59 protein-coding genes (2 of these 59 running past the window's edge) are annotated in these 54,619 nt (G+C 64.7%); 32 read left to right on the top strand and 27 right to left on the bottom strand.

What is annotated here, in order from left to right:
* The 6 genes from fliF to IVB26_RS09500 all read left to right on the top strand — a co-directional run.
* Positions 1–1,064, top strand: partial view of a flagellar basal-body MS-ring/collar protein FliF gene (fliF, locus tag IVB26_RS09525; protein WP_247971428.1) — the 3' portion only. The gene continues 547 nt to the left of window position 1, outside the view; the window shows 1,064 of its 1,611 coding nt (coding positions 548–1,611); its start codon lies beyond the left edge, outside the window; its stop codon occupies positions 1,062–1,064.
* An 18-nt stretch (positions 1,065–1,082) separates the two neighbouring features.
* Positions 1,083–2,180, top strand: a complete 1,098-nt coding sequence (gene fliG, locus IVB26_RS09520) for a flagellar motor switch protein FliG (protein ID WP_247971427.1) — start codon at positions 1,083–1,085, stop codon at positions 2,178–2,180.
* Positions 2,180–2,803, top strand: a complete 624-nt coding sequence (locus IVB26_RS09515) for a FliH/SctL family protein (protein WP_247971426.1) — start codon at positions 2,180–2,182, stop codon at positions 2,801–2,803. Before fliG ends, IVB26_RS09515 begins: the two co-directional genes overlap by 1 nt.
* A gap of 3 nt (positions 2,804–2,806) precedes the next feature.
* Entirely contained in the window at positions 2,807–3,157 is a 351-nt protein-coding gene (gene fliN, locus IVB26_RS09510) for a flagellar motor switch protein FliN (RefSeq protein ID WP_018641467.1), read from the top strand.
* A gap of 39 nt (positions 3,158–3,196) precedes the next feature.
* Positions 3,197–4,582 (top strand): sigma-54-dependent transcriptional regulator FlbD, encoded by a 1,386-nt coding sequence (gene flbD, locus IVB26_RS09505; protein ID WP_247971425.1) that lies wholly within the window; start codon positions 3,197–3,199, stop codon positions 4,580–4,582.
* Positions 4,583–4,839: 257 nt separating this feature from the next.
* Complete coding sequence (locus tag IVB26_RS09500) at positions 4,840–5,988, top strand: M20 family metallopeptidase (protein WP_247971424.1); 1,149 nt, start codon at positions 4,840–4,842, stop codon at positions 5,986–5,988.
* A gap of 170 nt (positions 5,989–6,158) precedes the next feature.
* Here IVB26_RS09500 and IVB26_RS09495 read toward each other — a convergent pair whose 3' ends face one another.
* The 13 genes from IVB26_RS09495 to IVB26_RS09435 all read right to left on the bottom strand — a co-directional run bounded on the left by IVB26_RS09495 (position 6,159) and on the right by IVB26_RS09435 (position 17,837).
* A complete protein-coding gene (locus tag IVB26_RS09495) occupies positions 6,159–6,317 on the bottom strand; it encodes a hypothetical protein (RefSeq protein ID WP_164718287.1) in 159 nt (52 codons plus the stop codon).
* Between the two features lie 97 nt (positions 6,318–6,414).
* Positions 6,415–6,996: a flavin reductase family protein gene (locus IVB26_RS09490; protein ID WP_247971423.1), complete on the bottom strand. Its 582-nt coding sequence runs from the start codon at positions 6,994–6,996 to the stop codon at positions 6,415–6,417.
* Positions 6,997–7,029: 33 nt separating this feature from the next.
* Complete coding sequence (locus tag IVB26_RS09485) at positions 7,030–7,866, bottom strand: ATP-binding cassette domain-containing protein (protein ID WP_247971422.1); 837 nt, start codon at positions 7,864–7,866, stop codon at positions 7,030–7,032.
* A 20-nt stretch (positions 7,867–7,886) separates the two neighbouring features.
* Positions 7,887–8,693 (bottom strand): aliphatic sulfonate ABC transporter permease SsuC, encoded by an 807-nt coding sequence (gene ssuC / locus IVB26_RS09480; RefSeq protein ID WP_247971421.1) that lies wholly within the window; start codon positions 8,691–8,693, stop codon positions 7,887–7,889.
* Positions 8,690–9,856: an FMNH2-dependent alkanesulfonate monooxygenase gene (ssuD, locus tag IVB26_RS09475; protein ID WP_247971420.1), complete on the bottom strand. Its 1,167-nt coding sequence runs from the start codon at positions 9,854–9,856 to the stop codon at positions 8,690–8,692. Before ssuD ends, ssuC begins: the two co-directional genes overlap by 4 nt.
* 8 nt (positions 9,857–9,864) lie before the next feature.
* Entirely contained in the window at positions 9,865–10,818 is a 954-nt protein-coding gene (locus IVB26_RS09470; RefSeq protein WP_247971419.1) for a sulfonate ABC transporter substrate-binding protein, read from the bottom strand.
* A gap of 38 nt (positions 10,819–10,856) precedes the next feature.
* Complete coding sequence (locus IVB26_RS09465; protein WP_247971418.1) at positions 10,857–11,807, bottom strand: sulfonate ABC transporter substrate-binding protein; 951 nt, start codon at positions 11,805–11,807, stop codon at positions 10,857–10,859.
* A gap of 343 nt (positions 11,808–12,150) precedes the next feature.
* Positions 12,151–13,314: a cytochrome P450 gene (locus IVB26_RS09460; protein WP_247971417.1), complete on the bottom strand. Its 1,164-nt coding sequence runs from the start codon at positions 13,312–13,314 to the stop codon at positions 12,151–12,153.
* 89 nt (positions 13,315–13,403) lie between these two features.
* A complete protein-coding gene (locus tag IVB26_RS09455) occupies positions 13,404–14,297 on the bottom strand; it encodes a L,D-transpeptidase (protein ID WP_247971416.1) in 894 nt (297 codons plus the stop codon).
* A 140-nt stretch (positions 14,298–14,437) separates the two neighbouring features.
* A complete protein-coding gene (locus IVB26_RS09450; RefSeq protein ID WP_247971415.1) occupies positions 14,438–15,112 on the bottom strand; it encodes a type 1 glutamine amidotransferase domain-containing protein in 675 nt (224 codons plus the stop codon).
* A gap of 239 nt (positions 15,113–15,351) precedes the next feature.
* A complete protein-coding gene (locus IVB26_RS09445; RefSeq protein ID WP_247971414.1) occupies positions 15,352–16,140 on the bottom strand; it encodes a helix-turn-helix transcriptional regulator in 789 nt (262 codons plus the stop codon).
* 117 nt (positions 16,141–16,257) lie between these two features.
* Complete coding sequence (locus IVB26_RS09440) at positions 16,258–16,617, bottom strand: DUF2200 domain-containing protein (protein WP_247971413.1); 360 nt, start codon at positions 16,615–16,617, stop codon at positions 16,258–16,260.
* Between the two features lie 14 nt (positions 16,618–16,631).
* Entirely contained in the window at positions 16,632–17,837 is a 1,206-nt protein-coding gene (locus IVB26_RS09435) for an LLM class flavin-dependent oxidoreductase (protein ID WP_247971412.1), read from the bottom strand.
* Positions 17,838–18,102: 265 nt separating this feature from the next.
* On the opposite strand from IVB26_RS09435, the gene napE reads away from it, so the two are divergent.
* The 6 genes from napE (at position 18,103) to IVB26_RS09405 (ending at position 23,674) form a co-directional block, all read left to right on the top strand.
* Positions 18,103–18,288 carry a periplasmic nitrate reductase, NapE protein gene (gene napE / locus IVB26_RS09430; protein WP_129275299.1) on the top strand — a complete coding sequence of 62 codons (186 nt, stop codon included), beginning with the start codon at positions 18,103–18,105 and terminating at the stop codon, positions 18,286–18,288.
* A gap of 29 nt (positions 18,289–18,317) precedes the next feature.
* Positions 18,318–18,632 carry a chaperone NapD gene (locus IVB26_RS09425; RefSeq protein ID WP_246922627.1) on the top strand — a complete coding sequence of 105 codons (315 nt, stop codon included), beginning with the start codon at positions 18,318–18,320 and terminating at the stop codon, positions 18,630–18,632.
* A gap of 16 nt (positions 18,633–18,648) precedes the next feature.
* The gene (napA, locus tag IVB26_RS09420) at positions 18,649–21,162 is read left to right on the top strand and encodes a nitrate reductase catalytic subunit NapA (RefSeq protein WP_247971411.1); all 2,514 of its coding nucleotides are present in this window, start codon (positions 18,649–18,651) and stop codon (positions 21,160–21,162) included.
* The gene (locus IVB26_RS09415) at positions 21,159–21,629 is read left to right on the top strand and encodes a nitrate reductase cytochrome c-type subunit (protein WP_247971410.1); all 471 of its coding nucleotides are present in this window, start codon (positions 21,159–21,161) and stop codon (positions 21,627–21,629) included. The genes napA and IVB26_RS09415 overlap by 4 nt, the downstream gene beginning before the upstream one ends.
* Positions 21,626–22,279, top strand: coding sequence for a NapC/NirT family cytochrome c (locus tag IVB26_RS09410; protein ID WP_276578717.1), 654 nt, complete (start codon positions 21,626–21,628; stop codon positions 22,277–22,279). Before IVB26_RS09415 ends, IVB26_RS09410 begins: the two co-directional genes overlap by 4 nt.
* Positions 22,280–22,558: 279 nt before the next feature.
* Positions 22,559–23,674: an ATP-dependent DNA helicase gene (locus tag IVB26_RS09405; protein WP_247971409.1), complete on the top strand. Its 1,116-nt coding sequence runs from the start codon at positions 22,559–22,561 to the stop codon at positions 23,672–23,674.
* A gap of 138 nt (positions 23,675–23,812) precedes the next feature.
* Here the strand turns inward: IVB26_RS09405 and IVB26_RS09400 are convergent, their stop codons facing one another.
* On the bottom strand, positions 23,813–25,498 hold the full coding sequence (locus IVB26_RS09400; RefSeq protein WP_247971408.1) for a tetratricopeptide repeat protein: 1,686 nt from the start codon (positions 25,496–25,498) through the stop codon (positions 23,813–23,815).
* A gap of 261 nt (positions 25,499–25,759) precedes the next feature.
* Between IVB26_RS09400 and msrA the strand changes: the two genes are divergently transcribed.
* The 4 genes from msrA to IVB26_RS09380 all read left to right on the top strand — a co-directional run bounded on the left by msrA (position 25,760) and on the right by IVB26_RS09380 (position 27,692).
* Positions 25,760–26,464, top strand: a complete 705-nt coding sequence (msrA, locus tag IVB26_RS09395; protein ID WP_247971407.1) for a peptide-methionine (S)-S-oxide reductase MsrA — start codon at positions 25,760–25,762, stop codon at positions 26,462–26,464.
* 30 nt (positions 26,465–26,494) lie between these two features.
* Positions 26,495–26,914: a peptide-methionine (R)-S-oxide reductase MsrB gene (gene msrB / locus IVB26_RS09390; protein ID WP_247971406.1), complete on the top strand. Its 420-nt coding sequence runs from the start codon at positions 26,495–26,497 to the stop codon at positions 26,912–26,914.
* A gap of 108 nt (positions 26,915–27,022) precedes the next feature.
* Positions 27,023–27,187 (top strand): DUF3309 family protein, encoded by a 165-nt coding sequence (locus IVB26_RS09385; RefSeq protein WP_247971405.1) that lies wholly within the window; start codon positions 27,023–27,025, stop codon positions 27,185–27,187.
* Positions 27,188–27,401: 214 nt separating this feature from the next.
* Positions 27,402–27,692: a hypothetical protein gene (locus IVB26_RS09380; protein WP_247971404.1), complete on the top strand. Its 291-nt coding sequence runs from the start codon at positions 27,402–27,404 to the stop codon at positions 27,690–27,692.
* A gap of 237 nt (positions 27,693–27,929) precedes the next feature.
* Here IVB26_RS09380 and IVB26_RS09375 read toward each other — a convergent pair whose 3' ends face one another.
* Positions 27,930–28,469, bottom strand: a complete 540-nt coding sequence (locus IVB26_RS09375) for a DUF4112 domain-containing protein (RefSeq protein ID WP_247971403.1) — start codon at positions 28,467–28,469, stop codon at positions 27,930–27,932.
* A 60-nt stretch (positions 28,470–28,529) separates the two neighbouring features.
* Positions 28,530–28,955, bottom strand: a complete 426-nt coding sequence (locus tag IVB26_RS09370; protein ID WP_247971402.1) for a DUF5413 family protein — start codon at positions 28,953–28,955, stop codon at positions 28,530–28,532.
* A 148-nt stretch (positions 28,956–29,103) separates the two neighbouring features.
* On the opposite strand from IVB26_RS09370, the gene IVB26_RS09365 reads away from it, so the two are divergent.
* The 3 genes from IVB26_RS09365 to IVB26_RS09355 all read left to right on the top strand — a co-directional run bounded on the left by IVB26_RS09365 (position 29,104) and on the right by IVB26_RS09355 (position 30,159).
* A complete protein-coding gene (locus IVB26_RS09365; RefSeq protein WP_246930615.1) occupies positions 29,104–29,346 on the top strand; it encodes a cysteine rich repeat-containing protein in 243 nt (80 codons plus the stop codon).
* A 37-nt stretch (positions 29,347–29,383) separates the two neighbouring features.
* Positions 29,384–29,614, top strand: a complete 231-nt coding sequence (locus IVB26_RS09360; RefSeq protein WP_247971401.1) for a hypothetical protein — start codon at positions 29,384–29,386, stop codon at positions 29,612–29,614.
* 257 nt (positions 29,615–29,871) lie between these two features.
* Positions 29,872–30,159 carry a hypothetical protein gene (locus tag IVB26_RS09355; protein ID WP_246930620.1) on the top strand — a complete coding sequence of 96 codons (288 nt, stop codon included), beginning with the start codon at positions 29,872–29,874 and terminating at the stop codon, positions 30,157–30,159.
* Positions 30,160–30,292: 133 nt separating this feature from the next.
* On the opposite strand, the gene IVB26_RS09350 is transcribed toward IVB26_RS09355, so the two are convergent.
* Both IVB26_RS09350 and IVB26_RS09345 read right to left on the bottom strand, forming a co-directional pair.
* A complete protein-coding gene (locus IVB26_RS09350; protein ID WP_247971400.1) occupies positions 30,293–31,891 on the bottom strand; it encodes a hypothetical protein in 1,599 nt (532 codons plus the stop codon).
* Between the two features lie 37 nt (positions 31,892–31,928).
* Positions 31,929–33,221: an adenylosuccinate synthase gene (locus IVB26_RS09345; RefSeq protein WP_247971399.1), complete on the bottom strand. Its 1,293-nt coding sequence runs from the start codon at positions 33,219–33,221 to the stop codon at positions 31,929–31,931.
* Between the two features lie 421 nt (positions 33,222–33,642).
* On the opposite strand from IVB26_RS09345, the gene IVB26_RS09340 reads away from it, so the two are divergent.
* Entirely contained in the window at positions 33,643–34,575 is a 933-nt protein-coding gene (locus tag IVB26_RS09340) for a DMT family transporter (RefSeq protein WP_247971398.1), read from the top strand.
* Between the two features lie 4 nt (positions 34,576–34,579).
* On the opposite strand, the gene IVB26_RS09335 is transcribed toward IVB26_RS09340, so the two are convergent.
* Complete coding sequence (locus IVB26_RS09335; protein ID WP_247971397.1) at positions 34,580–34,804, bottom strand: DUF3551 domain-containing protein; 225 nt, start codon at positions 34,802–34,804, stop codon at positions 34,580–34,582.
* 97 nt (positions 34,805–34,901) lie between these two features.
* Positions 34,902–35,291, bottom strand: coding sequence for a DUF1330 domain-containing protein (locus IVB26_RS09330; RefSeq protein ID WP_247971396.1), 390 nt, complete (start codon positions 35,289–35,291; stop codon positions 34,902–34,904).
* 105 nt (positions 35,292–35,396) lie between these two features.
* Between IVB26_RS09330 and IVB26_RS09325 the strand changes: the two genes are divergently transcribed.
* A complete protein-coding gene (locus IVB26_RS09325; protein WP_247971395.1) occupies positions 35,397–36,326 on the top strand; it encodes a DMT family transporter in 930 nt (309 codons plus the stop codon).
* A gap of 228 nt (positions 36,327–36,554) precedes the next feature.
* On the top strand, positions 36,555–37,532 hold the full coding sequence (locus tag IVB26_RS09320; protein ID WP_247971394.1) for a Bug family tripartite tricarboxylate transporter substrate binding protein: 978 nt from the start codon (positions 36,555–36,557) through the stop codon (positions 37,530–37,532).
* 157 nt (positions 37,533–37,689) lie between these two features.
* Here the strand turns inward: IVB26_RS09320 and IVB26_RS09315 are convergent, their stop codons facing one another.
* Positions 37,690–39,375 carry a methyl-accepting chemotaxis protein gene (locus IVB26_RS09315; protein WP_247971393.1) on the bottom strand — a complete coding sequence of 562 codons (1,686 nt, stop codon included), beginning with the start codon at positions 39,373–39,375 and terminating at the stop codon, positions 37,690–37,692.
* A 253-nt stretch (positions 39,376–39,628) separates the two neighbouring features.
* On the opposite strand from IVB26_RS09315, the gene IVB26_RS09310 reads away from it, so the two are divergent.
* The 6 genes from IVB26_RS09310 to IVB26_RS09285 all read left to right on the top strand — a co-directional run bounded on the left by IVB26_RS09310 (position 39,629) and on the right by IVB26_RS09285 (position 45,869).
* Positions 39,629–40,672 (top strand): C-terminal binding protein, encoded by a 1,044-nt coding sequence (locus tag IVB26_RS09310; protein WP_247971392.1) that lies wholly within the window; start codon positions 39,629–39,631, stop codon positions 40,670–40,672.
* Between the two features lie 85 nt (positions 40,673–40,757).
* Positions 40,758–42,098: an ABC transporter substrate-binding protein gene (locus tag IVB26_RS09305; RefSeq protein ID WP_247971391.1), complete on the top strand. Its 1,341-nt coding sequence runs from the start codon at positions 40,758–40,760 to the stop codon at positions 42,096–42,098.
* Positions 42,099–42,224: 126 nt separating this feature from the next.
* Positions 42,225–43,181 (top strand): carbohydrate ABC transporter permease, encoded by a 957-nt coding sequence (locus IVB26_RS09300; RefSeq protein WP_247971390.1) that lies wholly within the window; start codon positions 42,225–42,227, stop codon positions 43,179–43,181.
* Positions 43,174–44,073, top strand: coding sequence for a carbohydrate ABC transporter permease (locus IVB26_RS09295; protein ID WP_458309344.1), 900 nt, complete (start codon positions 43,174–43,176; stop codon positions 44,071–44,073). The genes IVB26_RS09300 and IVB26_RS09295 overlap by 8 nt, the downstream gene beginning before the upstream one ends.
* A 132-nt stretch (positions 44,074–44,205) precedes the next feature.
* Positions 44,206–44,388, top strand: a complete 183-nt coding sequence (locus tag IVB26_RS09290; protein WP_247971389.1) for a hypothetical protein — start codon at positions 44,206–44,208, stop codon at positions 44,386–44,388.
* 125 nt (positions 44,389–44,513) lie between these two features.
* Positions 44,514–45,869 carry an esterase-like activity of phytase family protein gene (locus IVB26_RS09285; protein ID WP_247971388.1) on the top strand — a complete coding sequence of 452 codons (1,356 nt, stop codon included), beginning with the start codon at positions 44,514–44,516 and terminating at the stop codon, positions 45,867–45,869.
* 54 nt (positions 45,870–45,923) lie between these two features.
* On the opposite strand, the gene IVB26_RS09280 is transcribed toward IVB26_RS09285, so the two are convergent.
* From IVB26_RS09280 to IVB26_RS09255, 6 genes are all read right to left on the bottom strand, one after another.
* The gene (locus tag IVB26_RS09280; RefSeq protein WP_247971387.1) at positions 45,924–46,754 is read right to left on the bottom strand and encodes an energy transducer TonB; all 831 of its coding nucleotides are present in this window, start codon (positions 46,752–46,754) and stop codon (positions 45,924–45,926) included.
* Positions 46,754–47,194, bottom strand: coding sequence for a TonB system transport protein ExbD (exbD, locus tag IVB26_RS09275; protein WP_247971386.1), 441 nt, complete (start codon positions 47,192–47,194; stop codon positions 46,754–46,756). The genes IVB26_RS09280 and exbD overlap by 1 nt, the downstream gene beginning before the upstream one ends.
* A gap of 4 nt (positions 47,195–47,198) precedes the next feature.
* Positions 47,199–47,975: a tonB-system energizer ExbB gene (gene exbB / locus IVB26_RS09270; RefSeq protein WP_247971385.1), complete on the bottom strand. Its 777-nt coding sequence runs from the start codon at positions 47,973–47,975 to the stop codon at positions 47,199–47,201.
* A 27-nt stretch (positions 47,976–48,002) separates the two neighbouring features.
* A complete protein-coding gene (hutX, locus tag IVB26_RS09265; protein ID WP_247971384.1) occupies positions 48,003–48,518 on the bottom strand; it encodes a heme utilization cystosolic carrier protein HutX in 516 nt (171 codons plus the stop codon).
* Between the two features lie 27 nt (positions 48,519–48,545).
* Entirely contained in the window at positions 48,546–48,878 is a 333-nt protein-coding gene (locus IVB26_RS09260; RefSeq protein ID WP_247971383.1) for an antibiotic biosynthesis monooxygenase family protein, read from the bottom strand.
* A gap of 93 nt (positions 48,879–48,971) precedes the next feature.
* On the bottom strand, positions 48,972–51,320 hold the full coding sequence (locus tag IVB26_RS09255; RefSeq protein WP_247971382.1) for a TonB-dependent hemoglobin/transferrin/lactoferrin family receptor: 2,349 nt from the start codon (positions 51,318–51,320) through the stop codon (positions 48,972–48,974).
* Between the two features lie 263 nt (positions 51,321–51,583).
* Between IVB26_RS09255 and IVB26_RS09250 the strand changes: the two genes are divergently transcribed.
* The 4 genes in view from IVB26_RS09250 to IVB26_RS09235 are tightly spaced (at most 6 nt apart) and all read left to right on the top strand, a layout consistent with a single transcriptional unit that may run on beyond the window.
* A complete protein-coding gene (locus IVB26_RS09250) occupies positions 51,584–51,790 on the top strand; it encodes a hemin uptake protein HemP (RefSeq protein WP_458309361.1) in 207 nt (68 codons plus the stop codon).
* A 6-nt stretch (positions 51,791–51,796) separates the two neighbouring features.
* Positions 51,797–52,750: a heme/hemin ABC transporter substrate-binding protein gene (locus tag IVB26_RS09245; RefSeq protein WP_247971381.1), complete on the top strand. Its 954-nt coding sequence runs from the start codon at positions 51,797–51,799 to the stop codon at positions 52,748–52,750.
* Positions 52,747–53,832, top strand: a complete 1,086-nt coding sequence (locus IVB26_RS09240) for a FecCD family ABC transporter permease (RefSeq protein ID WP_247971380.1) — start codon at positions 52,747–52,749, stop codon at positions 53,830–53,832. Before IVB26_RS09245 ends, IVB26_RS09240 begins: the two co-directional genes overlap by 4 nt.
* A protein-coding gene (locus IVB26_RS09235) for a heme ABC transporter ATP-binding protein (RefSeq protein ID WP_247971379.1) crosses the window boundary here: on the top strand, positions 53,829–54,619 show its 5' portion. Its footprint extends 10 nt past the window's final position; 791 of the gene's 801 nt are visible here — the first part of the coding sequence; the start codon lies at positions 53,829–53,831; the stop codon falls past the right edge of the window. Before IVB26_RS09240 ends, IVB26_RS09235 begins: the two co-directional genes overlap by 4 nt.

Genomic DNA, 54,619 nt, shown 5'->3' with positions numbered 1-54,619 from the left:
CCATCCGCCACCTCGTCGCCTCCGCGGTCAACGGCCTGAAGCCGCAGCGGGTCTCGATCGTCGACGAGGCCGGCCAGCTGCTGGCCGACGGCGCGGCGGCCGATCCGGAGCAGGCGGTCGGCGACGAGCGCCGCATCTCCTTCGAGAAGCGGATGCGCAAGCAGGTCGAGGACATCGTCTCCTCCGTGGTCGGCACGGGCCGTGCCCGCGTGCAGCTCGCCGCCGATTTCGACTTCAACAAGGTCACCCAGACCTCGGACAAGTTCGATCCCGAAGGCCGGGTGCTGCGCTCGAGCCAGACCCGCGAAGAGCAGAGCATGACCGCCGACAACAACGGCCAGGTCACCGTCAACAACGAGCTCCCCGGCAACCAGCAGAACAATGGCGTCGCGGCCAAGGACCAGAGCAAGAAGAGCGAAGAGACCAATAATTACGAGATCTCCCGCACCACCAAGACGGAGGTGACCGAGGCCGGCCGGGTCAACCGCATCTCGGTCGCGGTGCTGGTCGACGGCATCTATTCCAAGAACGACAAGGGCGAGCTGGCCTATCAGGACCGCACCAAGGAGCAGCTGGACCGCATCGCCGCGCTGGTGCGCTCGGCCATCGGCTTCGACCAGAAGCGCGGCGACCAGGTCGAGGTCGTCAATCTGCGCTTTGCCGATGCGCCCTCCAGCGCCCCGATCGGCGAACCTGGCGGCTTGCTCGGCATGCTCCAGTTCACCAAGGACGACGTCATGTACTTCGTCGAGCTCGGCGTGATGATGCTGCTCGGCCTGATCGTGCTGTTCCTGGTGATCCGCCCGCTGGTCAAGCGCATCCTCGCCTCCGACGAGGTCGCCGCCGCCATCTCCGGCGTTCTCGCCGGCCCAGGAGCTTCCGAAGAGGCCGCGCCGGCCACCCAGCCGCTGCTGCCGAGCGGCGCCGCCAGCGCGATCGACGTCGCCACCATCCAGGGCCAGGTCCACGCCCAGTCCGTTCATCGCGTCGGCGAGCTCGCCGAGCGCAACCCCAACGAAACCGTCGCCATCGTCCGCCAATGGCTGAGCGAATCCGCAAAATAATACGAGAAGTGATCTGACATGGCCGCCGCATTGCAAAACGCCAACAGCAACGACATCACCAGCGTGATCTCCACGCTCGGTCAGCGTGCCAACACAAGGTCAAAGGACGGCAAGCCGGCCGAACAATTGTCCGGGCCGAAGCGCGCCGCGATCCTGATGCTCGCGCTCGGCGAGCAATATGGCGGCAAGATCTGGGGCCTGCTCGACGACGACGAGGTGCGCCAGCTCTCGCTGGAAATGTCGACGCTCGGCACCGTCGAGGTCGACACCGTCGAGGACATGCTGCTCGAATTCGTCTCGCGCATGTCGGCCTCCGGCGCGCTGATGGGCAATTTCGACGCCACCGAGCGCCTGCTGCAGCAATATCTGCCGCCGGAGCGCGTCAACGGCATCATGGACGAGATCCGCGGCCCTGCCGGGCGCAACATGTGGGAGAAACTCTCCAACGTGCAGGAAGAGGTCCTCGCCAACTACCTCAAGAACGAATATCCGCAAACCATCGCGGTCGTGCTGTCGAAGCTGAAGCCGGAGCACGCTGCGCGCGTGCTCGGCATCTTCCCCGAGGAGCTCGCGCTCGACGTCGTCAACCGCATGCTGAAGATGGAAGCGGTGCAGAAGGAGGTGATCGAGAGCGTGGAGAAGACGCTGCGCACCGAATTCATGTCCAATCTGTCCCAGACCCGCCGCCGCGACGCCCACGAGGTGATGGCTGAAATCTTCAACAATTTCGACCGCCAGACCGAAACCCGCTTCATCACCTCGCTCGAAGAGGACAACCGCGAATCGGCCGAGCGCATCAAGGCGCTGATGTTCACTTTCGACGACCTCGTGAAGCTCGATTCCGGATCGGCCCAGACCCTGATGCGCAACGTCGACAAGGACAAGCTCGGCGTCGCGCTCAAGAGCGCCAACGAGGACGTCCGCAACTTCTTCTTCGGCAACATGTCCTCGCGCGCGGCCAAGATGCTCCAGGACGACATGGCGGCGATGGGCCCGGTGCGCCTGCGCGACGTCGACGAGGCCCAGGCGCTTCTGGTCAACCTCGCCAAGGACCTCGCCGCCAAGGGCGAGATCATGCTGACCAAAAACCGCGCCGACGACGAACTGGTGTATTGATGGCCGCTCCGGCGAAATTCCTGTTCGATACCGACTTCGCGGCGCCCGAGCGGGCGACGCGCGAGAAGGCCGCGACCGCCGCCGAGATCGCCCAGAAGGTCGCGGAAGCCGAAGCGCGCGCCTATCAGGAAGGCTTTGCCGCCGGCCAGCACGAAGCCAAGGCCGAGAGCGACCGCCGCGTCGCGCTCGCCTTGGAAGAGATCAACATCGGCATCCGCGGCATCGCGACCGGCATCGGCAACATCGAATCGAAGATGGAAACCGAGGCGGTCGACGTCGCGGTGGCGGTCGCGCGCAAACTGTGCGCCGACCTCGTCGCCGCGGAGCCGCTCGGTGAGATCGTCGCGCTGGTCAAGGACTGCTTCTCGCATCTGGTCGCGACGCCGCATCTCGTCGTCCGCATCAACGACGCGCTCTACGACGCGGCCCGCGACAAGATGGAGCGGCTCGCCAAGCAGAGCGGCTTCGAGGGCCGGCTGGTGATCCTGGCCGAGCCGGAGATTGCCACCGGCGACTGCCGGATCGAATGGGCCGATGGCGGAGTCGTGCTCGAGCGCGGCGCCATCGCGGCCAAGATCGACGAAATGGTCGGACGCTACGTCGCGTCCCGCAGGGGGAGTTAACCCATGAGCGACACCGACGGACAGGTCCCGCTGCCCGATCTCAACGGCCCGATGCCGCCTGCCGGCACTGATGTCGGCTACAACGAGGACGAATATGCGGCGCGCGCTGCCGCCGACCTCGAGGCCGTGTTCGACGTGCCGGTACAGGTGTCGGCGGTGCTCGGCCGCTCCAAGATGGACGTCAGCGAGCTCCTGAAGCTCGGGCCCGGCACCGTGCTCGAGCTCGACCGCCGCGTCGGCGAGGCCATCGACATCTACGTCAACAACAAGCTCGTCGCCCGCGGCGAAGTCGTCCTGGTCGAGGACAAGCTCGGTGTGACCATGACCGAAATCATCAAGACCGAACGCACGTGATAACGCGCAATAGCGCGACCAGACGGACAGGAGACTGACATGCGGCTTCTCATCGTTGGCACATTGAAGGGCCAGCTCACCACCGCCACCAAGATCGCGATGGACAACGGCGCCACCGTGACCCACGCCGAGGATCACGAGCAGGCGATGCGCGTGCTGCGCGGCGGCAAGGGCGCCGACCTCCTGCTGGTCGACGTCGCCCTCGACATCCGCGACCTCGTGATGCGGCTGGAAGCCGAGCACATCCATGCCCCGATCGTCGCCTGCGGCATCACCAACGACGCCCGCGCCGCGGTCGCCGCGATCCACGCCGGCGCCAAGGAATACATCCCGCTGCCGCCCGATCCCGAGCTGATCGCCGCGGTGCTCGCGGCCGTCGCCAACGATTCCCGCGAGCTGGTCTATCGCGACGAGGCGATGGCGAAGGTGATCAAGCTGGCGCAGCAGATCGCGGGCTCCGACGCCTCAGTGATGGTCACCGGCGAATCCGGCACCGGCAAGGAGGTGCTGGCCCGCTACGTCCACACCCGCTCGGCGCGCGCCAAGCGTCCCTTCATCTCGATCAACTGCGCCGCTATCCCTGAACATCTCCTGGAATCCGAGCTGTTCGGCCACGAGAAGGGCGCCTTCACCGGCGCGATCGCCCGCCGCATCGGCAAGTTCGAGGAGGCAACCGGCGGCACGCTGCTGCTGGACGAAATCTCGGAAATGGACGTCCGCCTGCAATCGAAACTGCTGCGCGCGATCCAGGAGCGCGTGATCGACCGCGTCGGTGGCACCAAGCCCGTGCCGGTCGACATCCGCATCATCGCGACCTCGAACCGCAATCTCGCCGAGGCCGTGCGCGAGGGCACGTTCCGCGAGGACCTGCTGTTCCGCCTCAACGTCGTCAACCTGAAGATCCCGCCGCTGCGCGAGCGACCCGCCGACATTCTGGAGCTCGCCCAGCATTTCGTGAAGAAATACGCCGAGGCCAACGGCGTGCCGCTGCGCCCGGTTTCGGCGGAAGCGCGCCGCGTGCTCTCGGCCAACCGCTGGCAGGGCAACGTTCGCGAGCTCGAGAACACCATGCACCGCGCGGTGCTGATGGCGCAGGGCGACGAGATCGGCCCCGACGCGATCATCACGCCGGATGGCGACCGCCTTGATCTCGCCAAGACCGCGCCGGCGGTGGCGCATGCGACCATGGCCGCCGAGCAGGTGACGCGCGCATTGGTGGGACGCACCGTGGCCGATGTCGAGCGCGACCTGATCCTGGAGACGCTGAAGCACTGCCTCGGCAATCGCACCCATGCCGCGAATATTTTGGGCATCTCGATCCGCACGCTGCGCAACAAGCTCAACGAATATTCCGACGGCGGCATCCCGATCCCGCCGGCGGGCACGCCCGGAGAATATCCGCGGATGCCGATGATGGGGGCGTGAGGCGGCGGCGAATATTGGGAGATGTGAATGCCCGGGCTGGTCCCGGGCATTTTTGTTTGAATGCAGGCTGCCAACCTCGTCATTGCGAGCGCAGCGAAGCAATCCAGAATCTTTCCGCGGTGACAGATTGGATTGCTTCGCTACGCTCGCAATGACGACGTTGAGAGCCCTCCTTGCATAACGGGACCGCGTTACGTGACTAGGCCATCCACACGCCAGGCCCTATAACCCCGCATGAGAACCACGCGAGGAACCACATGTCTGAAGCTCAAATCACGGACTGGCTGGCGACGCAGCGGCAGGCGATGATCGATCTGCTCCGCGATGTCGTGAACATCGATTCCGGCTCCTATGACAAGGAAGGCGTCGATGCGGTCGGGGCGCGGTTCGAGCGGCATTTTGCCGAGCACGGGATTCCGTGCCGGCGCGAGGCTGACGGCACCTTCGGCGACGCGATCCATGCCGAGGTGGCAAAGCCCGGCAGCAACGAGAAGCCGGTGCTGTTGATGGGACATCGCGACACCGTGTTCGGCAAGGGCGAGGCCGGGCGCCGTCCCTTCACCATCCGGGATGGCCGCGCCTATGGTCCTGGTGTCTCCGACATGAAGTCCGGTCTCGTCATGAACGTATTCGTGGCAACCGCCTTCCACAAGTTCGGCGGCAACCCGCATCCGATCAAGCTGCTGATCACCTCGGACGAGGAGATCGGCTCGCCCTCCTCCCGGCCCGTGATCGAGCGCGAGGGCCGCGCCGCCCGCGCCGTGTTCAATTCCGAGCCGGGCCGCCCCACCGGCAACGTCGTCACCGGGCGCAAGGGCGGCATCTTCATGCATCTGGCCATCACCGGCAAAGCCGCGCATTCCGGCGCCAATTTCGCCGCGGGCGTCAGCGCGATCGGCGAGCTCGCGCACAAGATCGTCAAGATCCACGCGCTCACCGATCTCGACAAGGGCATTACGCTGAATGTCGGCCTGGTCTCGGGCGGGCAGTCCGTCAACACCACGGCGCCCTCCGCCGAGGGTCAGATCGACTTGCGTTATGTCGACCCGGCCGATCGTGCGAGGGTGATGGAAGCGATCGAGACGATCGTCGCGACGTCCTATGTGCCGGGCACGAGCGCAACGCTGACCATCAAGGGCGAGTTCGTGCCGGTGGTGCAGAGCGCGGAGTCGAAAGCGCTGTTCGAAAGCTACCAGGCGGCTGCAAGGCAGGCCGGCCTCACCACGCTGCAAGGCGAGTTCTCCGGCGGCTGCGCCGATTCCGGTTTCACCGCCGCCGTGGGCACGCCGACCATCTGCGGCCTTGGCCCCGTCGGTGGCCTCGCGCACACGCCGGAGGAGTATCTGGAGATCGACAGCATCGTGCCGCGCGCGCAGACGCTGGCGCTGGCGATTTTGCGGGGATGAGCGAGGTGCCGTAGGGTGGATTAGCCGAAGGCGTAATCCACCAATTTCGTCCGGCACTCGCTGACACATGGTGGGTTACGCCTTCGGCTAACCCACCCTACGAAAGCTGCATGTTGGATGGAGGTCGTGGGCACGCTTCGCTTTGCCCACCCTACCAGACTTCCCGAGGTCTACGAATAACTCGGTGCATCCGGCTTGCGGAAGATGTGGATCGGGTCGCCGGGAATGATCACGGGCTGGCCTGAGAACATCGCGTAGGCGTAAAGCGCGAGATAGGCGATCGCGAGCGCGCCGACGGCGTAGAAGGCGAAGGTCGCGATGCGCTTCATCGATCCGCTCCATGGCCGCCCGAAACGGGAAGGCTTTAGGCGCTTCTAGAGCGATGACGGGGAAAAGACCAGCCTGCACGGCCCCGTCGGGCGGCGATCAAACGCCGCGCCGGCCGCGCGCGGGAAGGCTGACATCGGCAAGCCTGACCGCGTCCTCGTCCTGGTCGACCGCGACATACTGGCCGTGCCAATAGGCCAGCGCAGCGGTGCGGGTCGAGCTCTTGATGTCTCTGACACGGCCGATGACGATGCCGTGCGAGTGGCGCTCGACGATCTCCTCGACCTCGCAATCGAAGGCCGACAGCGCGCCGACCAGGAGCGGAACGCCCGAGACCGCCGTTACCCATTTGGCCCCGGCGAAGCGATCAGCGCCCTTCAGCCCGCCCTTGCCGGAAAAGCGCTCGGCGACGTCGAGCTGGTCGGCATTGAGGATGTTCACGCCGAAGGCGCCGTGGCGCCGGATCAGCGGAAAGGAGGAGGCATCGCGGTTGATGCTGACCAGCAGCGTCGGTGGCTCGACCGACAGCGAGGTCACCGAGGTCACCGTCATGCCGGTGATGTCCTTGCCCCGCCCGGCGGTGATGACGCTGACGCCGCCGGTGAGATGGCGCATGGCGCCGCGGAAATCGGCGGACGAGACGGGGATTTCAGTCATGAGATCGCGGGGCACTACATTCATGGCATTGCTCCCCCAGAACGGGGTTCCCTGTATTTAGGTACGATCGTCCGCCGACAACAGGTGGCTCAGGATCGAGCCTTCGAGGCCGGCAAGCTCGGCCGAACCGCGCTGACGCGGCCTGCCTGCGTTAACCGTGACGTCGTGGGCGATGCGGCCCTCCTCGATCACGAGCACGCGATCCGCCAGCGCGACCGCCTCGGAGACGTCGTGGGTGACGAGGATCGCGGTAAAGCCCTGGTCGCGCCAGACGCGCTCCAGCAGCCGCTGCATCGAGATCCTGGTCAGAGCGTCCAGCGCGCCGAGCGGCTCGTCGAAGGCGAGCACGCGCGGGCGGGAGACCAGCGCACGGCCGAGCGCGACGCGCTGCTTCTGGCCACCCGACAGCACCGACGGCCACTGGTCGCGCTTGTCGGCAAGTCCCACCTCGGTCAGCGCCTTCTCGGCCCGCGCATGCGCATCGTTGGAAGAACGATCGCGGCCGAGGCCAACCTCGACATTGGCGAGCACGCGCGCCCAGGGCAGGAGCCGCGGCTCCTGAAACATCACGCGGATGTCCTCGGGCTGGATATCCTGGCCAAAGCTGATGCTGCCGGCGTCGATCTTGTCCAGACCGGCGATGAGGCGCAGCAGCGTGCTCTTGCCGCAACCGCTCTTGCCGACGATGGCGACGAACTGGCCGGCGGGAATGTGCAGGTCGATGCCGCGCAGCACCTCGTTGTCGCCGAAGGATTTGCGCAAGCCACGGATGTTGAGCGGCAAGCCGCTAGCTTGCTGCGGCCGCTCCTCGCGCACCACACGGGCATGCGGCGCGAAATTGGCGCGGCTGGCAAAGTCGGTTTCCGGAAGGGAGCTACGAACGGCTGTCTGCATGTGATTCCCGGTATTTCTGTTCAACGTTTCCAATAGGCGGGGTGCCAGGAGAGCGTCAGGCGCTCCAGCACGCGGGAGGCGCTGTCGGCGAGCTTGCCGAGCAGGGCGTAGATCAGGATCGAGAGCACGACGACGTCGATCAGCATGAACTCGCGCGCCTGCATCGCCATGTAGCCGAGGCCTGAGGATGCCGCGATCGTCTCCGCAACGATCAGGGTCAACCACATGATGCCGAGCGCGAAGCGGATGCCGACGAAGATCGAGGGCAGCGCGCCCGGGAAGATCACCCGGCGGAACAGCTCGCCATCGGTCATGCCGTAGATGCGGCCCATCTCGATCAGCTGCGGATCGACGGTGCGGATGCCGTGCAGCGTGTTGAGGTAGATCGGGAAAAACACCCCGAGCGCCACCAGGAACAGTTTTGCGCTCTCGTCGATGCCGAACCAGAGGATGACGAGCGGGATCAGAGCGAGATGCGGCACGTTGCGCACCATCTGCAAGGTAGTGTCGGTGAGTTTTGCCGAGAGCTGCGACAGGCCGTTGGCGAGGCCGAACGCGAAGCCGATACTGCCGCCGATCAGAAAGCCGATCGAGGCGCGCCAGAACGAGACCCAGATGTTGCGAACGAGCTCACCGGAGAGCAGCAGCTTCCAACCTGAGAGCAGGACGTCGCTCGGCGCCGGCAGCACACGGGTCGGCACGAAGCCGGTGACGCTCGCGACCTGCCAGATCGCGATGATGGCGAGCGGCACGATCCACTGGATCAGGCCGTCGACCCGCGGCAGACGAAAGCTGCGCGGAAGTGAAACGCTGTCGATCAGGCTCATGACTGCGACACCCGATGCTGCGGACGAAAGTCGCTGCCGACCGTCTCGCCGAAAGGACCACCGTTGAAATGCAGCCTGGTCACGTTGCTCGGCTGCTCCAGCGCGAGCAGCGGGAAGACCAGCTCGGCGAAGCGATAGGCCTCCTCCAGATGCGGATAGCCCGACATGATGAAGGTATCGATGCCGATCTCCTGATACTCCCTGATGCGGGCCGCGACGGTCTCGGCATCGCCAACCAGCGCGGTGCCGGCACCGCCGCGCACGAGGCCGACACCGGCCCACAGGTTCGGGGCGATCTCGAGCTTGTCGCGCTGGCCGCCGTGGAGCTGCGCCATGCGCTGCTGGCCGACGGAATCCATGCGGGCAAAGTTCTTCTGCGCCAGCGCAATGGTCTCGTCGCTGACATGCTTGATCAGCTCGTTCGCCGCGCGCCAGGCCGCGTCATTGGTCTCGCGAACGATCACGTGAAGCCGAATGCCGAAGGAGAGTTTTCTGCCGCGCCGGCTGGCTGCCTCCCTCACCTTCGCGATCTTCTCGGCGACCAGCGCCGGCGGCTCGCCCCAGGTGAGATATTTGTCGACGGTGTCGACGGCGACGTCGATGCCGGCATCGGAGGAGCCACCGAAATAGAGCGGCGGCCGCGGCGCCTGCACCGGCGGGAACAAGAGCTTGCCGCCCTCGACATGGATGTGCTTGCCCTCGACATTGACGGCCTTGCCGGCGAGCAGGTCACTATAGACGCCCAGGAACTCGCGGGTGACTTCATAGCGTTCGTCATGGGACAGGAAGATGCCGTCGCCCTTGTTCTCGACGGGATCGCCGCCGGTGACGACGTTGACGAGGAGTCGACCGTTAGTGATGCGGTCGAGCGTCGCCGTCATGCGCGCCGCAACGCTCGGCGATTGCAGGCCGGGGCGGACCGCCACGAGATAGCGCAGCCGCTCGGTGAACGGCGCGACTGAAGAGGCGACGATCCAGGAATCCTCGCAAGAGCGTCCGGTCGGCAGCAGCACGCCGAAATAGCCGAGCTGGTCGGCGGCCTGTGCGATCTGCCGCAGATAGTTGAAGTTGACCTCGCGGCCGCCGATGCCGGTGCCGAGATAGCGGCCGTCGCCGTGGGTCGGCAGGAACCAGAGGATGTTGGCGTTGGGTTGCTTGCTCATGGTCTTGCTCACGATCCTGGTTTCCGAGCGACGTCGGAGATCTTGATGGATTTGGGAATGAGGCCCAGCGCGAAAAACGCGTCGGCAACTTGCTGCTGGTCGGCGATGACGGCATCGGTGATCGGCTTGATGCCGTAGGCCTGCCGCTTCAACGCCACCTCGACGACCGGGACGGACAAGCCGATGGCAGGGGCAAGTTGCTCAGCCACCGCATGGATGTCGCCCTTGGCCCAATCGTCGACCGTGCTCAGCTCGGCGAGCACGGCGTCGACAATCTTCGGATTGGCGTCGAGGAATTTCTTCGACGAGAAGTAGAACTGGTAGTTGGCGACGATGCCGGTGCCATCAGTGAGCGTGCGCGCGGCGGTGGCGGCCTCCGCCGCGGCCTGGAACGGATCCCAGATCACCCAGGCATCGACCGCGCCGCGCTCGAAGGCGGCGCGGGCATCGGCGGGCGCCAGGAACACCGGCTCGACTTCCGAATACTTCACGCCGGCCTTCTCCAGCGCCTTGACCAGGAGGTAGTGGACGTTGGAGCCCTTATTGAGCGCAACCTTCTTGCCCTTGAGGTCCGCGACCGATGTCAGCGGGCTGTCCTTCGCCACCAGGATGGCCTCGCCCTTCGGGGCCGGCGGCTCATAGGCGACATACTGAATCGGCGCACCGGCGGCCTGCGCGAAGATCGGCGGGGCTTCGCCGGTGTTGCCGAAATCGATGGCGCCGACATTGAGCGCCTCGAGCAACGGCGGACCTGACGGGAATTCGGTCCACACCACCTGGTAGCCGTCAGCGGCGAGCTTCGGCTCCAGCGTGCCCTTGCTTTTGAGCAGCACCAGCTTGCCGTATTTCTGGTAGCCGATGCGGACCACCTTGTCCTGTCCGTAGGACGTGCCGACGGCGGCGGCGACGATGCCGATCGACAGCACGATGGCTGCGATCAGACGCTGAATGATACGCCTCATGTTCAAACCCTCGTGGATGGGAAGAGTGGTCGGCACGGTCAGGCTGCCGGGTTGCGCCAGACGATGTCGCGGATCTGAATCGGCTTCGGGATCAGGCCGAGCTTGTGGAAGCGGTCGGCAACGCCCTGCTGGGTCACGACGATGTCGTCGGTGACGGGGCCGACCACGAAGTTCGCGCGGTTGGCGGCGACGGTCTGGATGTCCAGCGGGACGCCGGTGATCGCGGCGAGCGATTTGGCGACCTCGTCGCGATGCTGTTCGGCCCATTTGCCCGCCGCCGTCGTCACATCGACGATCTGTTGCAATATGGCACCGTTGTTTTTCGCGAAGTCGCGATTGGCGATGTAGAAGGAATTGGTCTTGGTGACCTCGCGCGAATTGATCAGGATGCGGCCGTTCTGCTTGGCCTCGCCGATCGCGAAATACGGATCCCAGATCGCCCAGGCCTCGATGCTGCCGTTGGCGAAGGCGGGACCGGCATCCGGCGGCGTCAGATAGACCGGCGTGATGTCGGCATAGGTGAGACCCGCCTTCTCCAGGGTCTGCACCACGATGTTGTGCGCGCTGGAGCCCTTGGTGAAGCCGATGCGCTTGCCCCTCAGATCGGCGACGGTGCGGATCGGGGAGTCCTTCGGCACCAGAATGCCCTGGCCGTTGGTGATGGGCTGGCCGGCGGCATAGACGATGGCCGCGCCCGCGGCCTGGGCGAACACCGGCGGGGAATCGCCGACCGCGCCGAAATCGACGCTACCGACATTCATCGCTTCCATCATCGGCGGGCCCGAGGAGAACTCGACCCATTTCACGTCGATGCCTTGCGGTGTGAAATGTTTTTCCAGTGAAGCTTGCTGACGCGCGATCACCAGCACGCCGGTCTTCTGATAGCCGATACGAATTTCCTTCACCGCGTTCTGCGCATTGGCGCGCGAAGCGAATGCAGCCGCGGCTGCAGTTCCAAAAGAGAGTCTCAAGAAGTCACGACGCTGCATTCCACACTCCCGGCCGCGTGCGGCCGTCATTCATTCGCGTGTGGAGGATGATGATGCGGGTTACTGGAGGTGTCGAGACGTCCGGGAAAATAGCGATGCGAGCACTGCGCGCGCGGCCGTGCGCATGATTAATCTTTCAAGCGGCGACGACGATGCAGAGCGATTCTTTTCGCACGTGAATGTGAGCGCCGCACTCCTGCCCTCGCCTTTGCCGTCATTCCCCGCGAAAGCGGGGAATCCAGTAGTCCAGAGACGTCCACGGCTCACACGACTGCCGCGGCGTACTGGATCGCGCTTTTCGCGGGCGATGACACCGTCCTTGTGGCGCGTGTGCGCGTCCCGCCTAATGCCACCGCACCGGCAAATTCTGCAGCCCGCGGAACGCCCAGCCGCCGATCCGCACCTCCTCGTCATCGGCCAAGGCAAGCTGCCTGGCGCGGGCGAACACGGTCGGCAGTGCGACGTCCGCGATCATGGCGCGGGAGGCCCACGCGCCGGCGCAGAAATGCGGGCCCGCGCCGAACGCGACGCTCTTCGTCGTATCACGCCGCACGTCGAACTGATCGGCGCGGTCAAAATGCTTCTCGTCGCGATTGGCCGAGCCGAACATCAGGAACACGCGCTCATCAAGCTCGAACGACACGTCGCGGATCGTCCACGACTTTGCGATCCGGCGCGGCGACATGCCGATCGGCGAGATCCAGCGGGCGTATTCCTCGAACGCATCGAGCCAGGTCACCTCGCCCTTGCGCACGAGATCGAGCTGCTCGGGATGGGTCAGCAGCGCCCACACCGTGCCGGCAATCGCCTTGCGCGGCTCGTTCTGACCGCCGGAGATCGCGAGTTTTACATTCGCGCGCACGCTCTCCATCGCCATGCCCGAGGCGAGCAGCACGCCGAGGATGCTCTGGTCGGGGTTCTTGCGCATCACCGGCAGGATGTCGTCGATCGCGGCATCGATGCCTGACGTCGCCGCGTGGCAACGCCCCTCTACGGCGGGATCGCCGGCATAGTTGGCGATGCCCTCGATCATGCCTTGCGACCACGCATCCATATCCCCAAAGCCGATATTGGTGAGGCCGGTGATCGACTTCAGGCATTCGCCGGAGAACGGCAGCGCGAAGTCGCGCATGAAATCGATCCGCCCCGGCTCGATCGCGTCAAGGATGCGGTCGGCATGGGCCTGGAACAGCGCGGTCCAGTGCGCCTTCACCGTCCTCGGCGACACCGTCGGGAACATGGCGCGGCGTTCGACCTGATGCGCCTCGCCGTCCTTGCGCATCATGTTGTGGCCCATCAGCCGGTTCATCAGGCCGGCGGGCTGGTGCGAGGAGAAAACGTCGATCTGCTTCTCGGAGATCGAGATGTCGTCGCGGCTCGTCAGCAGCGTCGAGCCGAGCTGCGGCACGAAGGCGATCGGCGCCTGCTTGCGCATCGTTGCGAGCATCGGATAGGGGTCGGCCCAGAATGCGGCCGGGTCGATGTCGATGCGCGGCGCGGTACTCAAGACGGTTTCCCCTGGGATCTCGTATGCTCCAGAGCAGACTAGCGAACTCCGCGGCCGGCGTCTGTCCCTAGTGATAGGGACCGACTGAGTTACCGCGCCTCTGCGATCTTCGCTCCAGACGGCAGCATCTGTGCGTTGGCCGCCAAGGGCCGCTTCGATGCCGACGTCGGGTCCGGCAATCGGAAAGCGGCATCGGCGGGCGCTGCCTGCAACGGCCGGCGGGCAGCGGTCGCCGGAAGCACGATCACTTTTGCTCCGACTTTCACCCGCTCATAGAGGTCCGTCACGTCGTCATTGGTCAGCCGGATACAGCCAGACGAAACCCGCTTCCCGATCGTATCGGGGTTGTTGGTGCCGTGAATGCGATATTCGGTCTCGCCGAGATACATCGCGCGGGCACCGAGCGGGTTGCCGGGACCGCCTGCCATGAACCGCGGCAGATAGGGCTGACGCCCGATCATCTCCGTGGGCGGATGCCAATCCGGCCATTCTGCTTTACGGGCCACGGTCTGCTCGCCGGACCATGTAAAACCTTCACGGCCGACACCGATGCCGTAGCGCATCGCCTGCCTGTCATTCAGGACGAAATAGAGGAACGTGTGTCCGGTATCGATGATCACGGTGCCCGGCGTCTGGTGACTGGCATAGTCGACCACCTGGCGGACAAGTGCGCCGGGACCGTCAGCGGCTTTCGGCGGTTCGACCAGCGCCGCTGCCGGGGCCGGAATCGGGGCTGGGGCTGCAGCCGGAGCTGACGGACGGGCCGGAGGTGCCACGTAAACCGGCGTTGACGATGCCTGGGCTTGGACTTGAGCCTGGACTTGGGCCTGGGGCGCGGACGGCTTCCGCGCTGGCTGAACGCCGGCCGGGGGCGACAGCAAACTATATCCCGCGACGGCGACGGCCACGACGCCAATTGCAACTCGCGCGGCCATCGGGATTGCGAGCGTCTCGGTCTTTCGACGTTTGGCTCGCTTGCTCATGTCTTTCCCCAGGTCTTCATGCCTGAAGAGGTAACCCAGCAAAATTTAAGAAACTTCGAAGCGATGCCGCTCCGACGGGAACTGTCAGCGATGGTTAACGCCGAACTCTCGCCCGGCGACGTGATGATATGGACGTGCCCCTAGGCAGGTCTTCTGAGCGCGGCCAGGAGTTCCTTCGCCATCGGGCCTGCGGAGGCCGGGTTCTGGCCTGTTATCAGTCGGCCATCGACAACGACCTTCGGCTGCCAGTTTTCCGTTGACGAGTACTCCGCGCCTTCTGCCCGGAGTGCATCCTCAAGCTCGTACGGAACATCATCGCGAGCGTAGTCGTATTCCTCCTTCTTCGAGAACGAGGTGAGCTTCTTGCCATGCACGAAGGGAATGCCGTCGCCAAGGTCTACTCCGAGCAGCGAGCACGGGCCATGACAGACGGCGGTCACGAATTTTCCGGTGCTCCAGGAACGAACAATGGCTCGTTGCACGTCGGCATTGCGCGCGATATCTACCATCGGTCCGAGACCGCCGGGAATCAGAATGGCGTCATAGTCCGCAGCATCGACCTCCGACAGCTTGCGGCTTCGATTGAGACGACGGAAAGCCTTGCTTCCGAAAAACGTCTTCTGGGCCTCGTCCTTTTCATCGTAGGCATCATAGGGTGTCCATCCGCCCGCTACGGACGCGAACTCCACCGCGATCCCCGCCCCGTCAAGCACCGCGAAAGGATGAGCGACCTCCGCAAAAAAGAAACCGGTCTTGCGATTGTGCGGCCCGATGGTAGCTGCATTGGTGACGATAAACAGAACATGCTGAGTCACGGTGTTGCCTCTTCCATCGATTTCAAAATACCAGGAGCTTCCCCAGATCCACGGCCAAAGGCGATCATGGTTGTGTCGCTCCAGTCTGGCAGACACGACCGAACCGATCTATCAGAAAAGAACGATTAGCCGCTGCCTGCCTCGCCTCGTTTCCAGCGAGGTTCAAAAAGGGATGATCGCAGGTGCGGCCGCGTGTCCGCATCGTTCTCGAAAGCAGAGATTACGGACCTCGAATAGCCCTAGTTCAAGCCATCAGGCCGCGCCAGCAGCCGCAGCACGATCGCGAACAATTCGTTCTGCGCGGAAATCCCGAGCCGCTGATAGGCGCGCTTGCGGTAGGTGAGCGTGGAATGCAGGCTGATGCCGAGCGCTTGCGAGATCGCCTCGGAGCTGAAGCCGAGCAAAATGCGGCGGCAGACCTCCTGTTCGCGCGGCGTCAGCGCGGAGAGCGGCGCGCGTGTCGCGAACAATGCGGCGAGGTTCTGGTCGGGCGTCGCCGTCGAAGCCTGCTGGAAATGACGTGCGACGCTGGCACCGATCGCGGGCGCGATTGTTTGAAGCCGCACACGCTCGGCATCGCTGAAGCGGCCCTGGGCCGTGATGCGATAGAAGTTGACGTAGAAGCAGGTGTCGGCGGTCCAGATCGCGGTCGCGCATTTGTCGACGATGCCGGAATCGTGGAAGAAGATCTTGCGGTAGCGCGCGCCGTACATGCGCGGCGCGAAGGACGGCAGCATGATCGGGGCGGTGCCCTCGGCTTCGAACAGCACATCGCGGTTGGGATCGGATTCGTGGAACTGGCCGGCATAGGCTGCGCCGAGATCGCCGCCGATCGGGATGTTGCCGGCATCGAGCAGGCAGGTGACGGCACCCGCGCGGTTCAGCGCGAACACCATGCAATGGCCGACATCGGCCTGCCGGCGCAGCGTGTCGATGAGGACGCTCGGGAAGTCGGAGCGGCCGATGGCGAGCACCGCGGGCGTGATATCGCCGGCCGCCGGATTTGCAGGCGTCCCGTGAGACCACATCGTTCTCTCCCTATCGCCGTTTGCCGAAGGTTTATCAGCAATGGCGGCGCAGCGAAAGACGGGGGCGCCTCGATCGGCCGCGCAAGGCCGCCGGCTCTCCTGGACGGAAGGCTCCGCTCAGTTATTCGTTTGCCGCAGGATCTTGTCCATTGTCTTTCCCTTGGCCAGCTCATCGATCAGCTTGTCCAGGTAGCGGATCTCTTGCATCGTTGGTTCCTTGATGTCCTCCACCCGGACGCCGCAGACGACGCCCTTGATCATGGATCGAGAAGGATTGATCCGAGGAGCCTGCGCAAAGAAGGTTTCAAAGTCCGTCTGCTTCTTCAGCTGAGCTTCCAGCTCCTTCTGACCATAGCCGGTCAGCCAGGAGATGATCTGATCGACCTCGGCTTTTGTCCGTCCCTTTTTCTCGGCTTTCGCAACGTAAAGCGGATACACGCTGGCGAAGCTCATCGTGTAGATCCGATGCTTTGTCACGATGCGTAATCCCCCTACCCCGCCGCCGCCTTCTCTGGTGCCACATTGATGGCGAGCTTGCCGTAGCGGTCGGTGAACGCCTCGGTGTCGATCTCCTCCAGCTGGATCTCGCCGCTCATCACACCTTTCTTCCACGCCGCCTGCGCCGGGTCGTTCTGGAACTCCGGCATCACCTCGCGGCCGAACAGCTCGAGCGATTCGCAGATGTGCTCGTGGCTGTTCTTGCCGGCCTGGTTGAGCAGGATGACCTGGTCGATATGCGAGGACTGGAACCGCTTCAGCTTCTTTCGGATCGTCTCGGGCGAACCGATCAGGCCGCCGCGCAAGGCCGCCTCCTGCGCCTCGGGATTGTCGCGCTTCCACTTGTTGTACTCGTCCCACATGTTGACGGTGTAGGGCGCGGGCCGCTGGCGGTTCTGCGAGGCGCCGTAGAAGCGCAGCGCGAACTGGAAGAAGGTGGCGCCGTCGGCGCGGGCACGCGCCTCCTCGTCGGACTTGGCGCACATGAAGAACGACACCAGCGCCATGTTGGGGTTGATCTCGTAGTCCGCGAGCTTGGAGAGCCGCTTGGTCATGGCGTTGTAATAGGCGTGCACCCAGGCGTGCGCGGCATCGGCGCTGACGAACTGGAAGCCGAGCGCGCCAAAACCGTGGCGGCCCGCGCGCTCGATGGTCGGCAGCTGCGAGCAGGCCATCCACAGCGGCGGATGCGGCTTCTGCACCGGCTTCGGCACGACATTGCGCAAGGGGATGTCGAAATATTTGCCGTGGTGCTCGCTGCCGGCGTCCTTGAACATCGGGAAGATCGCGGCCACGGCCTCCTCGAACACCTCCTTCTTGGTCTCCATGTCGCGGCCGAACGGGGTGAGCTCGGTGATCGAGGCGCTCTCGCCCATGCCGAATTCGCAGCGGCCGTTGCTGAGCAGATCCAGCACCGCGACACGCTCGGCAACGCGGGCCGGATGGTTGGTGGTGAGCTGGAGGATGCCGTGGCCGAGCCGGATGTTCTTGGTGCGCTGGCTGGCAGCGGCGAGGAAGGATTCCGGGGAGGGCGAGTGCGAATATTCCTCGAGGAAATGATGCTCGACCACCCAGGCATGGTCGTAGCCGAGCTTGTCGGCGAGTTCCATCTGCGAGAGCGCGTTCTGGTAGAGGGCGAACTCGTCGCCGGCCACCCAGGGCCGCGGCAGTTGCAGCTCGTAGAAGATGCCGAACTTCATGACGACGTCTCTCCCAAGATTATTCTTGTTAAGCGCATCTTAGTGGGCAGGGCGGCGCTGTCTACGGAGCAGCAATTCCGCCGTGCGGGAGATGAATTCTGCGACCGCACGTAGCAAGAGGCCCGTTTCCGGCGCGCCCTGGGGGTGCGGCCAACTCGACCGATTGATCCAGATCAACGCGTCAGCGGTCCGGATGCATCAAAAGTACCGCAAGGCAACGGCCCGGATGCCGTCCCGATTCCCATACCATTCAGAGAGACCGAATATGTCGGCCCCTGACGACACGATGTCGCGCGTGCGCCGTAAGCGCATGGAGATTTTTGCGTTCCTGTTCCTGACCGCGGTCGTAATGCCCGTCCTCGCGGTCGGAACAGTCGGCTCGTACGGGCTTGGGGTCTGGATCTACCAGATGTTCGCCGGCCCTCCCGGCCCGCCGCCCTCCCCGCATTGATCCCCGACGAGCGAAAGACAGGCATCATCATGGCTCACGCCACACTCAATCGCCGCGCCTTGATTACCGGCCGGGTGCTCAGCGCCGACCGCGTCATCGCCCCGCCGGGCGCCGAGATCGCCAGCATCATCGTGCAGGCGCGCCCCGAGCATCTCGCCGAGCTCGAAGCCGAGATCACCGCGCTGCCCGGCTGCGAAATCCACGGCCGCGATCCGCGCGGCAAGCTCGTCGTCGTGACCGAAGCGCCCGATGCCGGCAGCCTCGGCACCATGCTCAACACCATCCAGTCGCTGCAACACGTCTATTCCGCGGCACTGGTCTTCCACGCCATCGAAACCGCCTGAGTCAGGAAGAGCCATCATGACATCGCCCAAGCTCGACCGCCGCCAGATGCTGAAGCTCGAGGCCGCCGCAATCGCGGCCGCCGCCGCGGGCATGCCGGCTCCGGCGCTCGCCGCCAATCTCGTCACCGAGCGCAACAACAGCGAAATGAAGTGGGACAAGGCCGCCTGCCGTTTCTGCGGCACCGGCTGCTCGGTGATGGTCGGGACCAAGGACAATCGCGTCGTCGCGACCCACGGCGACATCAAGGCCGAGGTCAATCGCGGCCTCAACTGCGTCAAGGGCTACTTCCTCTCCAAGATCATGTACGGCCACGACCGCCTGACCCAGCCGATGCTGCGCAAGACGGGCGGCAAATACGACAAGAACGGCGAGTTCACGCCCGTGTCCTGGACCGAAGCCTTCGACATCATGGAGCTGAAGTGGAAGGAGGCGATCAAGAAGCGCGGGCCCAACGGCGTCGCGATGTTCGGCTCCGGCCAGTGGACGATCTGGGAAGGCTATGCCGCCTCGAAACTGTTCAAGGCCGGTTTCCGCACCAACAACATCGACCCCAATGCGCGGCACTGCATGGCGTCCGCCGTCGCCGGCATGATGCGGACCTTCGGCATCGACGAGCCGTCCGGCTGCTATGACGACATCGAGGCGACCGACGCCTTCGTGCTGTGGGGCTCCAACATGGCGGAGATGCACCCGATCCTGTGGACGCGTCTCGCCGACCGCCGTCTCTCGGCGCCGCATGTCCGCGTCGCCGTGCTCTCGACCTTCGAGCACCGCTCGTTCGACCTCGCCGACATCGGCATGGTGTTCAAGCCGCAGACCGACCTCTACATCCTCAACGCCATCGCCAACCACATCATCAAGTCCGGCCGGGTCAACAAGGACTTCGTCGCCGCGCATACAGTGTTCAAGCGCGGCCAGACCGATATCGGCTACGGCCTGCGCCCGGAACATCCGCTCCAGAAGAAGGCGACGGGCGCGTCGAAGCCCAATGACTCCACCGACATGAGCTACGACGAGTTCGTCAAGTTCGTCTCGGAGTACACGCTGGAGAAGGCCGCCGAAATGTCGGGCGTGCCGCTCAACCGGCTGGAGGCACTCGCCGAGCTCTATGCCGATCCCAAGACCAAGGTGGTCTCGTTCTGGACCATGGGCTTCAACCAGCACACCCGCGGCGTCTGGTGCAACAACCTCGTCTACAACATCCACCTTCTGACCGGAAAGATCTCCTCGCCCGGCAACAGCCCGTTCTCGCTGACCGGCCAGCCCTCGGCCTGCGGCACCGCGCGCGAGGTCGGCACCTTCTCGCACCGCCTGCCCGCCGACATGGTCGTGACCAACAAGGCGCATCGCGACCATGCCGAGCACATCTGGCAGCTGCCCGAAGGCACCATTCCGGACAAAAACGGCGCCCACGCCGTGCTGCAAAGCCGGATGCTGAAGGACGGTCTGATCAACGCCTATTGGGTGCAGGTCAACAACAACCTCCAGGCCGGCCCCAACATCAACGAAGAGACCTATCCCGGCTTCCGCAACCCCGACAATTTCATCGTGGTCTCGGACGCCTATCCCTCGGTGACCGCGCTTGCCGCCGACCTGATCCTGCCGACCGCGATGTGGGTGGAGAAGGAAGGCGCCTACGGCAACGCCGAGCGGCGCACCCAGTTCTGGCATCAGCTCGTCTCCGCGCCGGGTGAGTCGAAGTCCGATCTCTGGCAGCTCATGGAGTTCTCGAAGCGCTTCAAGATCGAGGAGGTCTGGCCCGAGGAGTTGATCGCCAAGAAGCCGGACGTTCGCGGCAAGACGCTGTTCGACGTGCTCTACAAGAACGGCCAGGTCGACAAATTCCCAGTGACCGACATCGAGCCCGGCTACGCCAACGACGAATCCCAGGCCTTCGGCTTCTACGTCCACAAGGGCCTGTTCGAGGAATATGCCCAATTTGGCCGCGGCCATGGCCACGACCTCGCGCCGTTCGACACTTATCACCGCGAGCGCGGCCTGCGCTGGCCGGTCGTCAACGGCCAGGAGACGAAGTGGCGCTTCCGCGAGGGCAGCGACCCCTACGTCAAGCAGGGCACCGACGTGCAGTTCTACGGCTTTCCCGACGGCAAGGCGCGCATCTTTGCGCTGCCGTTCGAGCCGGCGGCGGAATCGCCCGACAACGACTATCCGTACTGGCTCTCGACCGGCCGAGTGCTGGAGCACTGGCACTCCGGCACCATGACGCGCCGCGTGCCCGAGCTCTTCAAGGCCTTCCCCGAAGCCGTCTGCTTCATGCATCCCGACGACGCGTCGGAAGCCAAGCTCCGGCGCGGGGATGAAGTGAAGGTCGTCTCCCGCCGCGGCTTCATCCGCGCCCGGGTCGAAACGCGCGGCCGCGACCGGCCGCCGCGCGGCCTCGTCTTCGTGCCCTGGTTCGACGAGTCCAAGCTGATCAACAAGGTGACGCTGGACGCCACCGATCCGATCTCGCTGCAAACCGACTTCAAGAAATGCGCCGTGCGCATCGAGCGGGTGAACCTGTCATGATGAAGAGAATTGCATTTGCCCTGCTCGCGGTCGCAATCGCCGCGGGAACGAGTTCATTGACCGCGCAGACGGTGACGTCCGGCCTGCGCGGCCCGACCCCGCTCAATGACGAGGGCCCGGCGCCGCCGATGCTGCCGAACCGCAACACCTCCGAAAAGGAGGTGCGCAACTATCCGGAGCAGCCGCCGGTGATCCCGCACAATATCGACGGCTACCAGATCGACCTCAACGGCAACAAATGCCTGTCCTGCCACGCGCGGGCGCGCACTGCGGAGTCGCAGGCGCCGATGGTCTCGATCACGCACTTCATGGACCGTGACGGCCAGTTCCTGGCTTCGATCTCGCCGCGCCGCTTCTTCTGCACGGAATGCCACGTGCCGCAGAACACCGCCAATCCGCCGGTCAGCAACGACTTCACCGACATCGACACGCTGCTGTCGCGCTCAAGCCCCGGTGGCCGGCGATGACGACGGCCGCTGACGAGCCCAATGCCGAGCTGAAGGCCAAGCGCGGCTTCCTGGCGCGAAGCTGGGACTTTATGCTGGAGCTCTGGCGGGTGCTGACCCGGCCGAGTTCGGTGTTCGCGCTCGGCACCCTGGTGCTGGCCGGCTTCGTTGCCGGCGTGATCTTCTGGGGCGGCTTCAACACGGCGCTGGAAATCACCAACACCGAGAAGTTCTGCACCGGCTGCCACGAGATGAAGGACAACGTCTACGCCGAGCTGAAGCCGACCATCCACTTCAGCAACCGCTCCGGCGTGCGCGCGACCTGCCCGGACTGCCACGTCCCGCACAACTGGACCGACAAGATCGCGCGCAAGATGCAGGCCTCCAAGGAGGTCTGGGGCAAGATCTTCGGCACGATCAACACGCGAGAGAAGTTCCTCGATCACCGGCTCGAGCTGGCGGCGCACGAATGGGCGCGCTTCAAGGCCAACGATTCGCTGGAGTGCCGCAACTGCCACAGCGCCGATTCCATGGACATCACCAAGCAATCGCCGCGGGCATCAGTGGCGCACCAGCGCTTCCTGTTCACCAAGGAAAAGACCTGCATCGACTGCCACAAGGGCATCGCCCACCAGCTGCCCGACATGCGCGGTGTTCCGGGCTGGCAGTAGGGTGGTCGCGAGCTTGGCGATGCCTGAGCAAGCGCCTCGTCCTTCGAGATGACCGCTTGCGCGGTCTCCTCAGGATGAAGCTGGGCGACATCTTTGCTTGTCGCAATGGCCGCCACGCACTCCGTCCTCATCCTGAGGGCCCGCCAAAGGCGGGCGTCTCGAAGGATGGGCCCAGAGATACGGCCTTGAAATGCGATTGCCCTGCGCTTGAACCGGCGGGGCGAATGGTTAGTTTTGGGGGATGGCGAATCGCTCCGTTTCGCACCTCTCAAGACAGACATGGCCACCTTCACCCCGCATCAGGATGCCGCGCTCAAGGCCGTCGGCGACTGGCTGAAAGCAAAACCCGGCCGTAACGGCACGCCGCCGGTGTTCCGCCTGTTCGGCTTCGCCGGGACCGGCAAGACCACGCTGGCGCGACACATCGCCGAGGGCGTCGACGGCGAGGTGAAATTCGCCGCCTTCACCGGCAAGGCCGCCCTCGTCATGCGCAACAAGGGTTGCGACGAGGCCTCCACCATCCACTCGCTGATCTACCGCGCCCGCGAATCCGGCGAGGAGCAGCCGAGCTTCGAATTGTGGGACGACGCGCCGGCCTCGAAGGCCAAGCTTATCGTGATCGACGAATGCTCGATGGTCGACGCCGAACTCGGGCGCGACCTGATGTCGTTCGACTGCCCGCTGCTGGTGCTGGGAGATCCCGCGCAGCTGCCGCCGATCCAGGGCGGCGGCTTCTTCACCAACACCGAGCCCGACGCGATGCTGACCGAGGTGCATCGCCAGGCGCAGGACGATCCGATCGTGCGGATGTCGATGGACGTCCGCGAGGGACGCGAGCTCGACATCGGCCGCTACGGCGAGAGCGAGGTGGTCTCGCGCAAGGAGCTCGACCCCGATCGCGTCATGGGCGCCGACCAGGTGCTGGTCGGCCGCAACAACACGAGGCGCGCGTACAATATGCGCGTGCGCCAGCGCCAGAACATCGAGGATACCTTTCCGGTCGCCGGCGACAAGCTGGTGTGCCTGCGCAACAACCGCAAGAAGGGCCTGTTCAACGGCGGCCTGTGGCGGGTGAAGTCGCGCAACACTACGCGCTCGAAGTCGCGCATCCTGTCGATGCGGCTGTCACCGGACGAGGACTTCGGCCACAAGGTGACCAAGGTCTCGGTGCGCGCCGATTGCTTCGAGGGCGGCGTCGAGCAGATCGCCTGGGAGCAACGCAAGCCCTATGCCGAGTTCGACTATGGCTATGTGCTCACCGTGCACAAGTCGCAGGGCTCGCAATGGGACGACGTCGTGCTGTTCGACGAGAGCTTTGCGTTCCAGGAGAGCCGCGCGCGGTGGCTGTATACGGGCATCACGCGGGCGGCGAAGCGGTTGAGCATCGTTGTTTAGAACACCGCTGCCGTAGGGTGGGCAAAGCGAAGCGTGCCCACGCGCTTATTCATTATAGAGAGAGATCGTGGGCACGGCGCGTTGCGCCTTTGCCCACCCTACGGCACTGCGGATGAGGCGCTGTCGTCGCATTCCAAGCTACTTCCCCGCCACAAAATAAAAATCCTCGCGTCCCGGCGGCGAGCCGTAGGTGAAGGGCTGCTGCCCGTGCCTGGTGGCGGCCCAGACGTCGTCGCGGATGATGTCGAACAGTTTTCGGATCTCGATGCGCGGCTGCTTGATCTCGCGCGCCAGCGCGGTGGCAAACGGGCTGTTGGCGCTGCCGTCGCCGTCCATCGCGGTCTCGCCATGCTTGGCGGCGTAGACCACCATGAAGCCGGCTCCGGGCTCGATGTTGGAAAAGCCCTTGTCGACCAGCTTCAGCGAAAGCGTGCGCTGCATGGCCGGCGCGAACGGATTGTCGCGGCAGGCATCCAGCACCACAAGACGCACTTTTCGCGCAGCACCGACCGCGGCAATGACCTGTTCGAGTGCGACCGCTTCGGTCTCGGCGTCCTTGTCGGCGGTGAGCTTGGCGTCGACCGGAACCAGATAGTTCACCCCGCCGATCTCGAAACCGTGGCCGGCATAATAGACCACCGCCCAATCGGCCTTTTCCGCTTCCTCGGCGAAGGCTTTCAGCGTCTGGAAGAACTTGTCGCGGGTAAGGTCTTTCGTGTCTATCACGCTCTGGAAGCCGAGATCGCGCAGCACGCTTGCGATCAGCTTGGAATCGCGCGGCGGATTCGGCAGCGCATGGGCGTTCTTGTAGGCGCCGTTGCCGATCACCAGGGCGACGCGGCGGCCGGTGGCCGCGCCCCCCGGGGTCTGCGGCATCAGCGCTGCGAGCCGCTCCTGCGCCTTGGCGCGGGCGCGCGCGACGTCGGGCTCGTCGAACTTCGTCAGCGAATAGGCCGCCGCGCGATAGTCGGCGCGCGCCTGCGCGAGATCGCGTCTCATCTCATAGATCTGGCCGCGGCCGGAATGGGCGCGGACATTGTTCGGATTGATCTGGATGGCCGTGTTGTAGTCTTTCAGGGCGGCGTCGAGGTCGCCCTTCATCATGCTGACGTCGGCGCGATTGTTGACCGCGAACACGTTCTTCGGCTGTTTCTCGATCAGGCGGTTGCAGTCGGCAAAGGCCTGATCGAACTTGCCCATCATGCCGTAAGTGATGCAGCGGTTGCCCGCGATCTGCGGCGCGGCCGGGTCGATCTTCTCGGCCTCCGCAAAATCGGCGATCGCACCGTCGAAATCCTTCATCAGCGAGCGTGCGCGGGCACGATTGGTCCAGGCGAGCAGGAATTTCGGCGTGTACTTGATCGACAGGCTGAAATCGTCGAGCGCACTTTGCAGCGCACCCCTGCGCGCGTGGATGACGCCGCGATTGTTGTAGGGGACACCATAGGCAGGACGCTTCTGGAGGGCGAGATTGTAGTCCGCCATGGCCAGGTCATCCTGCCCCTTGCGCTCATAGGCAAGGCCGCGCAGGTTGAGGGCGATGACGTAGTCCGGATCGAGATCGACCGCGATGGACAGGGTCTCGATCGCGTGGTCGTAATCGCGCTTGTTGATCAGCGTGTTGCCGCGCACGGAGAGCGCGATCGCCTTGTCCTTGCCGCCGAGCTTGTCGACCTTCAGCAGATTGTCGCAGGCGCTGGCGCGGGCCTGCGCCTCCGCTTGGCGGTCGCGGCAGGTGGCGAGATCGTCGGCTTGCGGGTCGGCCGCCGCGCTCGACACGCCGGCGGCCAGGATGACGAGGATCAGTGAAACGACGCCCAGCATGTTGTCAGGCCTGCTCCAGCCACCAAATTCTTTTTGAGTCGATCATCGATCGCACTGGTTCATCTAGCGCGGAGTTCCCGGTCTCGCCAAGCGGCTGTCGCCAGACTATCCCGCCCGGCTCATTTCACAGACTCGTGTCCGTCCCGCCGTAACAATCGGCGGCTGCGTCCGTACCTCGGATGATGCGAAAGGGCGGCCGGACAACTGTTCGTCCGGCCCCGATCGCCCTAGACTGTCAGACCTTCCGAAAGAGGATCCGCCATGCGCCGACCTGCCCTCGCCTCCCTGCTGGCCGCCACCACCGCCCTGACGCTTGCCTTTGCCGCGCCGTCCCGGGCTGCGGAGGATGCGGTCGTGATCCCCGCCCCCGCCGTGGACGCGGCACAAGCGAGCGGGATCCAGACCGCCGTGGTCGCCGGCGGCTGCTTCTGGGGCGTGCAAGGCGTCTTCCAGCACACCGCGGGCGTCGTCAACGCGGTCTCCGGCTACGCCGGAGGCACCAAGGCGACGGCCGACTACCAGACGGTCTCGAGCGGCCGGACCGGCCACGCCGAGGCCGTCGAGATCAAGTACGATCCGAAGAAGATCTCCTACGGCAAGATCCTCCAGATCTACTTCTCGGTGGCGCACGACCCGACCCAGCTCAACCGCCAGGGCCCCGACGTCGGCACGCAATATCGCTCGGCCCTCTTCACCACCTCCGACGAGCAGAAGAAGGTGGCGGAGGCCTATATCGTCCAGCTCAACAGCGCCAAGGTCTTCAACAAGCCGATCGTTACCAAGGTCGGCGCACTGGAGGCGTTCTACCCGGCGGAGGCCTACCACCAGGACTATCTGACGCTGCACCCGAACCAGCCTTACATCGCCTATAACGACCTGCCGAAGGTTGAGAACCTGAAAAAACTGTTCGCGGATAACTACATTGAAAAGCCGACGCTGGTGAGTGCCAGCAAGGCCACCAACTGATCGCCAGATCATCTTCAGAACGGGAGACCCATGCCCGACACCAAAACGAAAACCACGGACCACAAGGTCATCAAGAGCGAAGAGCAGTGGCGGCGCGAATTGTCGCCGATGCAGTACGCGGTGCTGCGCGAGAAGGCGACCGAGCGTCCCTTCTCGGGCGAATATGAGCACGACGAGCGAGCCGGCACCTATGTCTGCGCCGGCTGCGGCAATCAGCTGTTCTCTTCCGACGCCAAGTTCGATTCCGGCTGCGGCTGGCCGAGCTTCACCCAGCCCGCCGTCGAGAGCCATATCGACGAGGAGCGGGACGTCAGCCACGGCATGATCCGCACCGAGGTGCTCTGCTCCAAATGCAGCGGTCATCTCGGCCACGTCTTTCCCGACGGCCCCGGGCCGACCGGCCTGCGCTATTGCATCAACTCGGCGGCGCTGAAGCTGGAGCCGAAATAATCGGCGTGCGGGGTGGGGTTCCTTCGTGGAACCCGACCTCGGTATGTGCTTTTCTTCCCTGGCGGTGCGGCCGATCATCGCATTTTGGCGGCCGCCAGGGAGGAAGCCATGTCACTTGGGACCATCCTGATCATCCTGGTGATCATTTATCTGCTCGGAGGCCTGTCCGGCCGCGTGGGCGGTTATGGCTATGGCCTAGGCCATTCCGGCATGGGCATCGGCAGTGTCGTGCTAGCGGTGCTGGTCGTCCTGGTGCTTCTTGGCAAATTGTAAACCATTTAACATATTGAAATTACTAGCCTTATCGCGGCCGCGGGGCTGCCATGCGCGGATTCATCATCTCCCATCGCAGGGGTCGCATTTTTGTCAAAACGGCTTATATTAGAGAGCGAAAATGGCATGTGCGGCCGGCCCGTTCAATTGTGGCCCCTGCCCTCCCAAACCCCACGCGCTTAAAGCCCCAGAGAAGATCACGAGGTCTTTGACCATGCGTCCACTGCGTCCGTTCAACTTCAACACCTCCGCCGAACTCTTCCCCGCCGCGATCCGCAAGAAGAAGCGTGCGGGCTTCACCTATCGCCGGTTCGGCACCGCGGCCGAAGCGGTGCAGTTCGCGATGGAGCAATTGCCGACGGATTCGCTGAACGGCGCTTATCTGCAGGTCGAGGAAGCGCGTTTCGACCAGAACGGCATCCGCACGCTCTATGAGAGCGAAGCCTTCCCGCTGCCCCGGCGTCCCAAGCCGGTGGAGACCAACGCCGACGCCGACGCGGCGTAAGTTTTCGCTAATCCTTACGATGTGCGCAGAAAGCGCGATGGCCGAAAGGTCGTCGCGCTTTCCGCGTTTTTGTTCTCCCTCTCCCGCTTGCGGGAGAGGGCTGGGGTGAGGGTGTCTCCGCAATCGAGGATCCCCAAGAGGTGAGAGCCCTCACCCGGCGCTCCGCACCGACCTCTCCCGCAAGCGGGAGAGGTGCATCGAGCCTGACGCTTGATCGAGTATCAAAATCCTGAATTTTCAGATCCGCGGCTGCTTCTCCAGCCAGCGGCGGAGCAGACGCACGTTGCGCATGTTGGCGCGGAACATGACGTCGAAAGCGTCGCCGGCGAACGGGACGATGCCGACCACGCCGTCGAGCGCGACATTGCCCAGCATGCGCGCGGTGATGTACCAGGGCGCGCCCAGCGCGCGGGCTTCGCGCACCAGCCACAGCGAGATCGCCGTCGTGATGATGTCACCGACGACAGGAATCAGGCCGATCAGCCCATCGATGCCGTAGCGGATGTTGGTGCCGGGCAGGATGAAGGCGACGTCGAGCAGCTTTGCGATCGCCTCGAGCCGCGCGATCCGCTGCTCGCGCGTCAGATTGCCGAACGGATTGCCTTGCCCGAAATCGAACCGAAACTCGCGAAATCCCTGCTCCAGCGTTTCGGGGCGGATCTCATGGCCCTCCTGATCGATGATCGGCCCGTGCGCTGTCTTGCCTGAGCTCGCACGCGAGCCGCTGCCGGAACGGGATCGGCGCGGCGCAAGGATATCGTCGTCGGACATGGTCATGGCCTTCAAGAACGCGCCGCCGCGGCGGAGGTTGCTGTGCCGCGCTCTAAAGTCGCGCGCTCAGGTCGGCGCCGCCACTGCTTGCGGCTCCTTGACATATCTATGCACGAGCCAGGACGAAATCGCCGCCGGCACGAACCCGACGAGGCCGTACAGAATGAACTGCACCGCACCCGAATCCGGCCCGCGGGAGCTATAGGTGAGCGAGGCCAGCACGAAGGCGAACAGGCCGACCAGCAGCATCCGCAAGCCCGGGCCGATCCGCCTGATATGGAGCAGGATGTCGTCGACCGCGCCGATCATCAGCGAGGGCAGGACGCCGAACAGATAGCTGTATTGCAGGGTCTTGAAGAACACTGCGAATAGCTTGCCGACCTCGCCGAGACTGGTCTGGGCCCAATAGCCGGACTGATAGGTCGTCGTCAGCAGCAGCAGGAACCCGCCGAGGAACGGGCCAACCAGCGCATACACCAGATAGCGTTTCATCAAACACCCTCACCCTTCTCCAGTGTTATAGCAGCGCCTCGGGAACCTTGAATAGCGGGGCGGACTCTGCCTTTGGGGGAACAAGTGACAAGGCGACGAGTTCAGACAGGACCTGAATTGTCCCTGTCATATTGGATTGGAGCCGCCGATGGTCCGCAAATTTCTTCTGGCGACAATCACGCTGGCGGCCCTGACCGGCCTGTCGAACGCGCCCGCTGTTGCGCAGGGCCATATGGGCTCCCCGCAGGAGCAGCAGGCCTGCTCGCGGGACGCATCGCGCTTCTGTCGCAAGGATCTCGGCAATGACGGCGCGGTGCAGAGCTGCCTGCAGGCCAACCGGGCCAAGCTGTCGCGCTCCTGCAGCAAGGTCTTTCAGAGCCACGGCATGTGAGGCCACAACCATCCCCCAGCGAACGGAGAGTGAGGCCATGTTGCGCGACGAACAGCTCTCGATCCTGCGGGACATCAGCCAATCCGTTGCCTTCGCCGACGACCGGCAGGGCAAGATCGGGCAACTGATCGCGGACGGTTACGTGATGAAGGACGGCGACCTGTTCGAGCTCACCGCCAAGGGCGTCACCGCCGTCGAGGAACACGCCGCCGCGCTCGGCGCGAGCGATGCGGAAGCAGCGAGCACATCCTTCGATCGGTTGATCTGATCTCGCGCGCACGCTTTGTGCGTGACGTTCACGCAACAACTGCAAATTCCTTCATGTGGACCATTGCAGCCGCACGGCAATGGCGCATACTTCGCTTGGGCGGCGCAGCACTTTTCGATTCGAACATCAAGAAATCGAGCGACCACATCCGGGACCGAAGTTCCCGGCGTGAAGGCTGTGACATGCGGCAGATCAAGTCGCGTGCGGCGCCCCAAAACCAAGTGGCTCAAGCCTAGGTAAATCGGGGATCCCTCTGCATGACACGCACTCAGACCATCGCTTCGCTGTTTAAGACCACCGCTTCGCTGTTGGCCGTCGCAACCACCGCCATCGCATTCCAGACCTCACCTGGCCTCGCCTTCTCGTCCGAAGCGCAGCAGATGTGCACGGGCGATGCGATGCGGCTGTGCTCAAGTGAAATCCCCGATATCCCGCGGGTCAGAGCCTGCATGGTGCGGAACAAGGCGCAGGTCAGCCCCGGCTGCCGCGCCGTGATGGACCGCGAGGCGGTCGCCTCGCGCAAGCGGGAAGCGGCGGCGCAGTAAGTCCACTCGGACGTCATTCCGGGGCGTGCGAAGCACGAGCCCGGAATCCATTTCTCGACGTCACCCGCTGCACGATGGATTCCGGGTTCGCGCTACGCGCGCCCCGGAATGACGGAGGAGGGTTTGGCTCGACCTAATCGCCCCACTGCGCGAAGGCGTCGTTGAAGGCGCGCTCGCCGGGGGCGCCCTTCTCGATGGCGATGATGGCGCGGCGCTGGTTGGCATAGACCAGCGGCACGTCGAACCACGAGCGCTCCTTCAGGAGCTGGACGTTGCGGGAGCGGTCGGCGTCGACATTGGACAGGCCGACCAGGAAGAAGCCGTCGGTGACCTTGACCGCGAGCCCTGCGAGCGGCGTACCACGCGCCTGCTCGTTCGACTTCATCAGGATGCCCGGCACGTTCGAGACGCTGCCGCCCGGAAAGTCCGGCGGCAGGATGAAGGTCAGCTCCGCGGTGTGGCTCGCCGGCAGCGAGGAATCGGTGTTGCGGCGGAACGACATCGTCATCTTGAACTTGCGGTCGGGGATCTCGATGTCGGCGCGCACGGCGACGTCGGCCTTCTGGGCGCCCGACGCCTTGATCGGCTCCAGCCGCCACACCACCGAGCCGACATATTGCTTGCCCTTCGGATCGGACGGATCCTCGTCATAGAGTACGACCTTCTGCGCCACCGGCGCGACCGGCTGGTCGCTGGCCGAAGGCTGCCCGACGCGATCGGGGATCTTCGGCTTGCTCTGCGGCTGAGCCGGGGTCGGCGTGTCCGCCACTTGCGTCGCGGACGGCTTGAGAAAGCCGTTGACGATCTGGACCAGCTGCTTGCCCCAGAGGATGCCCGCGCCGACCAGGATGAGCACGATGCCGACGGCAATCGCGCTCTTGAAGGGGAAGGCGGAGCCGGTGCGGACGCGCTTCTTGGCGGCGCGCTCGGGCGCGATGCGCGGACGCGGCGAAGGCGGCTGCGCCGTGTAGCGCTCCGCCTCCTCGATCGACTCGTCGTAGGAGTAGGGCGCCTCGGACTCGCCGGCGCGGTTTTCCAGGCTCGGTTCGAGCCGGTCGAATTCCGGCGTGGGCGAAGGCACGTTGGCGTAGGTACGACGCGCGGAACGGCTGGCCTGTGCGGCAGCGCCGCCGAGATCATTGGCATCGGCCGTGATGTCGCGGAAGCCGCGCACGCCCGGTGCCGGCGGCAGCGGCGGCGGCGGTCCGACATCAGGCGGACGGCGCGCACCGGCACGATCGCGGCCGGCCGGCGGCGGCTCCGGCATCGGTGGCGGGGCAGACGGTCCCGGTTGGCGCGGGGCGTCGAAACGGGGCGCGCGCGGCGGACGCTGCGCCTCGCCCTGGTCATCGACGTTGAAGGACGGACGGTCGGCCCGCGGCGGTGGCGGAGCCGGACGGGTACGCGGCGAGGCCGCAGCCGCGTTGCCTTCAGCGGCTCGCGTGCTGGCGCGGCGAAAGGCATCGCCGCTGCCGCCGCTGCGCCCGCCGCCACCGGGGCGCGAAGTCTCGCGGGCACGCTGGGCAGCCTCCGATTCGACCTTGCGAACGGCCTCCTCCAGCGACAACCTTTCGCGGGTGATCTCGGATTCGGAAAGCGGCGGCTGCACGCTGCGCAGCTGCGCGATCAAGGCCGTGCGCGCCCGCTCATAGAGCGCGCGACGGCTTTCGCCGGGAGCGTTCGGGTCCAGGGCGGCAATAGCGCGGGCGATCAGCGGATAGTAATCAGCCATTTCAACTCAACTATACGCGCGTCCCGGTAAGATATCGTTAAGCCTCAAACGGATTTTGCACCAGGATAGTATCTTCGCGTTCGGGGCTGGTGGAAAGCAGTGCGACCGGGCACCCCACCAATTCCTCGATCCGCCGGACGTATTTGATGGCCTGGGCCGGCAGGTCGGCCCAAGACCGCGCACTGGCGGTCGGCTCCTTCCAGCCCTCGATGGTCTCGTAGATCGGCTCGACCCGGGCCTGGGCGCCCTCGCCGGCCGGGAAATGGTCGATCTCCTTGCCGTCGAGCTTGTAGCCGGTGCAGACCTCGATCGTGTCGAAGCCGTCGAGGATGTCGAGCTTGGTCAGCGCCAGACCGTTGATGCCGCAGGTCCGGACCGCCTGGCGGACCAGCACGGCGTCGAACCAGCCGCAGCGGCGCGGACGGCCGGTATTGGTGCCGAACTCGCGGCCGCGCTCGCCGATCCGGCGGCCGGTCTCGTTGTCCTGCTCGGTCGGGAACGGGCCCTGGCCGACGCGGGTCGTATAGGCCTTGCACAGGCCGAGCACGTAGCCGACCGCGCCCGGCCCGAGGCCGGCACCGGTCGCGGCCTGCGCCGCCACCGTGTTGGACGAGGTGACGTAAGGATAGGTGCCGTGGTCGACGTCGAGCAGCGCACCTTGCGCGCCCTCGAACAGCATGCGCTTGCCTTCGCGGCGTTTGATGTCGAGCAGGCGCCACACCGTCTCGGCGTAGGGCAGCAGCTCAGGTGCCAGCGCGCTCAATTCCTTCAGGATCACCTTGCCGTCAAACTCCGGCAGGTTGAGGCCACGGCGCAGCGCATTGTGGTGAGCCAGCAGGCGGTCGATCTTGTGCGGCAGCGTGTCGAGGTCGGCGAGGTCCATCAGGCGGATGGCGCGGCGGCCAACCTTGTCCTCATAGGCCGGGCCAATGCCGCGGCGGGTGGTGCCGATCGCGGTCGCTGCGCTGGCGGATTCGCGGTGCGCATCGAGCTCGCGGTGCAGCGGCAGGATCAGGGTGACGTTCTCGGCGATCCGCAGGTTCTCCGGAGAGACCGCGACGCCCAGGGCCCTGAGCTTGCTGACCTCGTCGAGGAAGGCGGCGGGATCGAACACCACGCCATTGCCGATCACCGACAGCTTGCCCTCGCGCAGCACGCCCGAGGGCAACAGCGCGAGCTTGTAGGTCTTGCCGTTGATCACCAGCGTGTGGCCGGCGTTATGGCCGCCCTGGAAGCGGACCACGATGTCCGCCTGCTCCGACAACCAGTCGACGATCTTGCCCTTCCCTTCGTCGCCCCATTGGGCGCCGACGACGACAACATTGGCCATTCGCGGGTAATCCTTCGAAGATTTCTCTGTAAGGGCATGATCCGAACAGAAAACCGGGACCCACTTTTCCGGGATCATGCCTGCGCCCAGCCCAATTCCCGGCCCAAGGCCGTTCGCACGCGAGGCAGCCCAACCGGATAAAGGAAGCAGCCTCTCTAGGCAAGCAAGAACGGGACTTTTTCAGGGCTTCGAGGCCGCTCCAAGCCTTTGATATCCCCTTAAAATCTCGCAACGTTCACGGCCGGCGCAATGGCTTCGACCAAAGGGTGAGAGGCTCACTCCGCCGCTGCATGGTCGCGATGCGTCCGCCCCCCGTTGATGCAACCTCGATTTCCGTGTCTTTGGACAGCGCCGGGCTATCAGCCGGCCCGGATCCCGCCGGGCCGGAAGCCTCGGTGCATGCGGGGCCACACCAGACAAAATGTCCGCCACCGGTCAGACCACGAGCGCGGAAACATCCGGTCACAGCTGGATCGCCAACCAGCCTTATCTGCTGCTCAGCATCACCGCGCTGTGCTGGGCCGGCAACGCCATCGTCGGGCGGCTCGCCGCCGGCCATATCCCGCCGGTCACCCTCTCCTTCCTGCGCTGGTTCTTCGCCTTCCTGCTGGTGCTGCCGTTCGCCTGGAAGCATCTTGCCCAGGACTGGCCCGCGATCCGCGGCAAGCTCGGCCTGATGGTCACACTCTCGATCACCGGCATCGGCGCCTTCAACACGCTGCAATATTGGGCGCTGGAGCATACCCAGGCCCTCAACACGCTGCTGCTGCAGTCGGCCGCTCCGCTGGTCGTGGCGCTGTGGTCGCTGGCCATCCTCGGCATCCGCCTCACCGCGGCGCAGGCGTTCGGCGTGCTGCTGTCGATGTGCGGCGTGCTCACGATCCTGCTGCACGGCGATTTCACCACGCTGTCGAACATCGAGTTCAACAAGGGCGACCTCATCTTCATCGTCGCGCTCGTCATCTTCGCGCTGTATTCGGTGCTGACCTTGAAGCGGCCGCCGATGCACGGCCTGTCGTTCCTCGCCTTCACCTTCGGGGTCGGCGCCGCCTGCCTGATTCCGCTCGAGATCTGGGAATTGTCCGCTCGCCCCGTGATGAAGCTCGACGGGCCGAACCTGCTGACGCTGTTCTACGTCGCGGTGTTCCCATCGACGCTCGCCTATCTCTGCTTCAATCGCGGCGTGCGCCTGATCGGCGCCAACCGCGCCGCGCCGTTCTTCCACGTCGTGCCGGTGTTCGGCTCGATCATGGCAATGGCCTTCCTGGGCGAGCACCCGCAGGCGTTCCACTTCATCGGATTTGCGTTGGTGCTATCAGGCGTGTTCGTGGCGTCGAGGAAGCAGGCGAACTGACGCCTCAATGCGAGACCTTTTTTCGGTGCGCGTATTTCGGATTGATGCCGCAGGAGGCACGCGTGCCAGACGCCGTGCCCCGGCACTGCTCATAGGTATCGAAGCTGCAATTTCCCGGATAGCCCCATTGATCCCCCTGAAGGCAATAGCGCCCCGCATGGGCCGGGGAGGTCCCGGCGGCGCACGACAGGACAAGGGCGGACAAACTAACCAGGCCAAGACGATGCATGGGATTCTCCGATAGCGCGCAGGAGGCTCACCCTGATTCCTTGCTGGCAAGCCGTGGACGGACCTTGATCAAGATCAAGGCCGCGAGCCGCGCGGCGTCAGCCGACTCCGAACTTGCTGTAGGCCTCGCTGGTCGCAATGATCACATGCTCGGCGCAGCCATTGACGCGGTGCGGGTCGGCCTGCGTCTCGTAGGCTTCCGAGGTCATCATGTCGAGGAAGGCCGCGACGCTCGGATAATAGACCAGCGCCACGAAATCCCAGTCGTTGCCGGCGTGCGGTCCGAGCGCGATGGCCTTGGCCTCGCCGGTCCAGAGCAGAGTGCCGCCCCGCGCCTTGATCATCGGCACCGTGATGGCGCTGTAGCGCAAGTATGCGTCCCATCCGGATCCGTCGCCGTCACGCGAGCGCGCGTGGAAACGCATCAGGTTCAGCATCACCACCGGTGCGTTCTGCTCGAGCCCTTCGAGGCCCGCGATGTTCAACATATTAACCGCCAAAGGCGCCTCCTCAGGGTTTGCCTGCATTGTAGCATTGCGGCGCTGTGACTTGTGCCATCGCGCCGATCCGGCGCAAGCTCGCATGCAACGCCAATGACGATCGCTTCGCCCGCGCCAAAGGCCTCCAATCCGGCCAGTTGGCTCAACAATCAGCCTTATCTGCTGCTCAGCCTGAGCTCGCTGTTCTGGGCCGGCAACATCGTGCTCGCGCGCCATGTCGGCGCGCATGTGCCGCCGCTGACGGTGACCACGATCCGCTGGTTCGGGGTGTTCCTGATCCTGTTGCCGTTTGCCTGGCCGCATCTGAAGCGCGACTGGCCTGCCTTGCGCAGGAGCCTGCCGCTGATGCTGTTCCTGTCGCTGGTGGGCTTTGCCTTCAACAACGCGATCTCGTACTGGGCGATGCAATACACGGAAGCGCTGAATGCGCTGCTGATCCAGTCGGCAGGTCCCCTGTTCGTGGCGCTGTGGTCGCTGGTGCTGTTCGGCGTGCGGCTGACGGGCGCGCAGTTCGCCGGCATCGCGATCTCGCTTCTCGGCGTGCTGATCATTATCCTGCGCGGCGATCTCGCCGCGCTGGCGAGCATCAGCTTCAACAGGGGCGACATCATGTTCGCCTCCTCGCTGGTGGCGTTCGGGATCTACTCCGCCTTCATCCCGCGCCGGCCCAAGGTCCATCAGCTGTCCTTCCTGTCCTTCACCACCTGCTGCGGCGCGACGATGCTGCTGCCCGCGGCGATCTGGGAAGCGGCAAGCGGCCGCGTCCTGCAATTCGATACGATGACGCTGGCGACGCTGGGCTACATCCTGATCTTTCCCTCGACGCTGGCCTATCTCTTCTTCAACCGCGGCGTGGCGCTGATCGGGCCGAACCGGGCGGCGCCGTTCTTCCATCTGGTGCCGGTGTTCGGCTCGGCGATGGCGATCCTGCTGCTCGGCGAAATGCTCCAGCCGTTCCACCTGATCGGCTACGCGCTGGTGCTCGCCGGCGTCGTGATCGCCTCGCGCCAGGGTTCGGCGTGACGTAATTCCGCGCGGCGGACGATGCGTTCTCCGTGGCACGGACGCGCTGCGGCACGCAGTGACACTGCGCAGAGCCGGGACCCGGTTTGGCCGCAAGTATGGACCCCGGCTCTACAGCGCACCGCTGAAGAAGCGCTGCGCTGCGTCCGGGGCAAGCAACTCCCGTCTTCCGATTTCAACACAGAGACGCTACGTTCCCCGCCAACCAAAAAGAGGGAACGTCTTCAGATGATTTCAGGGCTGATTCGAAACCTGCGTGCCGCGGCTACGGTCGCGCTGTGCCTTGCCGCCGCATCCACGGCTCACGCCGACAATTATCCCAGCCGCAACATCACGCTGGTGCTGCCGTTCGCGGCCGGCAGCGGCACCGACACCACGACGCGGCTGATCTCGCAGCATCTGTCGCAGGCGCTCGGCGTCGGCATCGTGATCGAGAACAAGGCGGGTGCCAACGGCATGCTCGCCGCAACCTATGTCGCGAAGGCCGCGCCTGACGGCTACACGCTGCTGGTGACCACCAACACCACGCATTCAGCCAATCCCTATCTGCTCAAGAGCCTCACTTACGATCCGGTCAAGGATTTCACGCCGATCGCGCGCACGGGCGATTTGCCCTTCATGCTGGTGGTCAATCCCGAGGTGCCGGCCAAGACCGTCGGCGAGCTCGTCGCCTATGGCAAGGCCAATCCCGGCAAGCTGAGCTACGCCTCGGGATCGTCCTCCGCGATCGTCTCGGGTGCGACCTTTGCGCACAATGCCGGGCTCGACCTGCTGCACGTGCCCTACAAGAGCTCGCCGCCGGCGCTCAACGACGTCATGGGCGGCCGCGTCTCGATGATGTTCGTGGACATCCTGACCGGCCTGCCGCATGTCCAGGGCAACGCGCTGCGCGCGCTCGCCGTCACCACCAAGGAGCGCTCGCCGCTGGTGCCGAACCTGCCCTCGATGCAGGAGGCCGGCGTGCCTGATTTCGACATCTCGTCGTGGCAGGGCTATTTCGGCCCGGCCGGCCTGCCCAAGGAGATCGTGACGCGGCTCAATACTGAGATCAGGAAGATCGTCGAGAAGCCCGAGATCAAGGCCCAGCTCGCCACGCTCGGCATGGACGCGTTTTCGGGCACGCCGGAGCAGCTCGGCACGTTCGTCAACGAGCAGCTGGTGCTGTGGGAGAAGCTGATCACCAACGCGAAGATCGAGAAGCAGTGAAGTCCGTCATTCCGGGGCGCGCGCAGCGCGAACCCGGAATCTCGAGATTCCGGGTTCGATGCTTCGCATCGCCCCGGAATGACTGCCGAACTCAACAAGAAAAAGGTGGGCACGACGCTTCGCGTCTTTGCCCACCCTACGAATTGGGTGCAAGAACTTACGCCGCGCGCACCTTGGCGAGGAAGCCGTCCACCGCGTTGCGCAGCGCGCCGGACTGGCTGTCCAGCTCGCGGGCGTTGGTGAGCACGTCGGTGGCGGCGTTGCCGGTCGCTTCCGCGGCCGAGGTGACACTGCCGATATTGGAGTTGATCTCGTTCGAGCCGGCCGCAACCGATTGGATGTTGCGGGCGATCTCGCGGGTGGCTTCGCCCTGCTGCTCGATCGAGGCGGAAATGCCCGCGGTGATCTCGCTCATCTCGGCGATCGTCTGGGTGATGCCGGAGATGGCCGTGACCGCGTCGCTGGTCGAGGTCTGCATTGCCGCGACCTGCGCGGAGATTTCCTCGGTCGCCTTGGCGGTCTGGTTGGCGAGCGCCTTGACCTCGGAGGCAACGACCGCGAAACCGCGGCCGGATTCACCGGCGCGAGCCGCCTCGATGGTGGCGTTGAGCGCGAGCAGGTTGGTCTGCGCGGCGATCGAATGGATCAGCTTGACGACCTCGCCGATCTTCTCGGCGCCGGTCGAGAGCACCTGCACGGTGGCGTTGGTACGCTCGGCGTCGCTGACGGCGCGGCTCGCCACTTCGGTCGAGCGGGTGACCTGGCGGGAGATTTCCGCAACCGAGCTCGACAGCTCTTCGGCAGCCGCCGCGACCGTGCCGACATTGCCGGAGGCCTTTTGCGAGGCAGCGCCGACCGTCGCCGCACGCGACGAGGCGTCACTGGCGGTTGCCGTCATCGACTGCGCCGTTGTCTGCATGCCGGCCGCAGCCGAGGAGACCGTGCGGACGATGCCGTTGACGCTACGTTCGAAGTCGTTGGCCAGCTCTTCCATCGCATTGCGACGTTCCGCCGCGGCGCGCTGCTGCGCCGCTGCCTCGGTCTGCTCGAGCTCGCGAATTTTCTCTGCATTGGTCTTGAAGATCTGCACGGTCGCCGCCATCGCGCCGACCTCGTCGCCTCGGCCGACGCCGGGGATTTCCCCCTCGAGCCTGCCGTCGGCGAGCTCCTTCATGCGGGTCCCGAGCAGGCCCAGCGGCCGGCTGATACTGCGGCCGATCAGCCAAGCTACGCCCCCGGCCACGAGCATGATGCCGAGCAGGGAGAGGCCGAGCAGCCAGGCCACCGGCGCCAGCTTGGCATCGAGGTCGTCGAGATACGCCCCGGTGCCAACGAACATGTTCCAGCCGGGAATCGCCACAGCGTAGGACAGCTTGCGGGTAACTTCCTTCTCGCCGGGGCGGTAATACTCGTAGCGCAGCGTGACGTCGCCCTTCGCGGCGATACCGTCGCGCAGTTCACGCGTGAGCTTGCGGCCGTTGGTTTCGATGTCGAGGCGGTTGCTGCCGTACTGCTTCGGGTCGGGCGTCAGCACGGCGACGCCGTCCATCGTATAGGCGAAGATGTAGCCCGAGCCCTTGTCATAGGTCATCGAACTGCCTCGGCGGACGAACTCCGCGATGGCCGCATCCTTGGTCAGCTGCCCGGCATCGACCTGCTTTTGCAGACCCAGCGCCATGTTGCGCGACATTTCGACCATGGCTTTGGTCTGCTCGAAACGGGCATCGAGCAATTCCCGTTGCATCAAGTACGCTGCCAACACGCCGGAGACGCATAGTCCGAGCATGGCGACGCCGACAAGAATGCCGAGCTTGGGGGCGATCTTCAGATTGCTCAACTTCACGGGATGGCTCCGGCAATGATGGGGTACGGGCACGCGACCAGATCGATCAAAATCGAATCAACGTGTAGTGGGCGACCCCTTAGCAAGTTACTTACACGCCTCCGTAGAAGCCCGGACGCAACCGCGGAAACCGGCAACTTATGGCCATCTCGACAACCGGCGATTGTACGTGACAGCATCGATTTCGCGTAAAAGACGCATAGACCGGCCACGAAGGCGGGTCACAACAAGAAACCAAAATCGGGAGCAGAAAATGCCGAAATACAGGGTGGTGACGCCGAAGGGCGCGAGCTTCACGGTCGCGGGCAGCGACTATTCCTTCGAGCGCGAGGCGCTCGATCCGATCGATGCCGAAATCGTCGAGGCGCCCGCTGACGAAGCCGGGTTCATTGCCGCCGCGAAGAATGCCGATGCGATCTATGCCAAGGGTATCCCCATCACCAAGACCATCATCGACAGCTTGGAGACCTGCAAGGTCATCACGCTCGGCTCGGTCGGCGTCGACAGCGTCGACGTCAAGGCCGCCACGGCGCGCGGCATTCCCGTCACCAACATCCCCGACACCTTCATCGAGGAGGTCGCCGATCACGCCATGATGCTGCTGCTCGCCGGCTTCCGCCGCCTGGTCGAGCAGGACCGCATGGTGCGCGACGGCCGCTGGGCCGAGGGCCGGCCGGCGCTGCTCAAGGTTCCGAGGCTGATGGGCCAGACGCTCGGCTTCGTCTCGTTCGGCCGCGTCGCGCGTGCAGTTGCGAAGCGCGCGGCGCCGTTCGGCCTGCGCATGATGGCCTACGATCCCTTCATCCAGGAAACGCTGATGTACGACCACGGCGTGATCCCGGCGACGCTGAACGAGGTGCTGTCGCAATCCGACTTCGTCTCGATGCATGCCCCGGCAAGGCCCGAGGTCCATCACATGCTGACCGAGAAGCACTTTCGGCAGATGAAGAAGGGCTCGATCTTCGTCAACACCGGACGCGGCGCCACCGTGGACGAGGAGAGCCTGATCAAGGCGCTGCAGGAAGGCTGGATCGCGCACGCCGCGCTCGACGTGCTGGAGAAGGAACCGCCCTCGCACAACAATCCCCTGCTCCGCATGGAGAACGTGACCCTGACCGCCCATGTCGCGTCGGCCTCGGCACGGTTTGACGAAGCGCGCAAGCGCCGGGTGGGCTACGAATTGTCACTGGTGCTGCAGGGCATGTGGCCGGTAAGCTGCGTCAATCCGTCGGTGCTGCAAGACACCGCGCTCCGTCGCTGGCAACCCGTCAGCATGGATCGCGGGCCGAACAGCTAGGCGGCCGGCGCAAAGGCGCCAACGACCGAAACGACCCTTCACCGGCGATCAACGCCGGGAAGGGAACATATATAGGGAGGTACTGATGAGGAACGACATCACACGTCGTGATGCCTTGGCGCTGGGCCTATCCGCTGCAACGTTCGCCGCCACCGGTGCTGCAGCGCAAACATCCAACATCAAAGCCGCCGACGTGGCGGCGCCCAAACGCGAGATCGAGAAGGGCGCGTCCTTGCGCATGCTGCGCCCGGTGCGCTTCGTTCAGGCCGACGAGGACGTGTTCCGCGCAAATGCAGCAAAGTTCAGCAAGGAGACCGGGGTCGAGGTCAAGGTCGACTTCGTCGGCTGGGAGGACATCAACCAGCAGACCGCGGTCACCTCGAACTCCGGCGCGGGCCCCGACATCATCATCGGCTTCTCCGACGCCCCCCACATCTACGTCGACAAGCTGATCGAGCTGACCGACGTCGCCGACTATCTCGGCAAGAAGTATGGAGGCTGGCTGCCGCTGGCGCAGAAATACGGCAAGAAGAGCAAGAGCCAGTCCTGGATCGGCCTGCCGTTCGGCGCCACCGCAGGTCCTCTGATCTACCGCAAGTCGATCCTGCAATCGGTCGGCTTCGACAAGGTACCGGAGGATCATGCCGGCGTGCTCGACCTCTGCCGCAAGCTGCACAAGGCCGGCAAGCCAGCCGGCTTCGCGCTCGGCAACGCCAAGGGCGACGGCAACGGCTTCGCCAACTGGGCGCTGTGGTCACACAACGCTGCATTGCTCGACGAGGAAGGCAATGTGGTCATCAACAGCAAGGAGACGATCGCCGCGCTGAACTGGGTCAAGGAGCTCTACCCGACCTTCATCGCCGGCACGCCATCGTGGAACGACGTCAGCAACAACCGCGCCTATTCCTCGCAGGAGATCTCCCTCACCGCCAACGGCGTCTCACTGTACTTCTCGCTGAAGAACGATCCCGCGACCAAGGCGATCGCCGAGGACAGCGAGCATCAATTGCTGCCCAAGGGCCTCGCCAAGGTCTCTCCGATGGCCGGCCTGACGCTGAACGCCATGGTGTTCAAGCACAGCCCGTATCCGAACGCCGCGAAGGCCTTCCTGCAATACATGCTGGAGAAGGACCAGTACGAGCCGTGGCTCAACGCCAATTCCGGTTACTGGTCCCAGCCGCTGGCCGCTTATGCCGAGGCCGCCGTGTGGTCGCAGGATCCCAAGGTGAAGCTGTTCAAGAACACGATGAACAGCACTTACTATGACGGCTACAAAGGGCCGATCTCGACGGCGACCGGAGCCGTCAGCGCCGACTACGTGCTGATTCAGATGTGCGCGTCCGTTGCGACCGGCGCGGCCACGCCGGAAGCCGCCGCCGCCGAAGCCGAGCAGCGCTGCAAGCGGTACTTCCGGCGGCAGCGGTAAGGGTCGTCATTGCGAGCGAAGCGAAGCAATCCAGAATCCCTCCGCGGATGCAGTCTGGATTGCTTCGTCGCAAGAGCTCCTCGCAATGACGGTGGAGTAACTTCCTAGAAGCAGGACAACACACTAATGTCCGTGACCACCCTATCCTCCCCCGCACTGGCGCAGCGGCAGCCGTCCTGGCTGGTGCGACTGTTCGACTACAAGCCGTTCCTCATCGTGATGTGCCTGGCGCCCGCGATCGGGCTGCTGTCGGTGTTCCTCACCTATCCGCTGGGCCTCGGCGTCTGGCTCGCCTTCACCGACACCACGATAGGCCGGCGCGGCATCTTCGTTGGCTTCGAGAACTTCCAGTATCTGCTCACCGATCCCCTGTGGTGGAACGCGGTGTTCTACAGCGTGGTCTATACGGGGATCGCGACCTTCGGGAAGTTCGCGCTCGGCTTCTGGCTCGCGCTGCTGCTCAACAACCATTTTCCGTTCAAGAGCATCCTGCGGGCGATCATCCTGCTGCCCTGGATCGTGCCGACCGTGCTCTCGGCACTGGCGTTCTGGTGGATCTACGATCCGCAGTTCTCGATCATCTCCTATCTCCTCGTCGACGTGCTGCATTGGCGATCGAGCAACATCGACTTCCTCGGCTCGCCATGGCCGGCGCGCTTCTCGCTGATCGCCGCCAACATCTGGCGCGGCATTCCCTTCGTCGCGATCTCGCTGCTGGCGGGCCTGCAGACCATCTCGCCCTCGCTTTACGAGGCCGCGATGCTGGACGGGGCCAGCGCCTGGCAACGCTTCCGCTACATCACCTTCCCGATGATGATGCCGATCCTCGCCATCGTCATGACCTTCTCGATCATCTTCACCTTCACCGACTTCCAGCTGGTCTACGCCATCACCCGCGGCGGGCCCGTCAACTCGACCCATCTGCTGGCGACGCTGGCGTTCCAGCGCGGCATCGCCGGCGGCGAGCTCGGCGAAGGTGCGGCGATCGCGGTGTCGATGATCCCGTTCCTGGTGTTCGCGACGCTGTTCTCTTATTTCGGCCTGGCACGCCGCAAATGGCAGCAGGGAGAGGCCAATGACTGACACCGTCGCGCAACAAGGCGTCGCGGACGCCAAGGCCGCACCCGACACCATGGCCTGGGATTCCGGGCTGCGGCGGCTGATGATGATCTATTTGCCGCTCGGCTGCTTCGTGCTGATCCTGCTGTTTCCGTTCTACTGGATGGCGATCACCTCGTTCAAGCCGAACGCCGAGCTGATGAACTACAAGGATCACAACCCGTTCTGGATCTCCTCGCCGACGCTCGCCCACATCAAGCACCTGTTGTTCGACACCGCCTATCCGCGCTGGCTGAAGACGACGATGCTGGTCGCGATCGGCTCGACCACGCTGTCCTTGATCGCGTCGACGCTCGCCGCCTATGCCATCGAACGCCTGCGCTTCCGCGGCAGCCCCTATGTGGGCCTCGGCATCTATCTTGCCTATCTCGTGCCGCCGTCGATCCTGTTCATCCCGCTCGCCACCGTCGTGGTGCAGTTCGGCCTGTTCGATTCGCCGCTTGCCCTGATCCTGGTCTATCCGACCTTCCTGGTTCCGTTCTGCACCTGGCTCCTGATCGGCTATTTCAAGTCGATCCCCTACGAGCTCGAGGAATGCGCGCTGGTCGACGGCGCGACACGCCTGCAGATCCTGCGCCGGATCACGCTGCCGCTCGCGGTGCCCGGGCTGATCTCGGCCGGCATCTTCTCCTTCACGCTGTCCTGGAACGAGTTCATCTATGCGCTCGCCTTCATCCAGAGCGGCGCCAACAAGACCGTGCCGGTCGCGATCCTGACCGAGCTCGTCACCGGCGACGTCTACCAGTGGGGCGCGCTGATGGCGGGATCGCTGCTGGGCTCCCTGCCGGTTGCGATCTTCTACTCGCTGTTTGTTGACTACTACGTGTCCTCGCTGACGGGCGCGGTAAAGGAGTAGTCGGCACCGGTATACCCTGAGTGACGGCGTCACATGAAGCGTGGCTGAATCGCGTTTTCGGACGCCTTTACACCCGACGATCGCCTGCATAGGCTCCAGGGCATTGTTTTTCGATGTTCTGGAGCATTTGACATGAAAACCTTGACAATGATCGTCGTCGCGACGCTGCTTCTCGTCCCCGCCGCGTCCACCGTGCAGGCGCAGACCGGAAGCTCAACTGCAACCAAGAAGAACGCCAAGCCGCCGCAGGCGAAGAATCTGCCACGGTGCACCCGCGCAATGCAGATGTCCGGCAAGCCGTGTTACGGCGGATAACGCCGGGCAGGTAAAACAAGGCTTCAGCGATCGCGCCGGAGCCTTGCCTGCGGCCTTTGGCCCGGTTTCACAAAACTGCAACACGCGATCCGCATAACGCGTGCGTCCGCCAACAGGAGACGCACATGCGCGCGACTTTTCTCAGCACCGTCGCAACGATCATTCTCGCCACAAGCTCAGCGCTCGCGCAGAGCGAAGGTGAATTCCCCGCCAAGCTCGCCGGCCACGTGGTGATGCCGGCCGCCACCTTCATCGACGCGCCAACGGATGCCCCCGCCGATCTCAAGACGTCGGGCAAATACACCACGGGCAAGCGCGTCGATGCGCTCGGCACGGTGATGGGCAAATCCTATGAGCGTCCGACCGGCGTGTCGCTGCCGTTCAAGGGCCAGCCGCTGCAGGGTCATTCCGGCATCAAGACCATGCCCGACGGCAGCTTCTGGGTCATTACCGACAACGGCATGGGCGCACGCGCCAACTCGCCGGACTCGATGCTGTATCTGAACCGCTACAAGATGGATTGGGCGGGCGGCAAGATCGAGCGGCTGGAGACCCTCTTCCTGCACGACCCCGACAAGAAGGTGCCCTTCCGCATCGTGCACGAGGACACGCAGAAGCGTTATCTCACCGGCTCCGACTTCGACACCGAAGGTTTCCAGATCATCGGCGACACCTTCTGGATCGGCGACGAGTTCGGCCCCTACATCCTGAAGGCCGACAAATCAGGCAAGATCCTCGGCGTGTTCGAGACGGTTGCCGACGGCAAGCCAGTGCGTTCGCCGGACAACTGGGCCGTCGCGACGCCGGGCGCGCCGGGCGCGACCTACACCAACGTCAATCTCCGCCGCTCCAAGGGCTATGAAGGCTTTGCGTCCTCCAAGGACGGCAAATTCCTCTACGGCCCGCTCGAGGGGCCGCTGTGGGACGCCGAGAAGAAGGACTGGGAGAAGGTCGACGGCAAGGAGGCTTCGCGCATCCTCGAATTCGACGTCGCCGCCGAGAAGTTCACGGGCCGCTACTGGCATTATGTGTTCGAGCAGAACGGCAACGCCATCGGCGACTTCAACATGATCGACCCGGCCTCCGGCCTCATCATCGAGCGCGACAACGGCGAAGGCACGGCCGACAAGGCCTGCCCGCAAGGCACCCGGGGCGAGAACTGCTTTCCTGATCTTGCCAAGTTCAAGCGCATCTACAAGATCGAGCTCACCGACGCCAATGTCGGCAAGCCCGTGCGCAAGATCGGCTATATCGACCTCATGAAGATCAGGGATCCCGACAACAAGGCGCGGAAGCCGCTCAATGACGGCGTCTACACCTTCCCGTTCTTCACCATCGAGAACGTCGATCGCGTCGACGACACCCACATCATCGTCGGCAACGACAACAACCTGCCGTTCTCCTCCAGCCGCGATCCCAACAAGGCCGACGACGACGAATTCATGCTGCTCGAAGTCGCTGATTTCCTGAAGGCGAAGTAAGGCGAACTCTCTGCTCCTCTCCCGCTTGGCGCGGGGGAGGAGTTGGTCGATGGTTCACTTACCGAACGCTACGCCCACATTGATGGGAATCGTCGCATAAGTGATTTCAGATGGCACCGGTGGGAATGGCTGGGCCTGGCGCACCATGGCCATGGCTTGCGCATCGAGCACTGCGACGCCCGAGGAGCCGCCGAGGCGACTGGAGAGCACCTGGCCGCCACGGCCGAGCGTGAAGCTCACCTTGACCACGCCCCTCTCGCCATTCGCACTTGTCGGATATTGGTGGAAGCGCATGAGGTGCGCGCGAACTCTCTGGTAGTAGGTCGCCATTGCAGAAGCCATCGAGCCCGCGTTCACGGCGGAGGCTAGCGGTGCTTCGCGCTCCGCACGCGGCGGTGCGCTGGTCCGGGGTGCGGGAGGCGCATCCGACGGCTTCCGGGCGTCGGGGCGCACCACCTTGGGCTTGGCAGGGACCGGCTTCTCCACGGGCGCTACCTTCGCAGGCTCCGGTTTGGGCGGGCTCGGCTCGAGCTTCTGCTCCGGTGGCGCCACCACATCCGGCCTCTCCTGCGGCGGTGTCGGCGGAATCATCTCCTCGACGGCCTGCTGCTGAACCGGCTCGGGCGGCGAAGCGTCCGCCTGCTGCATCATCGGTCCCGGTGCGATGTCGAGCGGCGTCGACTGCGGTGCCGACGTCTCCGGCGTCATGTCGATGAGGATCGCCGGCATGTTGACGCCTTCGTCCGGCACCTGCTTCAGCCAGTTCACCGCGAGCAGCGCGGCTGCAATATGCAACACCACGATCACCGCCGCCGACAGACCCCAGCGCGTGCCCTCACTCTCACTGAGCGGCTCGTGCAGGGCAAACGCGTTCGCGGCGGCCATCAGCTGCGTCCGTCGAGGCCGACGAGCGCAACCTTGAGATAGCCGGCATTGCGCAAGGCGTTCATCACCTCCATCAGATCGCCGTAGCTCACGGCCTTGTCCGCGCGCAGGTAAATGCGCTCGTCCTTGCGGCCCTTGGTGGCGGCAGCGAGCGAGGTGCCGAGCGCGTCACGAGCGACGACGTCTTCGCCGACTGCGACGGACAGGTCCGGCTTGACGGTGACGAAGACCGGTTTGTCCGGCCGCGGCGCCGGCTCGGCCGCGGTCGCCGGCAGCTCGACGCCGATATCGACGGTGGCGAGCGGGGCCGCCACCATGAAGATGATCAGAAGCACCAGCATCACGTCGATGAACGGTGTGACGTTGATCTCATGGGTGACGTCGAGATCGTCAGGACTGCCACGCGAGCCGAGCTTCGATGCGCCTAGCTTTGCGGCCATGGCTCTACTCCGCCGCCCGCGCCAGGCGGAATTCCCTGTGGTCGCGCTGGCGGCTCACCAGCAGCATGAGCTGAGCCGAGGCGTCGCCGAGCAGTGCGCGGTAATTGGCGATGCCGCGGACGAGGTGATTGTAGATCACGACCGCCGGGATCGCCGCGACGAGACCGAGCGCGGTGGCGAGCAGCGCCTCTGCGATGCCAGGCGCGACCACCGCAAGGCTGGTGGTGTGGCTCTCGGAGATGCCGATGAAGGCGTTCATGATGCCCCAGACCGTGCCGAACAGGCCGACGAAGGGCGCGGTGGCGCCGATGGTCGCGAGCACGCCGGTGCCGCGCGCGATCTGCCGCGACATCGCCGCCTCGACCCGCTCGAGCCGCAGCGCCACCCGCTCCTGCAGGCCGTCGTCGAGCACGCCGCCGGACAGCTCCGCCTCCTTCGCGCAGGACCGGATGAGCTGCGCGACCGCATCATGCGCATCGCCAGCCCGTTCGGCCGCCTCTGTCAGCTTGATATTGCCTTCGAGCGCGCGCGTCCGCTGCAAGGCCAGCGCGCCCTTGCGACGGAGCTCGATGGTCTTGGCGAGCCACACGGTCCAGGTCGCCAGCGAGGCGAGGGCAAGCCCGATCATCACCGTCTTCACGACGATGTCGGCGCCGAGGAACATGCCCCAGGGCGACAGATTGCGCGGCAGCAGGGCCTCGTCGACCGCAAGGGCCGGTGTCGGCGCGAGCGCCAGCGCGATTGTTAGGATCACATGCCGAAGCCCAAAATTGCTCTGCATCCTGATCTCCCGACAGATTGAAGCGAGCTATTCCGCGGGCGCGGCCGCGATCCGGTCAGCAAGCTGCCGGAACCGCACCAGCTGATCCGCCCGCAGCGCCCTTGTCTCGTCGCGGCCGACGAAGACCTTGAACATGATGCCGCCATCGGCGTTCACGAATGCGACGAAGGCCGAGGTCTTGCCCATGAAGGGCCGCTCGACAAAGGCCACGGCCGCACAACGCTCGTGGCGGAGATGGCCGTGCAATCCCTTCGGCTGCATCAGGTTGAAATAGCCGCGGCCGATCCCGCCCGCGGGAATGGCGCCGGTGAACTCGAAGATCGCATCATCCGTGTGCACGATCAGCGTGACCTCCCCCCACGCTGCGATGTCCTGCATGGCGGCGGCGAAGTGCTCGCCGCCACCGATGCGCACCATGGAGGATGGTAGCGCCTCGACCACCGCGCGCGAGGTGACGTTGCGCTCACGCGCGACGTCCTCGATCACCGCGCCGGGATTGTCCGCCATATACGCCTTGAGATCGGCGAGATCGGTGCTCAACATGTCCGGCTCCTCTCGTGCGCCATTGACTTAAGCGGCCGCGGCGTTGCGCTCGCTCTGGATCACCTCAAAGCCCTCGAACTTGGGATGGCCGAGATACAGGCTCTCGCCGGTCCTGTTGTCGGCACGGGCGTGAGCGCGGCGGAATTCCTCGGAGCGAGTCCAGGCCTCGAACGCCGCCTTGTCGACCCAGCTGGTGTGCGACGAATAGAGCGTGTGGTCCTCGGCCTCCGGGCCCTTCAACAGATGAAACTCGACGAAGCCCGGCATGCTGCCGAGATAGGATTCGCGCGTGGCCCAGACGGTTTCAAACGCGGTCTCCGCGCCCTTCTTCACCTGGAAACGATTCATGGCGATGAACATAAAAGTCACTCCTTCTGATCAAAATGAAACGCGCCGAAGCCACGCTGGAGCATCAGCGCGGCCCGGCGGAAGTTGGTAATGTTGCGATGCGCGTTACGCACCTCCAAAGTGAATCTTCATGCCGGCCTTGTAGACCCTGCCCGGCCCCGGGGCTGACCACAGCACGTCGTTCTGCGACGTGCCGTCGGTCGAGCTGCCGGGAATGGCGTAAGGCCGGTAGTACTGGTTCAAGAGATTGTCGATCGAAGCGGTGAACACGACGTCCCGGGTCGCGTTGTAGGTCATGTAGAGGTTCACCAACTCGTAGCCGGTCGCGGGCAGATAGCCGGCAGGCACGTCGTTGTTGGCGCCGAACGAGGCCCACTGCGCCGACAGGATCAGGGTGCGATCGAGGAGACGGACGCCGCCGGTCGTGACGACCTTGCGCGGTGTGATGGTCGCAAGCCCGACATCGGTGACAGCGTTCTTGCCCTGGATGTAGTGACCGGCGACACCGATGAACCAATCTCCGGCATCGTACATCGTCTCCATCTCGAAGCCCTGGATGCGGGCATTGGCGATGTTCTGGTACTGGTAGAACTGGCTGAACGAGCCGAACGGCGGCACCGCGACCGGCGCCGAAGCGACGAGGTCGATGTAGTCGGAAACGTCGTTGCGGAAAAGATTGATCTTGCCGCGGAAGGAGTCGTTGGCGCTGAAGATGTTGTCGTACTTCAGGTTGAAGCCGACTTCCTTGTTCTTGCCGACCTCCGGACGCAGGTTCGGGTTAGGCAGGAAGCAGAACAGACCAACGGTGCCGTCAGGACATGGGAAGAAGGCCGGTCCGCCACCGGTCGCATGCGCGCCGGAGATCACCGTCTCGGTGATCGAGGGAGCACGATAGCCTTCGGCGTAGCTGACATAGGGCTGGAAGCCCGGGACGGGCGTCACGCCGAGGGTGATCTTCGGCGAGAAGCGGTCGCCGCCGGCCTGTGTATTGCCGGAGTCCAGATCGTAGCGATCATAGCGGATCGCGCTCACCGCCTCGAACCAGGTGCTGTAATTCTGCTTCAACTGGAGAAAGCCGCCCGACACGGTGCGGATGCCGCTCGGCGTGGTGATGTTGGAGTTGCCGCGGCTGTCAGTGGTCTTCACGTTGTCCTGGAATGCATCGACCCCCCAGGTCAGCGCGTTACGCCAATCGCCGACATTGAAGCGGGTGGTGTTGTTGGCATCGATGCCGACGGTGTCCAGCACATAGCCACGCTTGTCCCCGACGCAGCCGGAAATGTTGTTGCCAAAATTGCCTACGCCGCAATAGGCCGCGCCCCCGGTCGAGTAGTGATAGGTCTTGGTCTGGTCGTTGTCGACACGATTGCCGTAGACCGACATGTGCCAATCGAACAGATTGTCGCTTGGCAGCGAATAGTTCCAGGTGATGGTGCCGGTGTAGTTCTTGGCGTCGGAGGCATAGATCGAAGAGCCCTGATAGAGCGCGCGCTGTGCCGCCGTTGCCACCGGGCCGCGGTTGAACTGACCGATGTCGTATTGATAGTCCTGGAAGACGGCGCCGAGCTTGACCTCGTGACCGAGGGCCGGCCGCACCGTGAGCTTCATCAGTCCGGCCTCGACCTGATTGCCGGTGTTGCCGATCTCGGTGCCGTTGCCGTCCTTGTAATTGCCTTGCGTGCGATAGACCGCGCCGCCGAAGATATCGACGTCGGGCGTGGCACGCACGCCGCCGAAAACCGAGCCGAGACCGCGATTGTTGTTCGAGCCGTAGGAGCCGGAGAGATCGACGCCCCAGCGCTCGCCGGGGCGCAGCACGTCATTGATGTCCTTGGTACGGAACGAGACGAGACCGCCGATCGCGCCCGAACCGTAGATGTTCGCGGTCGGACCGCGCACGACGTCGACGCCGCCGATCAGTTCAGGATCGAGGAAGAAAGAGCCGTTGGCGTTGTGCCCGGTGCGCTGATAGTTCTGCCGGGCTCCGTCGACGACCACCGCGACGCGACCGAAATCCTGCAAGCCGCGGACGTTGATGACGGTCGCAGGATCGTCGCCACGCTCCTGGAACGACACGCCGGGCACGGCATAGAAGATACCCGATAACCGGTTGGGCTGAAGCCCCTGGATCTGGTCGAGCGAAATCGAACTGACCGGTGCGAGCGAGTCGATCGCGCGCTCCTTGGTCTTCGTCGCTGCGACCGTGATGGTGTCGAGCGTTTGCACAGGCGCAGCTCCGGCCTGCGCTCTGGCGTTCAAGACCTCAGGCGTTGCCTGCTGCGCCACCTGTGGCTTGGACTGCTTGCGCTTCGCCTGCTTCGGCCGTTCCGACGACGCACTTTCGGCCTGCGGCTCGGCGGTCTGCGCAAGACCGCTCTCCGTCATCATTGACGCAATTGAAACCACCGACGCGCCCAAAATCAGGGCGCGCGAATACCTAGCCCCGTCAGCCATTTCAGCCCCAGCCTGCACTTCACTTCAAAATTTGGAGTCTTCTGGCTGGCGTGCGTTCGCAACGCGAACGGCTGGCTGGCTAATTTCTCAAGGCGCCGGGCATGTTCCCCACGGCCATAATTGGTTACGTGGCAACACTCTGACGGTCAATGACATCAGGTTGCAGTTTATATCGATTGTAAATTGCAGCCGTTGGAATGCGCTTCGTGCCGCTTATACAAACAGGCAGCACTCCAGGATTTCGAAAGCGCATCACACCTCACATGTCAGCAATGTCCGGAGACGGCAACGGCGGCGCGGCGGAGTCGGCAGGAAGCCCTTCTGCGACAACGAGAACCCTCACCATGCGTGGGACCCGGATCGACAGCCGCGAGCTGTTTGCGGCCGAGCGCGAGATCATCATCGCGCATGGCGAGGACGTTTATCGGCTTCGCCTTACCTCGCAGAACAAGCTGATCTTGACGAAGTAATCCGCAATGACATTTTGTCGCACCCTCGCCAACCTCCTGCTCTGCAGCGGAATCGCGCTCGGGTCTGCCGCGCACGCCGCCGACATCACCGTGCATGACGCGCGCAATCGCGACGTCGCCGTGACCGATTTCGCACGCACGGTCTCGATCGGCGGCGCCATCACCGAGATCCTCTATGCGCTCGGGCTCGAGAACCGGCTGGTCGGGGTCGACACCACGAGCCTTTATCCAGCGGCGGCGCTGCACGACAAACCCAATGTCGGCTACATGCGCCAGATCTCCGCCGAAGGCGTGCTGGGTCTCAATCCCACCCTGATCCTGGCGATCCAGGGCTCGGGTCCGCGCGAGACCATGGACATCCTGGAAACGGCGAAAGTGCCGTTGGTGCTGGTGCCCGAGACTTTCTCCGAGGACGGCCTGATCGAGAAGATAAGACTCGTCGGCCATGCCATGGGCGTCGACGCACGCGCCGAGTGCCTGAGCGCCGCAGTCGGCGTCGATCTTGCGCAACTCCGAACGCTGCGCGCCAAGGTGACCAAGCCGGTGCGCGTAATGTTCGTGATGTCGCTCCAGAACGGGCGGGCCATGGTGGCCGGCCACAAGACGGCGGCCGACGAAATCATCCAGCTCGCCGGCGCCGCCAACGCCGTCGACGATTTCGACGGCTACAAGATCATCGGCGACGAGGCGATCGCGGCGGCAAGACCCGACGTCGCGCTGTCGATCGAACGCGGCAAGGACTCGCTGCAGGCCGACGCGATCTATGCCCATCCCGGCTTTGCGCTGACGCCGGTCGCGGCCAACAAGAGCTTCATCACCATGGATGGGCTCTATCTGCTTGGCTTCGGACCCCGGACCGCGGCGGCGGCGCGCGATCTCTCCGCAAAGCTTTATCCCGCCTTGGCTGAACGGGGCGATGCATTCGCGTCGGCGCTGTCGACGGCGAATTGCCGGCAATGAGCGTGGCGATCGGAACTGAGGCCCGCAGCCCGGAACGACGCGCCAGCGCGAGACGACGGTCCGCATCGCTCGCGATTCCGCTCCTGATCGCGGTGCTCGCGGTCACCGCGATCGTCGCGCTGACCCTCGGCGCCGCCGGCATTCCGCTCTCCCGCCTGCCTGCCGCGCTCGGGCTATCAGGCGAGAGCACGGCCATGACGACCCGCGACCAGCTCGTGCTGTGGTCGATCCGCATCCCCCGGATCGCAGCGGCCGCGATGATCGGCGGCTTGCTCGCTGCGGCGGGCGCGATCATGCAGGGACTGTTTCGTAACCCGCTCGCCGACCCCGCGCTGGTCGGCGTCTCCAGCGGCGGCGCACTCGCAGCCGCAAGCGCAATCGTTTTCACCGATTCGCGCTTCGGCGAGACGCTGCGCTTTCTCCAGACCGAGCTCCTGCCGCTCGCGGCGTTCGCCGGATCCCTTGCCACGACCGTAATCCTCTACGGCATCTCGAGCCGATCGGGTCGCACCTCGATCGCGATCTTCCTGCTCGCCGGCGTCGCCATCATCGCCAACGCCGGCATCGGGCTTCTGGTATTCGTCGCCGACGACCGCCAGCTCCGCGACATCACGTTCTGGCTGCTGGGCTCGATGAGCGGCGTGACCTGGACCAAGGCCGCGGTGCTGGCGCCGATCCTCATCATTGGGCTTGCCGCCTGCGCCTTCATCGCACGCGGTCTCGATCTCCTGGTGCTCGGCGAGGCCGACGCCTTCCACGGCGGGGTCGATGTCGAGCGTCTCAAGCGGATCTCGATCGTCATGGTCTCCGCCATGACCGGCGTCGCGGTGTCGATCAGCGGCGTCATCGGCTTCGTCGGCATCGTCGTGCCGCATCTCTTGCGCCTGGTCATTGGACCGACACATCGGCTGCTATTGCCGGCTTCGGTCCTGCTCGGCGCGATCCTCATGGTGGGCGCCGACACGCTGGCGCGCACGATCGTGGCGCCGGCGGAGATGCCGATCGGCATCCTGACCGCGGCGGTCGGCGCGCCAGTCTTCCTCTTTATCCTGTTGCGGCAGCGCGGGCTCGCCTCGCTATGAATGCCGTGATCGAGGCGCGATCCCTGAACAAGCGCGCGGGCCGCGCTACGCTGCTCGATGGGGTCGGCCTGACGGTTGCGGCCGGCGAGATGGTCGCCATCATCGGCCCGAACGGCGCCGGCAAATCGACGCTGCTGCGGCTGCTCTCCGGCGATCTCCGGCCGAGCGCAGGCGAGGTGCGCCTGAAGCAGCGCGACATCAGCAGCTTCACGCCGCGGGAGCTCGCCGCGCACCGCGCGATGCTGTCCCAGCACATCAACGTCACCTTTCCCTTCACCGTCGAGGAGATCGTGCAGATGGGCGCAGGCGAGCGCAGCGCGCGCGAGGCTGGACCGCTCGTCGATGCTGCGCTGGACGAGGTCGGGCTAGCACATTTCCGCGAACGGCAATTGCCGACGCTATCAGGCGGCGAGCAGCAGCGCGTCCATTTCGCCCGCGTCCTGGTGCAGCTCGCCTGCGGCGAAGCCGAGCATGGCCCGGGACTTCTGCTGCTGGACGAGCCGACCTCGAGCCTCGATCTGCGTCACCAGATCGACCTCGTCGAAGCCGCCCGCCGCCGCGCCGGCAGCGGCACGGCTGTCATCGCGATCCTGCACGACCTCAATCTCGCCATCCGTTTCGCCGACCGGCTCGTCGTGCTGGCTGGCGGCAAGCTCGCCGCAGACGGCTCGCGCGCCGATGTGGTCACCCGCGAGACCATACGCGACATCTTCGAGATCGAGGCCGTCGTACATCAGGCTGACGGCGTGCCGTATGTGCTACCGCAATCGATGCGGGCGGCGATGCC

Origin of the sequence: Bradyrhizobium sp. 195, from assembly GCF_023101665.1 — a bacterium.
Taxonomy (GTDB): Bacteria; Pseudomonadota; Alphaproteobacteria; order Rhizobiales; family Xanthobacteraceae; genus Bradyrhizobium.
Note: the sequence above shows the minus strand (reverse complement) of the source record. Positions and strands in the feature narration are given on the sequence as shown.

What these genes read in the sequence shown, in the direction of transcription:
- fliG (WP_247971427.1), top strand. Translation starts at nt 1,083, where the DNA reads ATGGCCGCCGCATTGCAAAACGCCAACAGCAACGACATCACCAGCGTG.
- IVB26_RS09515 (WP_247971426.1), top strand. Translation starts at nt 2,180, where the DNA reads ATGGCCGCTCCGGCGAAATTCCTGTTCGATACCGACTTCGCGGCGCCC.
- fliN (WP_018641467.1), top strand. Translation starts at nt 2,807, where the DNA reads ATGAGCGACACCGACGGACAGGTCCCGCTGCCCGATCTCAACGGCCCG.
- flbD (WP_247971425.1), top strand. Translation starts at nt 3,197, where the DNA reads ATGCGGCTTCTCATCGTTGGCACATTGAAGGGCCAGCTCACCACCGCC.
- IVB26_RS09500 (WP_247971424.1), top strand. Translation starts at nt 4,840, where the DNA reads ATGTCTGAAGCTCAAATCACGGACTGGCTGGCGACGCAGCGGCAGGCG.
- IVB26_RS09495 (WP_164718287.1), bottom strand. Translation starts at nt 6,317, where the DNA reads ATGAAGCGCATCGCGACCTTCGCCTTCTACGCCGTCGGCGCGCTCGCG.
- IVB26_RS09490 (WP_247971423.1), bottom strand. Translation starts at nt 6,996, where the DNA reads ATGAATGTAGTGCCCCGCGATCTCATGACTGAAATCCCCGTCTCGTCC.
- IVB26_RS09485 (WP_247971422.1), bottom strand. Translation starts at nt 7,866, where the DNA reads ATGCAGACAGCCGTTCGTAGCTCCCTTCCGGAAACCGACTTTGCCAGC.
- ssuC (WP_247971421.1), bottom strand. Translation starts at nt 8,693, where the DNA reads ATGAGCCTGATCGACAGCGTTTCACTTCCGCGCAGCTTTCGTCTGCCG.
- ssuD (WP_247971420.1), bottom strand. Translation starts at nt 9,856, where the DNA reads ATGAGCAAGCAACCCAACGCCAACATCCTCTGGTTCCTGCCGACCCAC.
- IVB26_RS09470 (WP_247971419.1), bottom strand. Translation starts at nt 10,818, where the DNA reads ATGAGGCGTATCATTCAGCGTCTGATCGCAGCCATCGTGCTGTCGATC.
- IVB26_RS09465 (WP_247971418.1), bottom strand. Translation starts at nt 11,807, where the DNA reads ATGCAGCGTCGTGACTTCTTGAGACTCTCTTTTGGAACTGCAGCCGCG.
- IVB26_RS09455 (WP_247971416.1), bottom strand. Translation starts at nt 14,297, where the DNA reads ATGAGCAAGCGAGCCAAACGTCGAAAGACCGAGACGCTCGCAATCCCG.
- IVB26_RS09445 (WP_247971414.1), bottom strand. Translation starts at nt 16,140, where the DNA reads ATGTGGTCTCACGGGACGCCTGCAAATCCGGCGGCCGGCGATATCACG.
- IVB26_RS09435 (WP_247971412.1), bottom strand. Translation starts at nt 17,837, where the DNA reads ATGAAGTTCGGCATCTTCTACGAGCTGCAACTGCCGCGGCCCTGGGTG.
- napE (WP_129275299.1), top strand. Translation starts at nt 18,103, where the DNA reads ATGTCGGCCCCTGACGACACGATGTCGCGCGTGCGCCGTAAGCGCATG.
- IVB26_RS09425 (WP_246922627.1), top strand. Translation starts at nt 18,318, where the DNA reads ATGGCTCACGCCACACTCAATCGCCGCGCCTTGATTACCGGCCGGGTG.
- napA (WP_247971411.1), top strand. Translation starts at nt 18,649, where the DNA reads ATGACATCGCCCAAGCTCGACCGCCGCCAGATGCTGAAGCTCGAGGCC.
- IVB26_RS09415 (WP_247971410.1), top strand. Translation starts at nt 21,159, where the DNA reads ATGATGAAGAGAATTGCATTTGCCCTGCTCGCGGTCGCAATCGCCGCG.
- IVB26_RS09410 (WP_276578717.1), top strand. Translation starts at nt 21,626, where the DNA reads ATGACGACGGCCGCTGACGAGCCCAATGCCGAGCTGAAGGCCAAGCGC.
- IVB26_RS09405 (WP_247971409.1), top strand. Translation starts at nt 22,559, where the DNA reads ATGGCCACCTTCACCCCGCATCAGGATGCCGCGCTCAAGGCCGTCGGC.
- IVB26_RS09400 (WP_247971408.1), bottom strand. Translation starts at nt 25,498, where the DNA reads ATGCTGGGCGTCGTTTCACTGATCCTCGTCATCCTGGCCGCCGGCGTG.
- msrA (WP_247971407.1), top strand. Translation starts at nt 25,760, where the DNA reads ATGCGCCGACCTGCCCTCGCCTCCCTGCTGGCCGCCACCACCGCCCTG.
- msrB (WP_247971406.1), top strand. Translation starts at nt 26,495, where the DNA reads ATGCCCGACACCAAAACGAAAACCACGGACCACAAGGTCATCAAGAGC.
- IVB26_RS09385 (WP_247971405.1), top strand. Translation starts at nt 27,023, where the DNA reads ATGTCACTTGGGACCATCCTGATCATCCTGGTGATCATTTATCTGCTC.
- IVB26_RS09380 (WP_247971404.1), top strand. Translation starts at nt 27,402, where the DNA reads ATGCGTCCACTGCGTCCGTTCAACTTCAACACCTCCGCCGAACTCTTC.
- IVB26_RS09375 (WP_247971403.1), bottom strand. Translation starts at nt 28,469, where the DNA reads ATGACCATGTCCGACGACGATATCCTTGCGCCGCGCCGATCCCGTTCC.
- IVB26_RS09370 (WP_247971402.1), bottom strand. Translation starts at nt 28,955, where the DNA reads ATGAAACGCTATCTGGTGTATGCGCTGGTTGGCCCGTTCCTCGGCGGG.
- IVB26_RS09365 (WP_246930615.1), top strand. Translation starts at nt 29,104, where the DNA reads ATGGTCCGCAAATTTCTTCTGGCGACAATCACGCTGGCGGCCCTGACC.
- IVB26_RS09360 (WP_247971401.1), top strand. Translation starts at nt 29,384, where the DNA reads ATGTTGCGCGACGAACAGCTCTCGATCCTGCGGGACATCAGCCAATCC.
- IVB26_RS09355 (WP_246930620.1), top strand. Translation starts at nt 29,872, where the DNA reads ATGACACGCACTCAGACCATCGCTTCGCTGTTTAAGACCACCGCTTCG.
- IVB26_RS09350 (WP_247971400.1), bottom strand. Translation starts at nt 31,891, where the DNA reads ATGGCTGATTACTATCCGCTGATCGCCCGCGCTATTGCCGCCCTGGAC.
- IVB26_RS09345 (WP_247971399.1), bottom strand. Translation starts at nt 33,221, where the DNA reads ATGGCCAATGTTGTCGTCGTCGGCGCCCAATGGGGCGACGAAGGGAAG.
- IVB26_RS09340 (WP_247971398.1), top strand. Translation starts at nt 33,643, where the DNA reads ATGTCCGCCACCGGTCAGACCACGAGCGCGGAAACATCCGGTCACAGC.
- IVB26_RS09335 (WP_247971397.1), bottom strand. Translation starts at nt 34,804, where the DNA reads ATGCATCGTCTTGGCCTGGTTAGTTTGTCCGCCCTTGTCCTGTCGTGC.
- IVB26_RS09330 (WP_247971396.1), bottom strand. Translation starts at nt 35,291, where the DNA reads ATGTTGAACATCGCGGGCCTCGAAGGGCTCGAGCAGAACGCACCGGTG.
- IVB26_RS09325 (WP_247971395.1), top strand. Translation starts at nt 35,397, where the DNA reads ATGACGATCGCTTCGCCCGCGCCAAAGGCCTCCAATCCGGCCAGTTGG.
- IVB26_RS09320 (WP_247971394.1), top strand. Translation starts at nt 36,555, where the DNA reads ATGATTTCAGGGCTGATTCGAAACCTGCGTGCCGCGGCTACGGTCGCG.
- IVB26_RS09310 (WP_247971392.1), top strand. Translation starts at nt 39,629, where the DNA reads ATGCCGAAATACAGGGTGGTGACGCCGAAGGGCGCGAGCTTCACGGTC.
- IVB26_RS09305 (WP_247971391.1), top strand. Translation starts at nt 40,758, where the DNA reads ATGAGGAACGACATCACACGTCGTGATGCCTTGGCGCTGGGCCTATCC.
- IVB26_RS09300 (WP_247971390.1), top strand. Translation starts at nt 42,225, where the DNA reads ATGTCCGTGACCACCCTATCCTCCCCCGCACTGGCGCAGCGGCAGCCG.
- IVB26_RS09295 (WP_458309344.1), top strand. Translation starts at nt 43,174, where the DNA reads ATGACTGACACCGTCGCGCAACAAGGCGTCGCGGACGCCAAGGCCGCA.
- IVB26_RS09290 (WP_247971389.1), top strand. Translation starts at nt 44,206, where the DNA reads ATGAAAACCTTGACAATGATCGTCGTCGCGACGCTGCTTCTCGTCCCC.
- IVB26_RS09285 (WP_247971388.1), top strand. Translation starts at nt 44,514, where the DNA reads ATGCGCGCGACTTTTCTCAGCACCGTCGCAACGATCATTCTCGCCACA.
- IVB26_RS09280 (WP_247971387.1), bottom strand. Translation starts at nt 46,754, where the DNA reads ATGGCCGCCGCGAACGCGTTTGCCCTGCACGAGCCGCTCAGTGAGAGT.
- exbD (WP_247971386.1), bottom strand. Translation starts at nt 47,194, where the DNA reads ATGGCCGCAAAGCTAGGCGCATCGAAGCTCGGCTCGCGTGGCAGTCCT.
- exbB (WP_247971385.1), bottom strand. Translation starts at nt 47,975, where the DNA reads ATGCAGAGCAATTTTGGGCTTCGGCATGTGATCCTAACAATCGCGCTG.
- hutX (WP_247971384.1), bottom strand. Translation starts at nt 48,518, where the DNA reads ATGTTGAGCACCGATCTCGCCGATCTCAAGGCGTATATGGCGGACAAT.
- IVB26_RS09260 (WP_247971383.1), bottom strand. Translation starts at nt 48,878, where the DNA reads ATGTTCATCGCCATGAATCGTTTCCAGGTGAAGAAGGGCGCGGAGACC.
- IVB26_RS09255 (WP_247971382.1), bottom strand. Translation starts at nt 51,320, where the DNA reads ATGGCTGACGGGGCTAGGTATTCGCGCGCCCTGATTTTGGGCGCGTCG.
- IVB26_RS09250 (WP_458309361.1), top strand. Translation starts at nt 51,584, where the DNA reads ATGTCAGCAATGTCCGGAGACGGCAACGGCGGCGCGGCGGAGTCGGCA.
- IVB26_RS09245 (WP_247971381.1), top strand. Translation starts at nt 51,797, where the DNA reads ATGACATTTTGTCGCACCCTCGCCAACCTCCTGCTCTGCAGCGGAATC.
- IVB26_RS09240 (WP_247971380.1), top strand. Translation starts at nt 52,747, where the DNA reads ATGAGCGTGGCGATCGGAACTGAGGCCCGCAGCCCGGAACGACGCGCC.